The sequence below is a fragment of the Streptomyces sp. NPDC043738 genome, assembly GCF_056436545.1.
This window is the reverse complement of record NZ_JBWKCJ010000030.1, coordinates 26755-69028: the sequence shown is the minus strand read 5'-3', so window position 1 is coordinate 69028 and position 42274 is coordinate 26755. Positions and strand designations below refer to the sequence as shown.

At 72.4% G+C, this 42274-nt stretch carries 36 protein-coding genes and 1 riboswitch; of the genes, 24 read left to right on the top strand and 12 right to left on the bottom strand.

The annotated features are described in order from the left end of the window. Positions 1-408 precede the first annotated feature (408 nt). The 3 genes from AC0680_RS30750 to thiO all read right to left on the bottom strand — a co-directional run bounded on the left by AC0680_RS30750 (position 409) and on the right by thiO (position 2711). Positions 409-1149: a thiazole synthase gene (locus AC0680_RS30750; RefSeq protein WP_478635277.1), complete on the bottom strand. Its 741-nt coding sequence runs from the start codon at positions 1147-1149 to the stop codon at positions 409-411. A 111-nt stretch (positions 1150-1260) separates the two neighbouring features. Further along, complete coding sequence (gene thiS / locus AC0680_RS30745; protein ID WP_384440763.1) at positions 1261-1476, bottom strand: sulfur carrier protein ThiS; 216 nt, start codon at positions 1474-1476, stop codon at positions 1261-1263. Continuing rightward, complete coding sequence (gene thiO / locus AC0680_RS30740) at positions 1473-2711, bottom strand: glycine oxidase ThiO (RefSeq protein ID WP_478635191.1); 1239 nt, start codon at positions 2709-2711, stop codon at positions 1473-1475. The genes thiS and thiO overlap by 4 nt, the downstream gene beginning before the upstream one ends. Further along, positions 2709-2821: riboswitch (TPP riboswitch) on the bottom strand. It overlaps the preceding gene by 3 nt. Before the next feature lie 224 nt (positions 2822-3045). Between thiO and AC0680_RS30735 the strand changes: the two genes are divergently transcribed. From AC0680_RS30735 to AC0680_RS30715, 5 genes are all read left to right on the top strand, one after another. After that, positions 3046-4287, top strand: a complete 1242-nt coding sequence (locus AC0680_RS30735; RefSeq protein WP_478635190.1) for an NAD(P)/FAD-dependent oxidoreductase — start codon at positions 3046-3048, stop codon at positions 4285-4287. A gap of 187 nt (positions 4288-4474) precedes the next feature. Further along, on the top strand, positions 4475-4840 hold the full coding sequence (locus AC0680_RS30730) for an Rv2175c family DNA-binding protein (RefSeq protein WP_384440771.1): 366 nt from the start codon (positions 4475-4477) through the stop codon (positions 4838-4840). Positions 4841-4949: 109 nt separating this feature from the next. Further along, entirely contained in the window at positions 4950-5597 is a 648-nt protein-coding gene (gene thiE / locus AC0680_RS30725) for a thiamine phosphate synthase (protein ID WP_384490759.1), read from the top strand. A 209-nt stretch (positions 5598-5806) separates the two neighbouring features. After that, positions 5807-6724: a methylenetetrahydrofolate reductase [NAD(P)H] gene (gene metF, locus AC0680_RS30720; protein WP_384440777.1), complete on the top strand. Its 918-nt coding sequence runs from the start codon at positions 5807-5809 to the stop codon at positions 6722-6724. A gap of 36 nt (positions 6725-6760) precedes the next feature. After that, the gene (locus AC0680_RS30715; protein ID WP_478635184.1) at positions 6761-7927 is read left to right on the top strand and encodes a hypothetical protein; all 1167 of its coding nucleotides are present in this window, start codon (positions 6761-6763) and stop codon (positions 7925-7927) included. Between the two features lie 116 nt (positions 7928-8043). Here the strand turns inward: AC0680_RS30715 and AC0680_RS30710 are convergent, their stop codons facing one another. The 5 genes from AC0680_RS30710 to AC0680_RS30690 form a co-directional block, all read right to left on the bottom strand. After that, positions 8044-9561: a phytoene desaturase family protein gene (locus AC0680_RS30710; RefSeq protein ID WP_478635182.1), complete on the bottom strand. Its 1518-nt coding sequence runs from the start codon at positions 9559-9561 to the stop codon at positions 8044-8046. Positions 9562-9639: 78 nt separating this feature from the next. Further along, complete coding sequence (locus AC0680_RS30705) at positions 9640-10260, bottom strand: DUF4126 domain-containing protein (protein ID WP_478635180.1); 621 nt, start codon at positions 10258-10260, stop codon at positions 9640-9642. Between the two features lie 418 nt (positions 10261-10678). Then, the gene (locus AC0680_RS30700) at positions 10679-11293 is read right to left on the bottom strand and encodes a TetR/AcrR family transcriptional regulator (protein ID WP_384490767.1); all 615 of its coding nucleotides are present in this window, start codon (positions 11291-11293) and stop codon (positions 10679-10681) included. A 35-nt stretch (positions 11294-11328) separates the two neighbouring features. Further along, the gene (locus AC0680_RS30695; protein ID WP_478635176.1) at positions 11329-13536 is read right to left on the bottom strand and encodes a YhgE/Pip family protein; all 2208 of its coding nucleotides are present in this window, start codon (positions 13534-13536) and stop codon (positions 11329-11331) included. Next, positions 13508-14476, bottom strand: coding sequence for an ATP-binding cassette domain-containing protein (locus tag AC0680_RS30690; protein ID WP_478635173.1), 969 nt, complete (start codon positions 14474-14476; stop codon positions 13508-13510). Before AC0680_RS30690 ends, AC0680_RS30695 begins: the two co-directional genes overlap by 29 nt. Before the next feature lie 473 nt (positions 14477-14949). Here AC0680_RS30690 and AC0680_RS30685 point away from each other — a divergent pair, with 473 nt between their 5' ends. From AC0680_RS30685 to AC0680_RS30675, 3 genes are all read left to right on the top strand, one after another. Beyond that, positions 14950-15435, top strand: coding sequence for an SAV_6107 family HEPN domain-containing protein (locus AC0680_RS30685; RefSeq protein ID WP_478635171.1), 486 nt, complete (start codon positions 14950-14952; stop codon positions 15433-15435). A 666-nt stretch (positions 15436-16101) separates the two neighbouring features. Beyond that, a complete protein-coding gene (locus tag AC0680_RS30680; RefSeq protein ID WP_478635169.1) occupies positions 16102-16857 on the top strand; it encodes a methyltransferase in 756 nt (251 codons plus the stop codon). A gap of 259 nt (positions 16858-17116) precedes the next feature. After that, positions 17117-17530: a DUF3040 domain-containing protein gene (locus tag AC0680_RS30675; RefSeq protein WP_468981797.1), complete on the top strand. Its 414-nt coding sequence runs from the start codon at positions 17117-17119 to the stop codon at positions 17528-17530. A gap of 277 nt (positions 17531-17807) precedes the next feature. On the opposite strand, the gene AC0680_RS30670 is transcribed toward AC0680_RS30675, so the two are convergent. From AC0680_RS30670 to AC0680_RS30655, 4 genes are all read right to left on the bottom strand, one after another. Then, positions 17808-20249: a transglutaminase TgpA family protein gene (locus AC0680_RS30670; protein ID WP_478635165.1), complete on the bottom strand. Its 2442-nt coding sequence runs from the start codon at positions 20247-20249 to the stop codon at positions 17808-17810. A 70-nt stretch (positions 20250-20319) separates the two neighbouring features. Continuing rightward, entirely contained in the window at positions 20320-21717 is a 1398-nt protein-coding gene (locus AC0680_RS30665) for a DUF58 domain-containing protein (RefSeq protein ID WP_478635162.1), read from the bottom strand. After that, positions 21717-22772: an AAA family ATPase gene (locus AC0680_RS30660; RefSeq protein WP_478635159.1), complete on the bottom strand. Its 1056-nt coding sequence runs from the start codon at positions 22770-22772 to the stop codon at positions 21717-21719. The genes AC0680_RS30665 and AC0680_RS30660 overlap by 1 nt, the downstream gene beginning before the upstream one ends. Positions 22773-23005: 233 nt before the next feature. Next, positions 23006-23563, bottom strand: a complete 558-nt coding sequence (locus AC0680_RS30655) for a beta-class carbonic anhydrase (RefSeq protein ID WP_468981786.1) — start codon at positions 23561-23563, stop codon at positions 23006-23008. 424 nt (positions 23564-23987) lie between these two features. Between AC0680_RS30655 and rsmH the strand changes: the two genes are divergently transcribed. From rsmH to AC0680_RS30575, 16 genes are all read left to right on the top strand, one after another. After that, positions 23988-24956 (top strand): 16S rRNA (cytosine(1402)-N(4))-methyltransferase RsmH, encoded by a 969-nt coding sequence (rsmH, locus tag AC0680_RS30650; RefSeq protein ID WP_478635156.1) that lies wholly within the window; start codon positions 23988-23990, stop codon positions 24954-24956. Beyond that, positions 24953-25678: a cell division protein FtsL gene (gene ftsL, locus AC0680_RS30645; RefSeq protein WP_478635154.1), complete on the top strand. Its 726-nt coding sequence runs from the start codon at positions 24953-24955 to the stop codon at positions 25676-25678. Before rsmH ends, ftsL begins: the two co-directional genes overlap by 4 nt. 7 nt (positions 25679-25685) lie before the next feature. Further along, positions 25686-27710: a peptidoglycan D,D-transpeptidase FtsI family protein gene (locus AC0680_RS30640; protein WP_478635152.1), complete on the top strand. Its 2025-nt coding sequence runs from the start codon at positions 25686-25688 to the stop codon at positions 27708-27710. Positions 27711-27728: 18 nt separating this feature from the next. Then, positions 27729-29489, top strand: coding sequence for a UDP-N-acetylmuramoyl-L-alanyl-D-glutamate--2,6-diaminopimelate ligase (locus tag AC0680_RS30635; protein WP_478635149.1), 1761 nt, complete (start codon positions 27729-27731; stop codon positions 29487-29489). Between the two features lie 62 nt (positions 29490-29551). Then, the gene (locus tag AC0680_RS30630; protein WP_478635147.1) at positions 29552-31024 is read left to right on the top strand and encodes a UDP-N-acetylmuramoyl-tripeptide--D-alanyl-D-alanine ligase; all 1473 of its coding nucleotides are present in this window, start codon (positions 29552-29554) and stop codon (positions 31022-31024) included. A gap of 5 nt (positions 31025-31029) precedes the next feature. Next, positions 31030-32094 (top strand): phospho-N-acetylmuramoyl-pentapeptide-transferase, encoded by a 1065-nt coding sequence (mraY, locus tag AC0680_RS30625; RefSeq protein ID WP_384440864.1) that lies wholly within the window; start codon positions 31030-31032, stop codon positions 32092-32094. Beyond that, a complete protein-coding gene (gene murD, locus AC0680_RS30620; RefSeq protein ID WP_478635144.1) occupies positions 32091-33545 on the top strand; it encodes a UDP-N-acetylmuramoyl-L-alanine--D-glutamate ligase in 1455 nt (484 codons plus the stop codon). The genes mraY and murD overlap by 4 nt, the downstream gene beginning before the upstream one ends. A 58-nt stretch (positions 33546-33603) precedes the next feature. Then, positions 33604-34941: a putative lipid II flippase FtsW gene (gene ftsW, locus AC0680_RS30615; protein ID WP_478635141.1), complete on the top strand. Its 1338-nt coding sequence runs from the start codon at positions 33604-33606 to the stop codon at positions 34939-34941. Between the two features lie 6 nt (positions 34942-34947). After that, on the top strand, positions 34948-36039 hold the full coding sequence (gene murG / locus AC0680_RS30610) for an undecaprenyldiphospho-muramoylpentapeptide beta-N-acetylglucosaminyltransferase (protein WP_384440840.1): 1092 nt from the start codon (positions 34948-34950) through the stop codon (positions 36037-36039). A gap of 22 nt (positions 36040-36061) precedes the next feature. Further along, complete coding sequence (locus AC0680_RS30605; RefSeq protein WP_478635139.1) at positions 36062-36877, top strand: cell division protein FtsQ/DivIB; 816 nt, start codon at positions 36062-36064, stop codon at positions 36875-36877. A 283-nt stretch (positions 36878-37160) separates the two neighbouring features. Beyond that, positions 37161-38393 carry a cell division protein FtsZ gene (ftsZ, locus tag AC0680_RS30600; protein ID WP_478635136.1) on the top strand — a complete coding sequence of 411 codons (1233 nt, stop codon included), beginning with the start codon at positions 37161-37163 and terminating at the stop codon, positions 38391-38393. A 14-nt stretch (positions 38394-38407) separates the two neighbouring features. Then, entirely contained in the window at positions 38408-39172 is a 765-nt protein-coding gene (gene pgeF, locus AC0680_RS30595; protein ID WP_478635134.1) for a peptidoglycan editing factor PgeF, read from the top strand. After that, the gene (locus AC0680_RS30590; protein WP_478635131.1) at positions 39169-39891 is read left to right on the top strand and encodes a YggS family pyridoxal phosphate-dependent enzyme; all 723 of its coding nucleotides are present in this window, start codon (positions 39169-39171) and stop codon (positions 39889-39891) included. Before pgeF ends, AC0680_RS30590 begins: the two co-directional genes overlap by 4 nt. A gap of 123 nt (positions 39892-40014) precedes the next feature. After that, positions 40015-40635: a cell division protein SepF gene (locus AC0680_RS30585; RefSeq protein WP_478635129.1), complete on the top strand. Its 621-nt coding sequence runs from the start codon at positions 40015-40017 to the stop codon at positions 40633-40635. Between the two features lie 70 nt (positions 40636-40705). Continuing rightward, a complete protein-coding gene (locus tag AC0680_RS30580) occupies positions 40706-40999 on the top strand; it encodes a YggT family protein (protein ID WP_030415214.1) in 294 nt (97 codons plus the stop codon). Between the two features lie 49 nt (positions 41000-41048). Further along, on the top strand, positions 41049-42167 hold the full coding sequence (locus AC0680_RS30575) for a DivIVA domain-containing protein (RefSeq protein WP_478635125.1): 1119 nt from the start codon (positions 41049-41051) through the stop codon (positions 42165-42167). Positions 42168-42274 lie beyond the last annotated feature (107 nt).

Sequence of the window (42274 nt, the reverse complement as noted above, 5' to 3'; positions counted from 1 at the left end):
GGTTTGTGGGGGCCGGGGGATGGCTGGGGGGGCGGGGTCCCCGGCCCCCCCCCCCCCCCCCCCCCACCCCCCCCCCCCTCCGGCCCGTCACCTCCCGTTGTGGGTGGGAGAAGACCGTGGGGATGTACGTCAGCCCTCGTGTGCAGGTAGTCGAGTGAGGGGGCCAGCCCCCACCGGCCCGTCTTCCCACCCACCCACGGGAGGGGACAGACCGTAGGACGGAGTCCGTAGGGCTGTCACCGCACCCGAAAACACCACGCCCGCCGCAGGCGAAGCGGCGGGACGGCACCAGGGGGCCGCACCCGAAAACACCACGCCCGCCGCAGGCGAAACGGCGAACAACACGCACGGCGGGACAGCCGACAACGTGGGAAGCCAGCCAAGCGCAGCGGACAGGTAGCGGAGGGGCTAAAAGGCCGGCCTCTCCGGATCCAGTTCCGCCACGCCCCCCGTAGGGGAGGACGCCAGTGCGAAGTGCCGGCGCGGTATCCGGCCCGCCCTATAGGCCAGCCGGCCCGAGGCCACCGCGTGGCGCATCGCCTCGGCCATCAGCTCCGGTTCCTGGGCGCGGGTCACCGCGGAGGCCAGCATCACCGCAGCGCAGCCCAGCTCCATGGCGAGGGCGGCGTCCGAGGCGGTGCCCGCGCCGGCGTCCAGGATCACCGGGACGCCGGCCCGTTCGGTGATCAGCTGGAAGTTGTGCGGGTTGCGGATGCCCAGACCGGAGCCGATCGGCGAGCCCAGCGGCATGATCGCGGCGCAGCCCACGTCCTCCAGTTTGCGGGCCAGCACCGGATCGTCGTTCGTATAGGGCAGCACGGTGAAACCGTCGTCCACCAGGGTCTCGGCGGCGTCCAGCAGCTCGATCGGATCGGGCAGCAGGGTGCGCTCGTCGGCGACGACCTCCAGCTTGACCCAGTCGGTGCCGAGCGCCTCCCGGGCGAGCCGGGCGGTGAGCACCGCCTCGCCCGCGGTGAAGCAGCCCGCCGTATTGGGCAGCACCTGGATCTCGTGCCGTTCCAGTACGGACAGCACCGAGCCCTGCACGGTCGGGTCCAGCCGCCGCATGGCGACCGTCGTCAGCTCCGTTCCGGAGGCGAGCAGCGCGCGCTCCAGGACGTCGAGGCTGGGCACCCCGCCGGTCCCCATGATCAGACGGGACCCGAAGGTGGTGCCGGCGATGGTGAGGGGGTCGGGGCCGGCGGCGGACGGGGCGGGGGCCGCCCCTCGGGACACTGCGGTATCGGTCATGTCTGCGGATCAGCCTCCCTGGACCGCGGTGAGCACCTCGACGCGGTCGCCTTCGGCGAGCGGGGTGGTGGGCCACTGGGTGCGCGGCACCACGACTTCGTTGAGTGCCGCGGCCACCCCGGTGGGCGCCGCGGACAGGGTCGCGACGAGCCGGTCGAGGGTGAGCCCGCCGGGGATCTCGCGGGCCTCGCCGTTGACCGACACGGACACGCTGGCGCTGCTCATACGGGCTGGTCCTCCAGGAAGCGGGCGCGCGCGGGCCCCGCGGCGGCGGTGAGGGTCCCGCCACGGGAGAAGCGTGCGGGGGTGAAGGGAAGGGCCTCGTCGGGGAGGTTCCCGGTGGCCAGCACCTCGGCCATCACGTCACCGGTGACCGGCGTCAGCAGGACCCCGTTGCGGAAGTGGCCGGTGGCCAGGTGGAGGCCGGGCAGCGCGGTCGGCCCGAGGAGCGGCGCGTTGTCGGGGGAGGTGGGGCGCAGCCCGGCGCTGGTCTCCACCAGCGGCAGCTCGGTGATGCCGGGGACCAGCTCGTGGGCGTCCCGCAGCAGCTCGTAGACCCCGCCCGCGGTGACGGTGGTGTCCCAGCCCAGCTCCTCCATGGTGGCGCCGACGACCAGCTCGCCGTTCTCCCGCGGCACCAGGTAGAGGGGGTTGCCGCGGACGACGGCCCGTACGGTGCGCGACAGGAAGGCCGGGGACCCGGCGGGCACGTCCGGCAGCCGCAGCCGCAGCACCTGCCCCTTGACCGGCCGGACCGGCGGCAGCACCTCGTCGGGGATCCCGGTCAGACGACCGATGTGGCTGCCCGCCGCGAGCACGGTCTGACCGGCCGACAGCCGTGTGCCGTCGGCGAGTTCGGCGCCCGAGGCGCGACCGCCGTCGAAGGTCAGCCGCTCGACCCGGCTCCGGTGCAGGACCACCCCCGCCCGTTCGCAGGCCACCAGCAGGGCGCTCGCCAGCCGCCGCGGATCGACCTGGTGGTCGCCGTCGACCCGCAGGCCGCCGCGTACGCCGGGGGCCAGCATCGGCTCCAGGCGGCGGCACTCGCGGCCCGTGAGCCACTGCGAGTCCAGGCCCGAGCGGATCTGCAGGGCGTGCAGTTCACGCAGGTGGGCGCGGTCGTCGGCGTCCAGCGCGACGGCCAGGGTGCCGCACCGCCGGTAGCCGATCGACGTCCCGGCCGCCTCCTCCAGCTCCTCGGTGAACCGCGGGTAGCGCCGCGCCGAGTCGAGATTGAGGGCCAGCAGGGTCTGCTCGCCGTAGTGGAGCTCGGTGACCGCGGCCAGCATTCCGGCCGCGACGTGGGCCGCGCCGCCACCGGGCGCCGGGTCGGCCACCGTGACGGTCAGCCCGCGGCCGGCCGCCCGCCAGGCGGTGACCAGGCCGATGATGCCGCCCCCGATGACGAGCACATCAGGGTGCCCGGTGACTGGTTTCGATGGTGTGGCAGATGGATGCATGGGCGTCCAGCCCCTCCCTTCGCCGGCATGACCCGGATCAGGTTCGTACGGTCGGAGGCCGGCCAGCCTCCCTCTCAGCCCGGTGCGTCCGGGCTCCCGCGAGTGCGTGTAGCCGTCACCCTAATACGGGGCGCGAGTCCGGGTAAGGGAACGGTCGGTGTACGCGGGGGCCGCGGCCGTCGGGGGCGCGGCACCGGCGGCGCGTGCGTGGGCGTGCCGTCCCCGGAGCCCGCGGGGCGGGGCGCGGCCCCCTTGGGCGCGGTCATGACGCTGTGTCAGAGATCTCGTCGCGCGGTGCTGCGGGCGGCGTCGCACACCGTCCTAGAGTGATCGGGTGAGCGAGCAGAGCACATCCTCCCAGTCTCCCGGCCACCCGCCGCGCGTCGTGATCGTCGGCGCCGGAATCGCGGGCGTGCAGACCGCGGTCGCCCTGCGCGAACAGGGGTGGCGCGGCGCGATCACGCTGCTCGGCGACGAGCCCCACCAGCCCTACGACCGCCCCCCGCTGTCCAAGGCGGTGCTGCTGGGCAAGGCGGACGGCTCCGCCTTCGACGTGGACTTCGCCGCGCTCGACATCGAGCTCCACCTCGACCGCCGGGTCACCGCCCTGGTGCCGGACGCCCACCGGGTCGAGACGGTCCGGGGCCCGGTCGCCTACGACTACGCGGTGATCGCGACCGGTGCCGACCCGATCACGCTGCCCGGCAGCGAGGGCCTGCCCGGCGTCCACCTGCTGCGCACCCTCGACGACGCCGAGCGGCTGCGCCCGGTGCTCGCCGCCCAGCACGAGATCGTGGTCGTCGGGGCGGGCTGGATCGGCGCCGAGTTCGCCACCGCGGCGCGCGAGGCGGGCTGCGCGGTCACCGTCGTCGAGGCCGCCGACCGCCCGCTGGCCGGTGCGCTGCCCGCCGAGGTCGCCGCCCATATGGCCGGCTGGTACGCGGACGCCGGCGCCGAGCTGCGTACCGGCGTCCGGGTCGCGGCCGTCACCGCCGGCATGGTCACCCTCGAGGACGGCGCCACGCTGCCCGCCGACGCCGTGGTCGTCGGGATCGGTGCCCGGCCCGCCACCGCCTGGCTGGCCGGCTCCGGCGTCGAGGTGTCCTCCGAGGACGGCTCCGTGCTCGCCGACGACCGGCTGCGCACCTCCGTGCCCGATGTGTACGCGGTCGGCGACTGCGCCTCCTTCCCGTCGGCCCGTTACGGCAGCCGTCTGCTGATCCACCACTGGGACAACGCCCTCCAGGGCCCCCGTACGGTCGCCGAGAACATCGCCCGCGGGGAGGCGGAGGGGATGGTCTACGACCCCGTCCCGTACTTCTGGTCCGAGCAGTTCGGCCGGTTCGTGCAGTACGCGGGCCATCACGGCGACGCCGACGAACTGGTCTGGCGCGGTGACCCGGCCCAGGCCGCCTGGTCGGTGATCTGGCTGCGGGGCGGACGGCTCGTCGCGTTGCTGGCAGTGGGACGGCCGAGGGACCTCGCCCAGGGGCGCAAGCTCATCGAGCGGGGCGTCAGCCTCGACCGGGACCGGGCCGCGAACGCCGCCGTGCCGCTGAAGGCCGCGGCGCAGTAGGGCGTAGCGCGTAGCCGGGTTCCGGTCCGCCGGACGGGTGCGGCGGGCGCGGAGCGCGCCGAGGGGCCCGCCGGCAGGTGTGCCGACGGCCGTGTCGACAGGCGTGTCGTCACCCTCCGGTGTGCCGGTGGCCCCTGATGGCGATGCCCGGCTACCGACTGTCAGTGCGAGGTGGCAGGCTTGTCCTGTGACCGAGATTGACGCAAACATCGATGGACTCGTCCCCGCCTGGCTCACCCTCCCCGACATCGCCGAAAAGCTCGGCGTCGAGGTGACCCGTGTCCGGCAGCTGGTCAAGGAGGGCCAGCTGATCGCGGTGCGCCGCGGCGAGAACAGGGTGCTGCAGGTACCCGCCGATTTCATCAAGGACGACAAGGTGGTCAAGGGCCTCGTCGGCACGCTCACGCTCCTCAAGGACGACGGCTTCACCGACGAGGAGATGCTGGAGTGGCTGTTCACCGCGGATGAGACCCTCCCCGGAACCCCGGCGCAGGCGCTGCGCGAGAATCGCGGCACGGAGGTGAAGCGCCGGGCCCAGGCGCTCGCCGTCTGACGCGCCCGGCGCTCGTCAGCAACCGCACCAGCATCCGTAACCACATCTAAGGGGTGTACGGGCCGGAGGGTCCGGCCCGTACACCCCCGACCTGGGGGGAAGCCGCCCGATGACCACCGCACGACAGGCCCTGTCCGACGCCCGGCTCTACCTCTGCACGGACGCCCGCAGGGCCCAGGGCGACCTTCCCCGGTTCCTGGACGCGGTGCTCGCCTCCGGCGTCGACATCGTCCAGCTGCGCGACAAGGGCATGGAGGCCGGCGAGGAGCTCCGCCACCTGGAGGTCTTCGCGGACGCCTGCCGCCGGCACGGAAAACTGCTCGCGGTCAACGACCGCGCGGACGTCGCCCATGCGATCGGCAGCGATGTGCTGCACCTCGGGCAGGGCGATCTGCCGGTCCCGGCCGCCCGCGCCGTCCTCGGCGCGGACGTCCTCATAGGTCGCTCCACCCACGCCGAGGCCGAGGTGGACGCCGCGATCGCCGAGCCCGGGGTGGACTACTTCTGCACGGGCCCGTGCTGGCCCACGCCCACGAAGCCGGGCCGCCACGCCCCCGGCCTCGACCTGGTCCGCTACACCGCGGCGCGCGCTCCGCAGCGCCCCTGGTTCGCGATCGGCGGGATCGACGCCGGCAATCTGGACGAGGTGCTCCGGGCGGGCGCCCGCCGGGTCGTGGTGGTCCGCGCCATCACGGAGGCCGACGATCCGGGCGCGGCGGCCGCAGCGCTGGCCAAGCGTGTCCGCGGCTGGGACTAGGGCCTGTCCGACGGGTCGTGGCCGGTCGTGGCCGGGCCTGGGGGACCCCCCCGCTCGTGCTCCGGAGAGCCGGGGCACGGGGGCGACGGGGGCGTGAATCGGACGTCCAGGAGGCCGGAAAATGTCCAATCAGTGGACACGAAGCCGACCAACCAGGCAAAACGTCGATGACGGTTGGTGTGTGCCCGGCCCGTGGTTAACCTGCCGGTATGGCCCTAGGTACAGCTTCCACCAGGACTGATCGCGCACGCACCGTGCGCGAACTGCTGGCTTCCGGCAAGCAGTCATACTCGTTCGAGTTCGCCGCCCCGAAGACCGAGAAGGGTGAGCGGACCCTGTGGAACGCCATTCGTCGGATCGAGGCCGTCGCCCCGACGTTCGTCTCGGTGACATACGGCGCCGGCGGCACCTCCCGTGACGGAACGGTGCGCGCCACCGAGCGCATCGCCACCGACACCACCCTCACCCCGGTCGCCCATCTGACCGCGGTCAACCACTCGACGGCGGACCTCCGCAACATCATCGGCCAGTACGCCGACGCCGGGATCCGCAATATGCTCGCGCTGCGCGGCGACCCGCCCGGCGACCCGATGGGGGAGTGGGTCAGGCACCCCGACGGCCTCGCCTACGCCGCCGACCTGGTCCGGCTGATCAAGGAGTCCGGCGACTTCTGCGTCGGCGTCGCCGCCTTCCCCGAGATGCACCCGCGCTCGACGGACTGGGACACCGACGTCGCCCACTTCGTCGACAAGTGCCGGGCCGGCGCGGACTTCGCCATCACCCAGATGTTCTTCTACCCCGAGGACTACCTCCGGCTGCGGGACCGGGTTGCCGCGGCGGGTTGCTCGACGCCCATCATTCCGGAGATCATGCCGGTCACGAACGTCCGCCAGATCGAGCGGTTCGCCCAGCTCAGCAATGCCGCGTTCCCGCCCGAGCTGGCCGAGCGCATCCTCGCCGTCAAGGACGACCCGGCGGCGGTACGCTCCATCGGGATCGAGTACGCGACGGATCTGTGTGCGCGCTTGATGGCCGAGGGCGTTCCCGGGTTGCACTTCATTACCCTGAACCACTCCACGGCGACCCTGGAAATCTACGAGAATCTGGGGCTGCACCAGCAGTCCTGATCACGGTGGCCGGCGAACGGCGGAAGTAGGGCGTATATGGGCTGGACGGTCCTCTATATCGCGTTCGGCCTGGTCGCCCTGTGGCTGCTGGGTGAGGTACTGCTCCAGTACAAGGCCCGGCTGCGCTGGCGGCTGCTCGCCTTCACCGGCTTCCTCGGTGTGGTCGTCGGCGTCATCATCCCCTCGGTGATCGTGATCGGGGTGGGCCTGGCCGCGTTCGCCGTCGGCCAGGTCAATGTGACGCTCTCCTTCAAGCGAGGCTTCACCACCGGCTGGGCGCTGGGCGGCAAGCCCGGCGCCAGCCGCCGCCGACGGGGCCGTGCGGCGGGCGCGCCCGCCGCCGAACCGACCCTGCAGGTCTCCGACTTGGAGGCGGCGGAGCCCACCGACGGCCCCGGCCGGGGCGTCGACGGGGGCCCGGACACCTTCGAGAGCACCGGCGGCTTCCAGAGCACGGGCGGCTTCCAGAGCCAGGACACCTACGCCGGACAGGGCTCGTACGACTACCAGGCCGACGGCTACCCGGCCGACGGCGGCTACCGCGGCCAGGACCCGTACCAGGACCCGCAGGACCAGAGCGTCTTCGCCACCCAGGCCTTCCCCGCGCCGTCCTACGACGGCCCGTCCTACGGCGCCCAGCAGTACGACGGACAGGACGACTACGCGCGGGCCGACGCCGCCACCGTCTACGCCCCGCAGCCGATGCCCGACGAGACCGGCCAGTACGGCATCTACAGCCCTGACGCCCGCACCCCGCAGCCCGGCTACGGCGGCTACGACGCCTACGGCACCGGCACCGGCACCGGCACCGGCGCCGACAGCGGGAGCAGCGACGGCAACGGCTATGCGTACGGCGGCGGTTACGGCCAGACCGCGGCCGGCCAGGACGCCTACGCCGACCCCTACGCGGCCTACGGAGACGGCGCCGGCCAGGGCCAGGCGCCCTACTCCGACCCCTACACCGGCGCCCAGCAGTACTCCGGCACCTACGACCCCTACGAGCAGCAGGACCCGTACGCCCAGCCGTCCTACGGCGCGCAGCAGTACGACGGGCAGGGCGGGCAGTCCGGCCAGGGCTACGGCGGGACACCGCCCGGCGGGGTCTGGGTCCCGCAGCAGCGCGACGGCGAACTCCCGCCCGAGCAGCCGCCCTACCCGCCGTACCAGCAGCAGGGGTACGACGGGCAGCCCTACCGCTACTGATCCGCACGGGCCGCAGGGGAGCGCGGCGACGGCTTCCTGCCGGCCACGGCCCGCCGTCGGGCCCGCACCCGGCCGCCGTCAGGCCCGCACCGCTCGCCCCGGCGCCGTCACCACGCTCAGGTGGAGCCGTGCCAGTCGTCGCCGTTCACGATCAGGCCCGCGACCAGCGCGCCGGACATCCCGGAGTGCGCCAGCCCGCCGCCCGGGTGCGACCAGCCACCGACCGCGTAGAGCCCCGGTATCCGGGTGCGGTTGCCGGGCCGCAGAAAGCGCCCGTCCCTGCCGGCCAGCGCCGGGCCCGGTACCAGCGCGTCCTCCGCCGGCGGCAGCACCTCGCGCCACAGCACCCGCTCCCGCAGCCCCGGCACCGCCGCCCCGGCGACCTCCGCCAGCCGGTCCGCGGCCGCCTCGGCGGCCGCCCCCTCCAGCCGGCCGTCCGGGCCGGGCGGGGCGACGGTCGCGGTGAGGGTCACGGCCTCATGGCCGTCGTCGGGCCGGGTGGCGGCATCGTCCGGGCGCAGCACGGTCACCGTCGGCCGCGCGCAGGGCGGCCGCGGACCGTCGCCGTCGCCGAACACACCCGCCAGCTCCGCCGCACGGTCCGCGGCATGCACCACGGTCCGATGGACGGCACCCGCCTCGCGCGCTCCGCGCAGCGCCAGACAGACCGTGAGCCGGCCCGTCGCGTGATCACCGGGCCCGGCCGGCGGCCGTACGTCGTCCGGGCCGTACGGCTCGCGCCCGTCGAGGAGCGCCGGCAGCCGGGCCGGATCGATACCGGCGACCACGAACTCGGCCGGTGCGGTCTGCCCGTCGGCCAGCTCGACACCCGTCGCCCTGCCGTCCTTCTCGACGATCCGGGTCACCTCCGCGCCGAAGGCGAACTCCACCTTGCGCGCCAGGCAGCGCTCGTACAGCGCGTCGGCAAGCGCCCGCATGCCGCCGCGCGCGTACCAACTCCCGAAGGTCTGCTCCATGTACGGCAGCACGGCCGCGCTCGCCGGGGCGCTGCGCGGGTCGAAACCGTACGCCAGCGCATGGCTCTCCAGCAGCGCGATCAGCCGGGGGTCGGCCAGCTCACGGCGGGCGACCTCGGCGAGCGTGGCGGTCGTGGGGCCCTTGCCGCGCCCGAACAGCCCGCGCCTGCGCACCGCCGGATACGGATCGCGCCCCAGCACCCGCCACTCCTGCCACAGCGGCTCCTCCAGGAGCGGCCGCCGGGTGGCGTCCCAGGCCTCGCGGGCGCGGCCCACCAGCGCGCTCCAGCGCTCACCGGCGCCCGCGCCCAGCGCCTCGTCCAGGGCCGCCAGGACGCCGGCCCGCGAGGCGTTGGGCAGCGACACGGCCGTGCCGTCGGCGAAGACATGGCGGCTCGCGGGGTCGACCTGGGAGAGCTCGACGCAGCTCTCCAGCGGCTCACGGCCGGTCTTGAGGAACAGGTCGCGGTAGACGGCCGGCAGATGCAGCAGGCCCGGCCCCGTGTCGAAGGAGAAGCCGTCCCGCTCCAGCCGCCGTACCGCGCCGCCGTGCGTCGCGCCGCGCTCGAACACCGCCACCTGGTGGCCCGCGACGGCCAGCCGGGCGGCGGCTGCCATCGCGCCCATCCCGGCGCCGATCACCGCAATCCGTGCCATGCCTGCGACTTTATCCGGCGCCACCGACAACGCCCGCGCCGCCGGTGCCCCAGAAGGCCCGCACGGGGCGGGCCGCGCTCAGCCCGCCGGCGGCACCGCCTGGCCCGCCGCGGCCAGCCGCTTCTCCTCGCGCCGCGCCCGCCGGCGCCGCAGGAACCGGCGGATCCGCGACCAGAGCAGGACCACCAGCGCGATGCCCGCCGCCAGCAGCACCGCCGCGATGACCGCCGCGGCCACCGGATGGAAGACCGCGAACGCGATGAGGCCGGCGACGCCGAGATCCTCCAGCAGGCTCAGCACGATGTTGCTGGCCGGCTCCGGCGAGGTGTTGACCGCGATCCGCGCGCCCGCCTTGACCAGATGGCTCAGCAGCGCCGTGGTGCCGCCCACCGCACCCGCCGCCAGCTCGGGCAGCGAACCGTCGTGGCCGGCCAGCAGGGCCGCCACCACGCCACCGGAGATCGGCCGGATCACCGTGTGCACGGCGTCCCATACCGAGTCCACGTACGGGACCTTGTCGGCGACGGCCTCGCACACGAAGAGCACCCCGGCCACGATCAGCACATCGGGGCGCTGCAGCGCCGCGGGCACCTCATCGGTGACGCCGGCCGTGCCGAGCAGGCCGAAGAGCAGGACGACGGCGTAGGCGTTGATCCCGCTCGCCCAGCCACTGGTGAAAACCAAGGGAAGTACGGACACGCCGCAGATCGTAGGCCCCCACTGGGGGCCGGTGCTCAGCTTTGAGTATCCGTACTCAGACGCCCAGATGAGTAGGTACGCGGATGGGCCGGAACCCGCCAAGACGGAAGAGTATGCGCCACGGAAGGGAAGCGGCGCCGCACCGCCGACACGGGGCGGCGGAGCGGCGCGGCTCCCGGACGTGACGGGGGGACACGGGGGAAGTACGGGGGGCACGGGGGCTCCACGGGGGAGCACGGGGGAAGCGCTGTCCTGGTCGGATCGGCGGGGGAACGATTCGTGCCAGGGCAACGCACTCTTTCGTGCGGGCCCACGGGGGAGAAAGGGTGCGCGCCGTTCCTGACCACGACGGCGCGCACTTCTCTCCCGGCGCCCAGGAGATCGCCGACCGCCCAGGGGCACGGCCTGCCTCCGCCCGCTACGAGGGAGGGCCGCTGACCCGCCCCTGGAGCAGCCGCGACAGCGCGGCGTGCACCTCGTCGATCGACCGGTCCGGCTGGTAGGACTGCCAGTCCAGGGCGGCCACCAGCACCATCCCGAACAGCGCCGAGGCCGTCAGCGGGATGTCGATCTCCTCGCTCAGCTCCTCGTTGGCCACCGCCTCCCGCAGCACGTCCTCCACCACCGTGATGGCCCGCTCGCGCACCACCATCAGCGTCGACTGCCAGGCCCGGTTGGTGCGCCACAGCTCGGCGACGTAGAGCTGGGTGAGCGCCGGGTAGCGGGAGATGAAGTCCAGCCCGGCCCGGATCATCGCGTCCAGCGCGTCGATCCGGGTGCCGCCCCGGTCCGCCACCTCCTCGGCGGCCGCCTGCAGGGAGGTCGCCAGCAGCTCGATGCCGTGCCGCAGCAGCTCCTCGAAGAGAACGTTCTTGCTCGCGAAGTTGTAGTAGACGGTGCCCTTCGCGACGCCCGCCCGCTCGGCGATCTCGTCCACCGTGGTGGAGGAGAAGCCCTGTTCGGCGATGAGCGTGACCGCGGCCTCGAAGAGTTTGCGCCGAGTGGCGTCGCGGCGTGTAGTGGAGCTGTCCATGGAGGCGATTGTGCCGTTCCCCATCGGGTGCGTGCTCACAGGCTCAGCTCCGGATGCAGGTCCTTCATCCGCACCACCTGGCGGCCGCGCGCCGTCAGGGACGTCAGCACCAGTGCCCCGGCGGTGAACGCCAGCAGCACCGCACTGCCCTGCCATACGGGCGCGAGATCACCGCCCGTGATCAGCCGGCGCAGCCCCTCCACGATGTAACTCATCGGCAGATACGGGTGGATGGCGCCGAAGAAGCCGGGGCTGGTCTGCACCGGGTAGGTACCGCCCGCCGAGGTCAGCTGGAGCATCAGCAGCGCCAGCACCAGGATCCGGCCGGCCGGCCCGAACTGCGCGTTGAGCCACTGCACGATCGCCGAGAAACAGGCCGTGACCAGCACCAGGAAGCCGATCGTGCCGCCCGCCCGGGCCATCTCCAGGCCCAGCGCGAAGTGCAGTACGGACATCAGGGCCGCGGTCTGCAGCACCCCCACGCCGACCACCGGCAGCCAGCCGGAGACCGCCACCCGCCAGGAGGACGCGCCCATCGCCAGTGCCCGCCGGTTGAGCGGCTGGATCAGCATGTACGCCACCATGGCGCCCACCCACAGCGACAGCGGGATGAAGTACGGGGCGAACCCGGTGCCGTAGTTCGGCGCCTTGTGGGCGGAGTCCGAGGCGAGCTGCACCGGGTCGGACATGACCAGGGTGCGTGCGTCGCGGTCCTTCTTGCCGTAGTCGGGGATCTGCTTCACTCCGTCGTGCAGCCCGCCGGCCAGCTTCCGCGAGCCGTCGGAGAGCTTGAACAGCCCGCCGTCCAGGGTGTGCGCGCCGCTCTTCAGCCTGCCCACGCCCGCGTCCAGGTCGCCCATACCGGAGGCGGCCCGACCCGTGCCGTCGTGCAGTTGGTGGGCCCCGTCGTCGAGCTTGCCCGCACCGGCGGCCAGTTGGGCGTTCCCGGCGGCCAGTCGGTGGGCGCCCGTGGCCACCTTGTGCGCGCCGTCGTTGAGGTCGTTGATCTTCTTGACCGCGGCGTCCATGTCGGCGCCGAGCGTCGGTCCGTGCTTCGCCAACTCGCTCGCCAGGTCGTGCAGGGCGGCCAGGTCCCGGTCCAGCCGGTCCAGGTTCTTCTGGTCGTGCACGTACCCGCTGATCTCCTCGGCCTTGTCCGCCGCGGCGGCCGCGTCGTCCCTGAGCTGCTTCAGCTCGTCGCAGGAGGTCTCCAGGGTGATGCCGCTCTCACAGCGCGAGTGGTAGTACCTCGCCAGGTGGTCGGAGATCCCCCGGGAGAGCTTCGCCCCTGTGGAGGCCGCCGCCGGGAGCGCGCCCAGGTGGTCGCGGACCGCCTGCGAACCGTCCGCGACGAGCTGCGCCACCTCGCCGATCTCCTTGCCGTGCGCCCGGACGAAGGGCCCCACCTTGCGGTCGATGCGGTTGACGGTGTCGGCCAGCTGCTGGGTGCCGTCGGCCACCTGCCGGGAGCCGTCGGCCAGTTGGCGCGACCCGTCGGCCGCCGTACCGGCTCCCCGCGCCAGGTCGGAGCTGCCCTGGGAGAGCCGCCCGGCGCCCGCGTCGAGGTCGCCCAGACCGGTGACGAGTCGTCCGCTGCCGTTCTTCGCGGTGCCCAGCCCGTCGGCCAGTTTGCCCGCGCCGTCCTTCGCCTGCCCGATGCCGTCCCGGAGGCGGCCGGCGCCGTCCGCGGCCTCCTGGGTCTTGTCGTGCAGGGTCGAGAACGAGACGAAGATCTTGTCGAAGAAGGTGCGGGACGCCTTCTTCGAGGCCGCCGCACGCACCTCGGAGAACACCGTCCGGGAGATCTGCCCGACGATGTAGTTGTTCGCGTCGTTCGTCCGCACCCTGAGGGCGCCGGTCTCCGGGTGGTCACCGGAACTGGAGGCGATCCGCCGGCTGAAGTCCTCCGGGATCGACAGCGACAGGTAGTACGTACCGTCCTCGACGCCCCTGGCGGCCTCCTCGGCGTCCACCGGGCGCCAGTCGAAGGTGTGGCTGTCGGCCAGCCCGTCGACGATGCCGTCGCCCGCCGAGATCCGTTTCCCGCCGACGTCCGCGCCCTTGTCCGCGTTGACCAGCGCGACCGGTATCTTGTCCAGCCGCCCGTACGGGTCCCAGAAGGACCACAGGTACAGCGCGCCGTACAGCAGCGGCAGTAGCAGGAGCGCCGCCAGCGCGGCGCGCGGCAGCTTCCCCCTCCCGAACCGCTTCAGCTCAAGCGCGGCCAGCTTCGGCGAGCGCATCGGCCGCCCCCTCCTCGTCGTCCTGCTCGTCCTGTGCGGGGCTCTCGTCGTGCCCGTTCCGCGCGGGATGCTCGTCGTGCCCGTTCTGCGCGGGGTGCTCGTCGTGCTCTCCCCGCGGGGAGTGCTCGTCGCGCTTGTCCTGCTTGTCCTGGCTATCCTGCGAGGCTTGCTGGTCGTGCTTGCCCTGTGCGGGCTGTTCGCGCTGGCCGCCCTCAGGGGTGGCCTGCTCCGGGCGGCCGCCCGTACCCACCAGCACCACACCCTCGCCGCCCTCGGGGGGCTCGCTGCACACCGCGAGCACCGTCGTCCCGGCCGCCGCCAGATCGCGCAGCATCGTCCAGGCCGCCGCACGCTCCTCGTCGGACAGCTTCAGATCGGTGTCGTCGACGGCGAGCAGCCGCGGGCCGCCGATCAGCGCCAGCGCCACGGACAGCCGCAGTGCCTCCAGCCGCTCCAGGTCGCGCACGGAGGTACGGATTCCCTTGGGCAGCGTCTCCAGATCGAGGCCGGCCGCCTTGAGCGCACCGTCCACCAGCGCGCGGGCCTCGGCCCTGCGCTCCCGTCGGGGCCGCAGCAGCGCACGCAGCGAACCGCCGAACCTGCCCTGCAACAGGGCGCGTTCGCGCAGATGCTCGCCTACAGTGAGAGAGGGATCAAGCTCGGCGACGCCCGGCACATGGGCGAGCGCGGACACGGACCGGACCGCGGCCATCTTCTTCGGCAACGGCAACCCGCCGACCTCGGCGGTGCCCGCGGCCGGCTTCATCCGCCCGGTGAGCGCGAGCAGCAGACACGTACGGCCCGAGCCCGAAGGGCCCTGCACGGCGATCAGCGAGCCGGGCCCGGCGGTGATGTCGATGTCCCTGAACGCCCAACCGCGGGGGCCCTCGACCCCGAATCCCGCGGCCGTGACCGCCGCCCCGTGCGGGGTGCTGTCCACGATCCCTCCCTTGAACTGACCAGTCAGTTCAAATCACTATGGGCATTCCACCCCCCGTTCCGCAAGGGGGTGTTGGCAATCCGCCGGGATCGCACCCGGATTCCACCCGGATTCGATCCGAATTCCACCCGGATTCGACCGGGATGCGTCGACGTGCCCGGAACGGCCTTTCGTGGCGAGGCGGACGGGGAGGCCGGTCGGGCTTCGGCCGGGAGTCGTGCCGCGGCTCGGGCGCAGTTTGGCCGGGACTCGGGTCGGGGCTCCGATCGGGATTCCGGGCGGGACTTCGAGCGGGACTTCGAGCGGGACTTTGGGCGGGACTTCGGTGGGAGTGTGCGCCCCGGGCGAAAACCTTCCCGTTTCCAACGAAAGAGCAGGTCAGGGGCGATTGTCAGTGGTGTACCTCACGATGGGGTCATACGGTCCGAATCAGCATTCGGTCCCAACCGGCATGCGACGACAGGAGGTTCGTCATGGCAGCTCGTCCCAACGGGGGCAGCTCCGCTGCGTACGGTCCCCCGAGCGATGTCCACCCCGTCCTGCGGCGGGCCACCGCACCACCCGCCGCCCTCGACCTGCTCGCCCAGGCCCAGCACGGCCTCGACGAAGCCCAGACCCTGGAAACCCCCAACGAGCGGTTCGCCACGGCCCATCTGGCCGCGCTGCGCACCGCGGCCGCGGTCCTCGCCGTCCGCGGCCGTCCGGAGACCACGGTTCGGCGTAGGCAGCGTATCCGCAGCGCCTGGGAGGTCCTGCCCGAGGTCGCCCCCGAACTCGCGGAGTGGAGTGCTCTGTTCGCCGCCGGAGCCGCCCGCCGGGCCAAGGCCGAGGCCGGCATAGCCGGTGCGGCCAGCCGCCGCGATGCCGACGATCTCCTGCGCGATGCCGCGATGTTCCTGCGCCTGGTGGAGCGCATGCTGCTCCTCCAGCCGTCCCTGCCGCCCCAGCGGGCGGGGTAAGGGGAGGGGAAGAGAGGTAGGGAGAGCCGGACCGGGGCCGAGATCTCCGGGAGAGGCGGGGAGGGGTGGGGCGGGGGAGGGGCCCGGGGGGGGAGGGGGAGGGAGGGGGAGAGGGAGAGTGGGCCGCCATCCTGCCCCACCCTCTGCCTGCGGCCTTTTGCCGCCTTTTGCGGCCCTCTTCGGCCCCCGCGGCTCCCTTCGGCCCCCGCGGCTCTCTTCGGCCCGCACGGCCCTTTTCGGCCCGCGCGGCTCTCTCGGGTCGGCCTCCTGCGGCTTCCCCGGACCCAGGCGTCACCCATGGGACGCCTGGGTTCCAGCCCTCCGCCCCAGCCCTCCTCCGCCCCCAGCCTTCCGCCCCAGCGACCACCCGCCCCCCCCGTGCGTTGGCGCCCCGTGGCGGCGCCGACCACCCGCCTGCGTTGGCACCCCGTGACGGGGCCGACCGCCCCCCACGCGACGGCGCCCCGTGACGGCGCCCCACCATGCGGCGCCGCCCGCGATCCCTCCGTGCGACCACCCCTGCGTGACCGCTCCATCAGCGATCACGCCCCGCATAACGATCACGCCTCGCGCAATCCGTTCGGCTCCGCAATCGGCGGATGGCGTGGGACGGAATAGGGTGGTGGACGCCTAGATGTTCATGCCCCCGCCGAGGAGCCACCCGCCGTGTCTGACCCGCTGCGCCCGCGCGCATCCCTTCGTACCGCCGTGGTCTGGGACGTCCTCAAGGACGCCCTGGAGCGCCGGGTCAAGGCAACCGGGCGCGACGCCCTGGACGTCCTCGACACCGGCGGCGGCTCCGGCAACTTCGCCGTGCCGGTCGCCCGCCTCGGCCACCGCGTCACCGTCGTCGACCCCAGCCCCAACGCCCTCTTCGCCCTGGAGCGCCGCGCCGCGGAGGCGGGCGTGGCGGACCGGGTACGTGCCGTACAGGGCGACGCCCACGGCCTGTTCGACGTCGTCGAGCGCGGCGGCTACGACGCCGTGCTCTGCCACGGCGTGCTGGAGTACGTCGACGACCCGGCGGAGGGCATCCGCAACGTCGTCGACGCGCTGCGCCCGGCCGGCACTCTCAGCCTGCTCGCGGCCGGCCTGGGCGGCGCCGTCCTCGCCCGCGCCCTCGCCGGCCACTTCACCGAAGCCCACCAGGCCCTCACGGACCCCGCCGGCCGCTGGGGCGAGGGCGACCCGATGCCCCGCCGGTTCACTGCCGACCAGCTCACCGAACTGATCGCCGCCACGGGCCTGGAGGTCGGCGCGGTGCACGGCGTGCGGGTCTTCGCCGACCTGGTCCCCGGGGTGCTGGTCGACACCGAGCCGGGCGCCATGGACGCGTTGCTGAAGCTGGAGGCGGCCGCCGCCGAGCAGCCCGCGTTCCACTCCGTGGCCACGCAGCTGCACGTCCTCGCGGAGCGCGACTGACCCGCACGGTACGGCCGGCTACCGCGTGCAGTCGGCCACAGGCCACCCGATCAGCCCCTTCGCCCCGTATGATCGGGGTACGACGTTCCGGCATGACGGACAGGCGGGTGGGGAATGCAGGCAGCATCACCACCGGCCGCTGCGGCGGCCCGGACAGTGAATTGGCGTCGAGGGGCGGGTTTCACGGGGGCGAATCCCTGCCTATCCTGAAAGGGTCGCACCCCGGTCGCCCCCCGCGACCGACGAGTAGGAGGACTCCGTGCCGCTCTCGGAGCACGAGCAGCGCATGCTCGAGCAAATGGAGCGAGCGCTGTACGCCGAAGATCCCAAGTTCGCGACAGCGCTTGAGGGAAGCGGGCTGCGTACGTACACCCGGCGACGGGTCTACCAAGCGGTCGCGGGCTTCCTGGTGGGTATCGCCCTGCTCATGGCCGGCATGGTCGCGCAGCAGATCTGGATCAGCGTGGTGGGCTTCCTCGTCATGCTCGGCTGTGCGGTGCTGGCGGTCACCGGATGGCGCAAGGCTCCCAAGCCCGGTGAGCAGCAGGCCGGTGCGGGTGCCGGAGGTGGCGCGGGTGCAGCGGCACGCCGTCAGACCAGGCAGCGGCGCTCGATGATGAACCGCATCGAGGACCGCTGGCAGCGGCGCCGGGACGAGCAGCAGGGTCACTGACGCCTGACGTCCCGAGTCCGGCAGCCCAACCGGCCTGGATCTCGCCCTTTTCGTAGTGCTGTTTTTCTTTGTAGTGCTGTGGTTCTTCAGTTCTTCCTGATGCTGTGGCCGCCCGGCGGGACCGGGCGGCCACAGCGCTTTTCGTGCCGCTCACGCCGTCTGAACTCGGCCTCGTCTGTCTGAGCGCACCCTTCTGATCACGCTCATTGCTCCTGTCTGATCACTGCTACTGCTACTGCTACTGCTACTGCTACTGCTACTGCTCACTGCTCCTGCGTCATGCCCGCCGCCGGCGTCCCGGCCGTAGGGCGGCCAGCGCACGCCGCGCCGAGGTGACCGGGCGGCTGGTGCGGCATCGGAGCGTCAGGGACGCCCAGCGGGCGGCGCAGGCCCACCGGAGGCGGGCCGCGGAGCGCGGGGCGAGCCGGGCGCGCAGCCGTATGCCACGTGTCGCGCCGGTCTGCAACCCGGCCCGCACCTGCTGTACGTCCGGGGCGAGGCCGGATGCCGGCTGGGGCCGCGGGGCGTACAGGACCTGCTCGACGGCGGCCGCGACGCGATGCGCGGCCGCGGCAGGCTCCGGTTGCAGTTCCCCGACGCGAATGATCCGCGCGGCCGCCTTGCGCGGCGTCAGCGACTCGTCCGGCAGGATGCCGAAGTCCCAGGCGGTGTCGAGCAGCTCCTGCCAGGCGGCGAGAACGCCCGCCGTACCGTCCCGGCCCGGGGCGCCGCCCGACAGCCGCCCGGAGCGGATCCGCAGCCGCCACAGCAGCGGGATCACGGGCAGCACCAGGACGAGCAGCGCGGCCAGCGCGATGCCGGCCACCGCCCAGGGGGAGGGGCCGCCGTCGGACGGACGGGCGCCGGACTCCGCGGGCAGTGCCGTGCATCCCGAGCCCGCACCGGACGGCTGCTCGCCGGGGCCGCACGAGGGCTCCGCCGACGGGGTGTCGGGAGAGGCCTCGGGCCGGGAGGGCGCGGGCGCCGGGGCGCCGGGGTCGGCCGTGTCCGAGGTGTCGGGGTAGGCGTAGTCCGGGATGGTGCCCCGGCTCGGGGTCGGCTCGAAGCGGGTCCAGCCGATGCCCTGGAAGTACAGCTCGGGCCAGGCGTGCGCGTCCTTGAGGCTGACCGATGTCGTGCCGTCGGGCTGTTTGGTGCCCGGGGTGAATCCGACCGCGACCCGGGAGGGGATGCCCAGCGTGCGGGCCATCGCCGCCATCGAGAACGAGAAGTGGACGCAGAAGCCTTCCTTGTCCCGCAGGAAGCGCGCTATGGCCTGGGAGCCGCTGCCGGCGCGGACGTCGGTGTTGTAGCTGAACCCGCCGTAGAGCGCGAACCAGTCCTGGAGCTTGACGGCCCTGGCGTACGCGGTCGGTGCGCCCTTGGTGACCTGACGGGCGGTGGTCCGTACGACCTCGGGGAGGGAGCCCGGGACCTTGGTGTACTCGCGCAGCAGGTCCGCGGGCGGCGCCGGGGCGCCGGCCAGCTGACGGGACGTGGGCCGCACCTGAAGGCTCTCGACCTGGTACTGCAGGCCGCGGGTGTTCTGTCCGCGGTCGCCGACGAGCGTGCGGCCCTGGGGTTCGTAGCGCCAGCGGCCGGAGATGTCCACCTTGGAGGCGGGGAAGGGGAGCGGCAGCCAGTTCTGGGCGTACCACTGCGCGGTGGAGATGGAGGTGTTGATCCGGTTCAGGTCGACCGCGGGGCTGAGGCCGGTTGGTTGCGGTAGCCGCTCGGGGACGTCGGTGACCGTCCGCTCCGACGGCTTCCAGGTCGTGCCGTCGAACTGGTCGAGGGCGACGATCCGCAGATACAGATCGCGGGTGTCGGCCGCGGTGGTGCGGTAGTTGAGGACCTCCTTGTCCTCGGGTTGGTTGAGGCTGTCCTGCAGCGACACCAGCGGGTTCACCGCGGAGATCGTGCCGCCACCGCCGCCGGGGCCGGCGCCGCTGCCGGTGCGGCCGAGCAGCCCGCCGCCGAGGGAGGGCAGCGCGGCGGGCACCACCAGCGCGATGCCCAGTACCAGGGCCCCGATCCGGTGGCCCGTACGGACCGGGGCCAGCGCGGCTTGGCCCACCCCCGCGGCGAGGCCCCGGCCGCCGGGCCGGTCCGCTCCGGCAGCCGGGCCGCCGAACACCCGGCCCCACTGGGAGAGCCGGTCGCGGCCCTCGGCCAGCAGGAGCAGCAGATAGCCGGCCGCCGCGAGCAGGAACCACAGCCAGCCCGCGCCCCCCTGGGTCAGCCCGGCCGCTACCGAGTACAGCGCGAGCAGCGGCAGCCCGGCGGGCGCGGCGCTGCGGTAGGTGACCGCCAGCGCGTCGACGATCAGGCCGATCACCAGGACACCGGCGATCAGCAGCAGCCGGATGCCGGGGGTGACGGGGGCGGGGATGGCGTACCGGCCGACGTCCTGGACGCCGTTGCGCAGCAGCCGGCCGAACTCCGTGAGGGCGTCCGGGCCCGGCAGCAGTCCGAGGATCGCCTCGCTCGGGGCGAAGAGGAAGGTCAGCAGCAGGACGGCCACCAGGGCCTGGACGCCGATGGTCAGCGGTCTGGCGAGGGGGACCCGGCGGGCCGCCGCCCCCGTGCCCGTCATGAACGCCAGCAGCAACGCCGCCTGGAACATCCAGCCGACCGGTTCGACCAGCGGCAGCAGCGCGCAGGCGGCACACAGGGTGGCCACCGCCGCGGTCAGCGCCAGCCGCGCCCGGCCGCTCATGCCCGTCCCCCGCATCGTCCGGGGCGGCATCCGTATGCCCCGCGGTCGTGCGCCAACGCCCAGCTCCCCCTCATGTCCGTCCCCCCGCCACCGTCGCCGAGCCGTGGCCCGTCTCTCCGACCACGTCAGCCGCCCGTTCGGACAGCGTCCCCGCACGGTCCGCCGCCGCCCGCCACAGGTCGGGGAGGGAGTCGCCGGGCGTCACCGGCAGCGCCGTCCAGCCCGCTTGCCGCAGCAGCCGCAGCCGCTCGGCCATCGGGACCTGGCCGGTGGAGAACCTGATGCCGCCGGGGCCCCGGGCCCAGGCGTCACCGTCCAGGACGAAGGCGATCGCGGCGCCGCTGCGCCGGCGCATCTGCCCGGCGACCGCGGCCTGTTCGTCGTCCAGATCGCCGAAGAAGGCGACCAGCAGCCCTTCGCTGCCGCCGCGCAGCACGTCGTACGCCGCCGAGATCCCCTCCTGCTCGGAGTGCTCCACGACGGCGAGGGAGTCCAGCAGCAGGCCCGCGGCATCGGCGGACGCCGTGCCGCCCGCGAAGCCGCCGTGGCCGTCGGGGCCGGGCACGGACATGCCGGTGTCCGTCAGCAGCCGGACCGAGAAGCCGCGCTCCAGCAGATGCACCGCGGTCGACGCGGCCGCCGTCACCGCCCACTCGAAGGCCGAGTCGGGGCCGCCTCCAGGATGGGCGAGCTCGCGGGTGTCGAGCAGGACCGTGCAGCGCGCCTTCTGCGGCTGCTCCTCCCGGCGCACCATCAGCTCGCCGCGGCGCGCCGTGGACCGCCAGTGGATCCGGCGCCGGTCGTCGCCGTGCCGATAGTCGCGCGGAATGATGTCGTCGTCGCCGGCCAGTGCCAGCGAGCGCTGCAGTCCCTCGCCGTACCCGGCCGTCTCGCCGGCCAGCCGGACCGCGGGCAGCGGCTCGGTCCGGGGGACCACCGTCAGTGTGTCGCAGGCGCTGAAGGAGCGGGTCAGCTCGCACATGCCGAACGGGTCGGACAGGCGCAGCTGCAGCGGTCCCAGGGGATAGCGGCCGCGCAGGTCGGAGCGGACGCGGTAGGAGACCTCGCGGCGGCCGCCGGCCTCGACGCGGTCCAGGATGAAGCGCGGCCGGGGGCCGAGGACGTAGGGCACCCGGTCCTGGAGCATCAGTACGCCCGTGGGCAGCCGGGAGATGTTCTCCATCCGCAGCCGGACCCGGGATTCGGAGGCCGCGGGCACTCGGGCGGGGGAGAGCGTACGGCTGCCGGCGACGCGGTAGCGGGTGCGGTGCAGCACCAGGACGCAGACCAGTGGCAGGGCCGCGAGCAGCAGCCCGACGCGCAGCAGATCCGCCTGCCCCAGGAGGTAGGAGCACACCGCGGCGGCCACCCCGGCGGCCAGGAACGACCTGCCCCGTGTCGTCAGCCCCCCGAGGGCCGCCCGCAGCCCGCCCCGCTCGGGCGTCCCCTCGATCCCCCCCTCGGCCATCACAACCCCCGTACGCCGGGCGGCTGCCGGCCGTGGCTCCGCCACGGCTGCGCGGAGGGGTCGGGGACCGGGACGCGCTGCAGGATCTCCAGGACGAGCTGTTCGGCCGAGCGGCGGTTCAACTGGGCCTGGGCGGTGGGCAGCAGACGGTGGGCGAGCACCGGCACCGCCAGGGACTGCACATCGTCCGGCAGGGCGTAGTCCCGCCCCAGGAGCGCGGCGGAGGCCTTGGCGGCGCGCAGCAGATGCAGCGTGGCCCGGGGCGAGGCGCCGAGCCGGAGCTCGGGGTGGCTGCGGGTGGCCACCACCAGGTCCACGGCGTATCGGCGGACCGTCTCGGCGACATGGACCTCGCGCACCGTGTCGATCAGCTTCAGGATCTCGTGGGCGTGCGCCACCGGCTGGAGGTCGTCGAGCGGGGAGGCGCCGCCGTGCACGTCGAGCATCCGCAGCTCGGCCGACGGGCTGGGATAGCCGATCGACACCCGCGCCATGAAGCGGTCCCGCTGTGCCTCGGGGAGCGGGTAGGTGCCTTCCATCTCCACCGGGTTCTGGGTGGCGACGACCATGAAGGGGCTGGGCAGTTCGTAGGTCTGCCCGTCCATCGTGACCTGGCGCTCCTCCATGGACTCCAGCAGCGCGGACTGCGTCTTGGGAGAGGCGCGGTTGATCTCGTCGCCGATGACGATCTGGGAGAAGATCGCGCCGGGCTTGAACTCGAAGTCGCGGTGCTGCTGGTCGAAGATGCTGACGCCGGTGATGTCGGAGGGCAGCAGGTCGGGCGTGAACTGGATGCGCCGCACCGAGCAGTCGATGGAGCGGGCCAGGGCCTTGGCGAGCATGGTCTTGCCGACGCCGGGAACGTCCTCGATCAGCAGATGGCCCTCGGCGAGGAGCACGGTCAGTGCGAGCCGTACGACCTCCGGCTTGCCTTCGATGACGCTCTCCACCGACCGGTGAACGCGCTCCGCGGTGGCGGTCAGATCTCCCCCGGCGCTCGGCTTCCCCCGCACGGGCGGACCCTCAAGGCTCGCTCGTTCGTCATACGTCGTCACTCGGCCCTCCTCGGCCCTGTACCGCGGGCCGACGCCCCCTCTGCGGACCCGGCCCCTCCCCGAACACGCGCGTCCCGCCCGGCCACCGCCGGCGCGACGTCACCTACGCATTCTTGCTGCCCGCGCGGCTCCGCGTCATGGCCTGTGGATAACTCACCACGCGATATCGGTACCTTCCCGGCGAACCGGTCCTTCCGGCTCGATCCGCGGGTCCGCCGGGAAGGTCGCGCAGGTCAGGCGCGCGGCTCGATCTCCCGCAGCAGACCCGTTGTCACGTCGAACACAAAGCCGCGGACGTCGTCGGTGTGCGGCAGGAAGGGGGAGGTGCGCACCCGCTCCATGGACTGCCGGACGTCTTCGTCGAGGTCCTTGAACGCCTCGACGGCCCAGGTGGGGCGCTGTCCGACCTCGTCCGCCAGTTCGTGGCGGAAGTCCTCGGTCAGGCTGAGCAGACCGCAGCCGGTGTGGTGGATGAGGACGACGGAGCGGGTGCCGAGGGCCCGCTGGCTGATCGTCAGGGAGCGGATGATGTCGTCGGTCACCACACCGCCCGCGTTGCGGATGGTGTGGCAGTCGCCGAGTTCGAGGCCGAGGGCGGCGTGCAGGTCGAGACGGGCGTCCATGCAGGCCACCACGGCGACCTTGAGGACCGGACGGGCGTCCATTCCGGGGTCGGTGAAGGCGGCGGCATAGCGCTGGTTGGCCTCGACGAGACGGTCGGTGACCGTGCCACCGCTACGGGCGGTGTCGTCGGCGGACTGGGGCAGCGGCTTCGACGCAGGTATGGGCATGGACTCACGGTAATGGCCACAGGCCGTTCCGGCTGTATGAGAGGCCGGGCATAGGGGGCAACGTCACTCCTTGTGAGGTAATGCACAGGCCCGCCCGCACGCCCGCCATCCGGGTGAGAAGCCGTCGCGAGGCCCGCGGAAAGCCGTCGCGGGACGCGCGGAACCGGTTGATTGACCGGGACAGCCGGTGGACTAAAGTGGCGCGAAGTGGGAGGCGTGACGCTCTCCTTGGATACCGAATTCCTCGCGTGCGCGAATCGTACGTACGGCTCGGCCTCCTCCCGCTCCTATGGTCTTCCGACGTCACTTCCCCGTCGCCGGAGGGCCACTTCCCCTTCAGAGCGGGCGGGGACCAAGCGGTACGTGCGGCCTCCCCCAGCCAGCGGCCGGGGGACCCACCTGCCGCCCGGCCATCGGAAGGCGCATGAGCAGCAATACTCGCCACGTACCCGTCATGCTCCAGCGTTGCCTGGACATGCTCGCCCCCGCGCTCGCCGAGCCCGGTGCGGTCGTCGTCGACTGCACGCTCGGTCTCGGAGGGCACAGCGAGGCACTGCTCACCGCCTTCCCGGCGGCCCGCCTCATCGCCCTCGACCGCGACCCGGCCGCCCTGAAGCTCGCCGGGGAGCGGCTGGCCCCCTACGGCGAGCGCGCCACCCTGGTGCACGCCGTCTACGACGAGCTCCCCGAGGTCCTCGACCGGCTCGGCATCCCGCGCGTCCAGGGCGTGCTGTTCGACCTCGGCGTCTCCTCCATGCAGCTCGACGAGGCCGACCGCGGCTTCGCGTACGCGCAGGACGCCCCGCTGGACATGCGGATGGACCAGACGACCGGCATCAGCGCCGCCGAGGTCCTCAACACCTACGCCCCCGGTGAGCTGGTGCGGATCCTGCGCTCCTACGGAGAGGAGAAGCAGGCCAAGCGGATCGTCGCGGCCGTCGTGCGCGAGCGCGAGAAGGAGCCGTTCACCAACAGCGCGCGGCTGGTCGAGCTGATCCGCGACGCGCTGCCGCAGGCCGCCAAGCGCACCGGCGGCAACCCCGCCAAGCGCACGTTCCAGGCGCTGCGCATCGAGGTCAACGGGGAGCTGGCGAGCGTGGAGCGGGCCATCCCGGCCGCGGTGAAGGCGCTCGCGGTCGGCGGCCGGATCGCCGTCCTGTCGTACCAGTCGCTGGAGGACCGGCTGGTCAAGCAGGTCTTCGCGGCCGGTGCGAGCAGCACCGCGCCGCCCGGGCTGCCGGTCGTCCCCGAGCGCTACCAGCCCCGCCTGAAGCTGCTGACCCGCGGCGCCGAGCTCCCCACGGAGGAGGAGATCGCCGAGAACCGCCGCGCCGCCCCCGCCCGGCTGCGCGGCGCGGAGCGGATCCGCGAGAACGTCGAGGACACCGCGTGAGAGGCCAGGGGCGGCCGCGGAGACAGAAACGGCTCTCCGCGCTGTTCCCCTCCTCCGCCGCCCCGCGCGGCACCGCGGCACGCACGCCCTTCGTGCTCCTGATCGTCGTCCTGCTCGGCTCCGGACTGATCACGCTGCTGCTGCTCAACTCCGCGCTCAACCAAGGGTCGTTCGAGCTCGACAAGCTGGAGCGCGAGACCGGCGAGCTGACCGACGAGCAGCAGGCGCTGCAGCAGGAGGTGGACGCCTCCTCCGCCCCGGACGCGCTGGAGCGCCGGGCCCGAGAACTGGGGATGGTGCCCGGGGGCTCCCCGGTGTTCCTGCTCCCGGACGGCAGGGTGCTCGGCAGCCCGCACCCGGCCACGTCCCAGGGGGCGCCGCTGAGCAGCTCCGCCAAGCCCTCGGCGGCCGCGCTTTTGAGGGCGGCCGCACTGAACGCCCCGTCCACCTCGTCCGCCCCCTCCGCCCCTGCGGCGCCGCCCGTCGCGGCGCCCTCGGTCCGGCCGCCGGTCCCGGTCGGCTCCGTCACGCTGGCCCCGGAGAGCACCCCGCCGCCGGCGGGCGCCCACGGCACCCCGGCCTCCGCCGCATCCCCGGCCCCCGAGGCCGCCCCCGCATCCCCGGCCTCCGCCACCCCGCGCGTCCCGTTCGGCATCGGCGCCCCCACCGCCCCCGTATGGGGGTCGGTGCCCGCCCCCTCCCCGACGACCTCCGGCAGGTGAACGCGGCATGACCGAGCCCAGGGAACCCCGCCGGGTACCGCGCCCGGCCCAGCGCGGCGGTCAGGCCGGGAACCGCGCCGGGCGCCCACCCGCCGCCGGGCGCCCGCGGCCCAAGCCCGGCGCGCCCCGGCGGGGCACCCCCAGGGCCGGCGCCGGTCGCCCCGCCCCCCGGCCGGCGCGTCCCCGCTCCGGGCCGCCGCCGCTGCGTCTGGCCAGCCCGCGCCCCCGGCTGCGGCTGGTCGCCCTCGGACTGACGCTGATCATGCTGGTCTTCGTCGTACGGCTCTTCCAGGTGCAGGCCGTGGACGCCGGGGCGTACGCCGCCAAGGCCAACGAGAACCGCTATGTGCCGGTCAAGCTGGCCGCCGAGCGCGGGGCGATCACCGACCGCAACGGCGTGAACCTGGCCACCACCGTGGACGCGTACGACATCACCGCCGACCCGAGCCTGCTGGCGTCCGACAAGACCAAGATCGACGACGCCCCCCGGCGGGCTGCCGCGCTGCTGGCACCGCTCCTGGGTGAGGACGAGGCCACCCTCACCCGCAAGCTCGACCAGCCCAAGGTCCGCTACGTCCTGCTCGCCCGGCAGCGGACCCCGCAGGTCTGGAAGCGGATCAAGGACCTCCGCAAGGACCTCGACGCCAAGGCGGCCGCCGCCCCCAAGCGCGCGCCCCGTCCCAACGTGCTCGTCGGGATCTTCGCCGACAAGCACTCCAAGCGCCTCTACCCCAACAAGGACCTCGCCTCCGGCGTCCTCGGCTTCGTCAACAGCGCGGGCAAGGGCGGCGGCGGCCTGGAGGCGCGCCTGGACCAGCAGCTGGCGGGCAAGGACGGCAAGTTCGTCTACGCGCAGTCCGGCGGCCGCCGGGTGCCCACCGCCGACACCCACGAGATCCCCGCCGTCCCGGGTACCGACGTCGAGCTGACCCTGGACCGCGACATCCAGTGGGCGGCCCAGAAGGCCATCGCCAAGCAGGTCGCCAAGTCGGGGGCCGACCGCGGCTACGTCGTCGTCCAGGACACCCGCACCGGCGAGATCCTGGCGCTGGCCAACTCCCCCGCGTTCGACCCCAACGACATCTCCCGGGCCGACCCGGAGGCGCTGGGCAACGCCGCGCTCTCCGACGCGTTCGAACCGGGGTCCACCAGCAAGCTGATGTCGATGGCCGCCGTACTGGAGGAGGGCGTCGCCACCCCCTCCACCCGGGTCACCGTGCCCAACCGGCTGCACCGCGGCGACCGCCTCTTCGCCGACGACGTCGACCACAAGACCTGGCACCTGACGCTCAACGGCGTGCTCGCCAAGTCCAGCAACATCGGCACGATCCTGGCGACCGGCCAGCTCGGCAGGAACCAGCCCGAGGCCAACCGGGTCCTCTACTCCTACCTGCGCAAATTCGGCATCGGCAAGCCGACCGGACTGGGCTTCCCCGGGGAGACCGCCGGCATCCTGGCCAAACCGCAGGACTGGAACACCTCCCAGCAGTACACGATCCCCTTCGGCCAGGGACTGTCGCTCAACGCCCTGCAGGCCGCATCCGTCTACTCCACGATCGCCAACGGCGGCGAGCGCATCGCCCCCACACTGGTCCGCGGCAGCACCGGACCCGACGGCCACTACGTCCGGGCACCCAAACCCGCCAAGAACCGCGTGGTCAGCAAGGAGACGGCGCGCACGCTGGCCACCATGCTGGAGTCGGTGGTGGACGACGAGGAAGGCACCGGCTCGAAGGCGAAGATCGACGGCTACCGGGTCGGCGGCAAGACCGGCACGTCCAACCGGGTGGACCCCAAGACGGGCCGGTACCACGGCTACACCGCCTCCTTCGCCGGCTTCGCGCCGGCCGACAAGCCCCGGATCACGGTCTACTGCGCCGTGCAGAACCCCACCAAAGGCAGCTATTTCGGCGGCCAGGTCTGTGGTCCGATCTACCAGCAGGTCATGGCGTTCGCGCTGAAAACCCTCCAGGTCCCGCCGACCGGCGCCAAGCCCCCGCGGCTCCCGGTCACCTTCACGCCAGGCCAATGAAATCGAGGCAATTCCGCCGTGACGACCATCACCCCCGCCGGGTCCCCCGAGCCCCGAAGCCGCACCTCCACACAACCCTCACTTCGCCCCGGGCACGATCGGCCCGGTACGCTCACCGCCGTGTCACACGCTGATCAGTCCCCGAAAGCCCCGCACGCCGAGAAGGGCGGCCCCGGCACGTACCCGGGAGCGCCGCGCCCTGAACAGGTCCGCCCCACCCCCCTGGCGGACCTCGCCGAGCAGCTGGGCACCCCGATCTCCGCCGCGGGCCACGCCGGTGCCGACGCCGCGCAGTCCGTCGCCGTCACCGGGATCACCCATGACTCCCGGGCGGTCCGCCCCGGCGACGTCTACGCCGCGCTGCCCGGCGCCCGGCTGCACGGTGCCGACTTCGTCGCCCAGGCCGCCGACCTCGGAGCCGCGGCGATCCTGACCGACCCGACGGGCGCCGAACGCGCCGCCGCGACCGGCCTGCCGGTCCTGGTCGTCGACAACCCGCGCGCACGGATGGGCGCCCTGGCCGTCTCGATCTACGGCGCGCCGGGCGAGGACCTGCTCCAGATCGGCATCACCGGCACCTCCGGCAAGACCACCACCGCCTACCTCATCGAGGGCGGCCTGCGGGCCGCGGCCGCCAAGCGCCCCGACGGGGGCCTGACCGGCCTGATCGGCACGGTGGAGACCCGTATCGGCGACGAGCGCATCAAGTCCGAGCGCACCACGCCCGAGGCCACCGACCTCCAGGCGCTGTTCGCGGTCATGCGCGAGCGCGGCGTCCGCGCCCTGGCCATGGAGGTCTCCAGCCACGCGCTGGTCCTGGGGCGGGTCGACGGCTGCGTCTTCGACGTCGCGATCTTCAACAACCTCAGCCCGGAGCACATGGAGTTCCACTCCGGCATGGAGGACTACTTCCAGGCCAAGGCCCAGCTGTTCACCAAGGCCCGCAGCCGCGCCGGGGTCGTGAACCTCGACGACGAGTACGGCCGGCGGCTGGCCGAGGGCGAGTCCGAGGTCCCGGTCACCACCTTCTCCGCCGAGGGGCACCCGGACGCGGACTGGCGGGCCTCCGACGTCGAGGTCGGCGCGCTCGGCTCGACCTTCACGGTGCACGGCCCCGACGGGCGGACCGTGCGTGCCGCGTCCCCGATCGCCGGCCCGTTCAACGTCGCCAACGCGCTCGCCGCGATCGTCTCGCTGGTCGTCGCCGGCATCGACGCGCAGACCGCGGCCGACGGCGTCGCGGCGGTGCCCGGCGTCCCCGGCCGCCTGGAGCGCGTCGACGCCGGCCAGCCGTACCTGGCGGTGGTCGACTACGCGCACAAGACCGATGCCGTCGAATCGGTCCTGCGCGCGCTGCGCAAGGTCACCGACGGCAAGCTGCACGCCGTGCTCGGCTGCGGCGGCGACCGCGACCCGCACAAGCGCGCCCCCATGGGCGCCGCGGTGGCCCGCCTCGCCGACACGGCCATCCTGACCTCCGACAACCCCCGCAACGAGGACCCGCTCGCGATCCTCGCCACCATGCTCGCGGGCGCCGCCGAGGTGCCGGTCCACGAACGCGGCACGGTGCTGGTCGAGGAAGAGCGGGCCGCCGCCATCGCCGCCGCCGTCGCCCGCGCCGAGCCCGGCGACACCGTGATCGTCGCGGGCAAGGGCCATGAGCAGGGCCAGGACATCGCCGGAGTGGTCCGCTCCTTCGACGACCGTCAGGTGCTGCGCGAGGCCATCGAGGCAGCACTGAAGTCGCAGCAGTCACCGCAGCCGAACCACCGGGGATGACACACCGCCATGCGCGCACAACCCTTCCGCCGTCACCGCCCGCCCCGCACCGGGGGTGACCTGTGATCTCCTTGTCGCTCGCCGAGATCGCGAGCATCGTCGGCGGGCAGCAGCACGACATACCGGACCCCGGCCTCCAGGTCACCGGGCCCGTCGTCACCGACTCCCGCGCGGTACGCCCCGGCGGTCTGTTCGTGGCCTTCGCCGGGGAGCGCGTCGACGGCCATGACTTCGCGCAGGGCGCCGTCGAGGCGGGCGCGGTGGCCGTCCTGGCCGCCCGCCCCGTAGGCGTCCCCGCGATCGTCGTCGACGACGTGGTCGCCGCGCTCGGCGCGCTCGCCCGTGCCGTCGTCGACCGGCTGGGCACCACCGTCATCGGCCTGACCGGCTCGGCCGGCAAGACCAGCACCAAGGACCTGATCGCCCAGTTGCTGCAGCGGCACGGCCCGACGGTCTGGCCCGAGGGCAACCTCAACAACGAGATCGGGCTGCCGCTGACCGCGCTGCGCGCCGATGACGCCACCCGGCACCTCGTCCTGGAGATGGGCGCCCGCGGCGTCGGCCACATCCGCTACCTCGCCGAGCTGACCCCGCCGAGGATCGGTGTGGTGCTCAACGTCGGCAGCGCGCACATCGGAGAGTTCGGCGGCCGCGAGAAGATCGCCGAGGCGAAGGGCGAACTCGTCGAGGCGCTGCCGGCGGCCGGTGAAGGGACCGAAGGGCCGCAGGCGGGCGGGATCGCGGTGCTCAACGCCGACGATCCCTACGTCCGCGCCATGGCCGCGCGTACGAAGGCCCGTACGGTCCTGTTCGGTGAGTCCGAGGACGCTGCCGTACGTGCCGAGAATGTCCGGCTCACGGAGCTCGGACAGCCCGCCTTCACGCTTCACACACCCTCCGGGTGCAGTGATGTGACCATGCGGCTGTACGGTGAGCACCACGTGTCGAACGCGCTCGCCGCGGCCGCCGTCGCCCATGAGTTGGGCATGCCCGTAGACGAGATCGCCACCGCGCTCTCCGAAGCCGGCACGCTCTCCCGCTGGCGTATGGAGGTCACCGAGCGCGCGGACGGCGTGACGGTCGTCAACGACGCCTACAACGCGAACCCGGAGTCCATGCGAGCGGCGCTGCGAGCGCTGGTCGCGATGGGCGCAGCCGCCAAGGCGAAGGGCGGTCGTACGTGGGCGGTGCTCGGTGAGATGGCCGAGCTCGGTGAGGAGTCACTCGCCGAACACGACGCGGTCGGGCGGCTGGTCGTCCGGCTCAACGTCAGCAAGCTCGTGGCAGTCGGCGGCAGGGAAGCGGCCTGGCTCGACATGGGCGCCAAGAACGAGGGTTCGTGGGGTGAGGAGTCGGTGCACGTGTCCGACGCGCGGGCGGCGGTCGACCTGTTGCGCAGCGAGCTGCGGCCGGGAGACGTCGTGCTGGTGAAGGCGTCCAGGTCGGTGGGGCTGGAGCGGGTCGCCGCAGCTTTGCTGGACGACCAGGGCATGGTGGGCGCCGCGGGCGCTGAGGGTGGAGCCGCGACCCGATGAACTCGATGAAGCAGATCCTCTTCTCCGGAATGATCGGGCTCTTCCTGACCCTGATCGGCACCCCGCTGCTGATCAAGCTGCTGGCGAAGAAGGGGTACGGGCAGTTCATCCGCGATGACGGCCCCCGCACCCACGGCAGCAAGAAGGGCACGCCCACCATGGGCGGTATCTCCTTCATCCTGGCGACGATCATCGCCTACGCCCTGACGAAGGTGATCACCTCCAGCGATCCGACCTTCTCGGGCGTGCTGGTGCTGTTCCTCTTCGCGGGCATGGGCCTGGTCGGCTTCCTGGACGACTACATCAAGATCGTCAAGCAGCGTTCGCTGGGCCTGCGGGCCAAGGCGAAGATGGCCGGCCAGCTGATCGTCGGTATCGCCTTCGCGGTGCTCTCCCTGCAGTTCGCCGACATGCGCGGGCAGACTCCGGCCTCCGACCGGCTGTCCTTCACCCAGGACTTCGGCTGGCAGATCGGCCCGGTGATCTTCGTGATCTGGGCGCTGTTCATGATCCTGGCGATGTCCAACGGCGTGAACCTCACCGACGGCCTCGACGGCCTGGCCACCGGCGCCTCGGTGATGGTCTTCGGCGCGTACACCTTCATCGGCATCTGGCAGCACCAGGAGTCCTGCGCCAACCAGATCACCGCCGGACCGGGCTGCTACGAGGTGCGTGACCCCCTCGACCTCGCGGTCGTCGCGTCCGCGCTGATGGGCGCCTGCTTCGGCTTCCTGTGGTGGAACACCTCACCCGCCAAGATCTTCATGGGCGACACCGGCTCGCTGGCCCTGGGCGGCGCGCTGGCCGGCCTGGCGATCTGCTCCCGCACGGAGCTGCTGCTCGCCCTCCTCGGCGGTCTCTTCGTCCTGATCACGATGTCCGTGGTCATCCAGGTCGGCTCCTTCAAGCTGACCGGCAAGCGGGTCTTCCGGATGGCGCCACTACAGCACCACTTCGAACTCAAGGGGTGGTCGGAAGTCCTTGTGGTGGTCCGGTTCTGGATCATCCAGGGCATGTGCGTCATCGTGGGACTCGGCATCTTCTACGGCGGCTGGCAGGCGGCGAAGTGACCACGCACGGCCCGACCGACGCCCCCGCGGGGTTCTCCGGTCTGCACATCACCGTCGCCGGCCTGGGCGTGAGCGGCGTTCCCGCCGCCCGCGCGCTGGCCGGCCTCGGCGCCCGTGTCACCGTCGTCAACAGCAGCGACGGCGACCGCGAGCGCGCGCAGGCCGCCGAACTGGAGGAGCTGGGGGTCACCGTCCGCCTCGGCGACGGCGACACCCTCCCCGAGGGCACGGAACTGATCGTCACCACCCCGGGCTGGAAGCCGACCAGCCCGCTCTTCCTCGCGGCCGAGAAGGCCGGCATCGAGGTGTGGGGTGATGTCGAGCTCGCCTGGCGGCTGCGCGGCCCGGACGCCGCCCCGTGGCTGGCCGTCACCGGCACCAACGGCAAGACCACCACCGTCCAGATGCTGGCCTCGATCCTGGAGGCGGCCGGTCTGCGGACCGCCGCCGTCGGCAACATCGGGGTCCCGCTCGTCGACGTGGTGCTCGGCGAGGGGAAGCGGGAGGACACGTCGTACGACGTGCTCGCGGTCGAGCTCTCCAGCTACCAGCTGCACTGGGCCCCCTCGGTGCGGGCGCACTCGGCGGTGGTCCTCAACCTCGCCCCCGACCATCTGGACTGGCACGGCTCCATGGAGGCCTACGCCGCCGACAAGGGCCGGATCTACGAGGGCAACACCGTCGCCTGCGTCTACAACGTCGCCGACCCGGCGACCGAGGACCTGGTCCGGGCGGCCGACGTCGAGGAGGGCTGCCGCGCGATCGGCTTCACCCTCGGCACCCCCGGCCCCTCCCAACTCGGTGTCGTCGAGGGCATCCTCGTCGACCGCGCCTTCGTCGAGAACCGGCACAAGCAGGCCCAGGAGCTCGCCGAGGTCGCCGACGTCCGGCCCGCGGCGCCCCACAACATCGCCAACGCCCTCGCCGCGGCCGCGCTGGCCAGGGCCTTCGGCGTCGCCCCCGCCGCCGTACGCGACGGGCTGCGCGCCTTTCACCCGGACGCGCACCGCATCGAGCACATCGCGGACATCGACGGCGTCGCCTACATCGACGACTCCAAGGCCACCAACACCCACGCCGCCGAGGCGTCGTTGGCGGCGTACGAGCACATCGTGTGGATCGCCGGCGGGCTCGCCAAGGGCGCGACCTTCGACGAGCTGGTCCTGAAGTCCGCGGCCCGGCTGCGCGGGGTGGTGCTGATCGGCGCCGATCGGGCGCTGATTCGCGAAGCCCTGGCGCGACACGCCCCCGATGTCCCGGTGGTCGACCTCGACCGGACCGACACTGGGGCGATGCCTCAGGCGGTCCGGGAAGCGACCCGTCTGGCCGCGCCCGGCGACACCGTCCTGCTGGCTCCGGCCTGTGCCTCGATGGACATGTTCGTCAACTACAACAAGCGGGGCGAGGCCTTCGCCGAAGCGGTCCGCGAGCTGACCGCGGGGGACCGGTAGACCCTTTCTCCCCGCTGCCGCCGGACCGGCGGCGAGCGCACCCGTGGAGGGGACGAGGATGACGGCCCGATCGGCGAAGGCGGCGGCGCGCCGGCCCCGCCGGACCACGCCGGTGCGCCCGCCGCGGGGCGGCCGTCCGCCGGGCGGCCCGCGGGGGCTCCACGCCCGGCTGAGACGGGCCTGGGACCGTCCGCTGACCGCGTACTACCTCATCCTCGGCGGCAGTCTGCTGATCACCGTCCTGGGGCTGGTGATGGTCTACTCGGCGTCCCAGATCAAGGCGCTGCAGTCCGGCCTGGCCCCGACGTTCTTCTTCCGCAAACAGCTGCTCGCGGCCGTCCTCGGCAGCGGGCTGCTGGTGCTCGCCGCCCGGCTCCCGGTACGGGTGCACCGCATGCTGGCCTATCCGCTGCTCGCCGGCTCGGTGTTCCTGATGTGCCTGGTGCAGATTCCGGACATAGGGGTCGCGGTCAACGGCAATCAGAACTGGATCAGCCTCGGCGGACCTTTCCAGATGCAACCGAGCGAGTTCGGCAAGCTCGCGCTGGTCCTGTGGGGCGCCGACCTGCTCGCCCGCAAACAGGACCGCAGGCTGCTGACGCAGTGGAAGCACCTGCTGGTGCCGCTGATCCCGGTGACCTTCCTGGTGCTCGGGCTGATCATGCTCGGCGGCGACATGGGCACCGCGATCATTCTCACGGCGATCCTCTTCGGGCTGCTGTGGCTGGCCGGGGCGCCGACCCGGCTGTTCGTGGGGGTGCTGGGCGCCGCCTCGGTGATCGGCGCGCTGCTGATCATGACGAGCGCCAACCGGATGTCCCGGCTGGCCTGCATCGGAGCGACCGATCCGGGGCCCGGTGATCAGTGCTGGCAGGCCGTGCACGGGATCTACGCCCTCGCATCCGGCGGATTCTTCGGTTCCGGGCTCGGCGCGAGTATGGAAAAATGGGGTGAACTCCCTGAACCGCACACCGACTTCATCTTCGCCATCACCGGGGAGGAACTGGGTCTGGCGGGGACGCTGTCGGTGCTCGCCCTCTTCGCGGCTCTAGGCTATGCGGGTATCCGCGTGGCCGGACGCACGGAGGACCCCTTCGTACGGTACGCCGCGGGAGGCGTGACCACCTGGATCACGGCCCAGGCCGTGATCAACGTCGGTGCGGTGCTCGGCCTGCTGCCGATCGCCGGTGTCCCGCTCCCGCTGTTCTCCTACGGAGGCTCCGCCCTGCTGCCCACGATGTTCGCCATCGGGCTGCTGATCGCCTTCGCGCGTGACGAGCCCGCTGCACGGGCGGCGCTGGCCATGCGGCAGCCGGTCTTCGGCAGGAGACCGGCTGGGGTGAGATGGAAGACGATGAGACGGCGCGTCAAGAAGCGGCCGTCCGGAGAGCGGTGAATTTCGGTGCATGTCGTACTCGCCGGTGGGGGGACCGCCGGCCACATCGAGCCCGCGCTCGCCCTCGCGGACGCACTGCGGAGGCAGGACCCCACCGTGGGGATCACGGCACTCGGCACGGAGAAGGGGCTGGAGACCCGGCTCGTCCCGGAGCGCGGCTATGAGCTGGGCCTCATCCCGGCCGTACCGCTGCCGCGCAAGCCCACCCCTGAGCTGATCACCGTCCCCGGGCGGCTGCGCGGCACGATCAAGGCCGCCGAGCAGATCCTGGAGCGCACGAAGGCGGACTGCGTGGTCGGCTTCGGCGGCTACGTGGCGCTGCCCGGCTATCTGGCCGCCAAGCGGCTCGGTGTGCCGATCATCGTCCACGAGGCCAACGCCCGCCCCGGCCTGGCCAACAAGATCGGCTCGCGGTACGCCAAGTTCGTCGCGGTCAGCACCCCGGACAGCAAGCTGCGCGGTGCCCGCTATGTCGGCATTCCGCTCCGCCGCACCATCGCCACCCTGGACCGCGCCGCGGTCCGCCCCGAGGCGCGGGCCGCCTTCGGCCTCGACCCCAACCTGCCGACGCTCCTGGTGTCCGGCGGATCCCAGGGCGCCCGCCGGCTGAACGAGGTCATCCAGGCCACCGTCCCGGCCCTGCAGCGCGCCGGCATCCAGGTCCTGCACGCGGTCGGCCCGAAGAACGAATTGCCGCATGTGGACAACATGCCCGGGATGCCCCCCTATGTCCCGGTACCGTACGTGGACCGGATGGATCTCGCGTACGCCGCGGCCGACATGATGCTCTGCCGCGCGGGCGCGATGACCGTCGCCGAGTTGTCCGCCGTCGGGCTCCCGGCCGCGTTCGTCCCGCTGCCCATCGGCAACGGCGAGCAGCGGCTCAACGCCCAGCCGCTGGTCAACGCCGGCGGGGGCCTGCTGGTCGACGACGCCCAGCTGACCCCGGACTGGGTGCAAAGCAGCGTGCTCCCGGTTCTGGCCGATCCGCACCGGCTGTACGAGATGTCCCGCGCGGCCTCCGAGTTCGGCCGCCGGGACGCCGACGAGCTGCTGGTCGGCATGGTCTACGAGGCGATCGCGCAGCACAACAAGTAGTGCACTAGGGAAGGCAGGGAGCGTGGCCGGACCGACAACCGCCCGGCGCGGCGAGAAGAAGTCACCGTCCGGCCCGCCCTCCGCCCCGGAGGCGCACGGACGCAGATTCCGTTGGGTGCGCGTCCCGTTTCGCGCGCCGGGCCGCCGCGGTCTGATCATCATCACGGTTCTCGCGGTGCTGCTCGGCACGTTTGGCGTCTGGGCGCTCTACGCCTCGAACTGGCTGCGGGTGGAGCGCGTGCGGGCCGCCGGCACCGCGGTCCTGACCCCGCGTGAGGTCGTCGCCGCGGCCCGCACTCCGATGAACACACCGCTGATTTCGGTGGATACGGACGCAATCGCCCGCCGGCTGCGCGCGCGGCTGCCGCGCATCAAGACGGTTGACGTCGAACGGTCCTGGCCGCACACGATCGGTCTGAAGGTGACGGAAAGGACGCCGGAACTACTGATGCCGACGGGCGGAAAGTTTGCTGAAGTGGACGCCGAGGGCGTCCGGTTCGCCACCGTCGGCGCCGCCCCCAAGGGTGTTCCGCTTCTGGAAATGGCCGCTTCCGACTCCCCGAGTCTGCGCCAGTTCGGAATCGACCGGTTGCGGCGTGCCGCGGTCGAGGTCGCTCAGGATCTGCCCCCGGCCGTACGCAAGAACCTCCGCAAGGTTCGCGTACGGTCCTATGACGCCATCACCCTCCACCTTTCCGGTGACCGCACGGTCGCCTGGGGCAGCCGCGAACAGGGCGCCGAAAAGGCGAAGGTGCTGACCGCGCTGCTGAAAGCGGCACGTGACGCGCGCCACTTCGACGTCTCGGTTCCCAGCGCCCCTGCGGTATCGGGGAGTTGACGTACTCAGCCGCAGGCCAGCACCCTGGATGGCTACGACTATGGGTGATCACATAGGGTGAAAAGAAAAACGGGAGGTTCGGCGTGTTCGTTGAACGGGCGCGCCTTGTCGACTTAGTGTCTCGTTCCAAAGGGACTATGGAACCAAGGAACACAGGCACAGGTAACCCTAAACTTCAACGTTAGGGTTCGGGTCGGCGATACGAACCGCCCCAATCGGCATCAGTCGGCGTCCACACGCACGTGCGGCGACGACACGTAACTCGAGGCGAGAGGCCTTCGACGTGGCAGCACCGCAGAACTACCTCGCAGTCATCAAGGTCGTCGGCATCGGCGGCGGTGGCGTGAACGCCATCAACCGGATGATCGAGGTCGGGCTCAAGGGCGTCGAGTTCATCGCGATCAACACCGATGCGCAGGCGCTGCTGATGAGCGACGCCGACGTCAAGCTCGACGTCGGCCGCGAAATGACCCGCGGCCTCGGCGCCGGCGCCAACCCGGATGTGGGGCGCAAGGCGGCCGAGGACCACCGCGAGGAGATCGAGGAGGTCCTCAAGGGGGCCGACATGGTCTTCGTGACCGCGGGTGAGGGTGGTGGCACCGGCACCGGCGGCGCACCCGTCGTCGCCAACATCGCGCGCTCGCTGGGCGCCCTGACGATCGGTGTGGTCACCCGGCCGTTCACCTTCGAGGGCCGCCGTCGCGCCAACCAGGCCGAGGACGGCATCGCCCAGCTGCGCGAAGAGGTCGACACCCTCATCGTGATTCCCAATGACCGACTGCTGTCCATCTCGGACCGCCAGGTGAGCGTGCTCGACGCGTTCAAGTCCGCGGACCAGGTGCTGCTGTCGGGTGTCCAGGGCATCACCGACCTGATCACCACCCCGGGTCTGATCAACCTCGACTTCGCGGACGTCAAGTCCGTGATGTCGGAGGCCGGCTCGGCCCTCATGGGCATCGGCTCGGCGCGCGGCGACGACCGCGCGGTGGCCGCCGCGGAGATGGCGATCTCCTCGCCGCTCCTGGAGGCCTCCATCGACGGCGCCCGCGGGGTGCTGCTGTCCATCTCCGGCGGCTCCGACCTCGGTCTCTTCGAGATCAACGAGGCCGCGCAGCTGGTCAGCGAGGCGGCGCACCCGGAAGCCAACATCATCTTCGGTGCGGTCATCGACGACGCGCTGGGCGACGAGGTCCGGGTGACGGTCATCGCCGCGGGCTTCGACGGCGGTCAGCCGCCGGCCCGCCGCGATGCGCAGGCCGCCGTGTCGTCCCCGAAGCGTGAGGAGCCGGCTCCGGCCCCGAGCCGTCCGGCCGCCCCGCCGGAGCCGCGTACGCCGTCGTCCTTCGGTGGCCTGGGCTCGGTGCCGGTGCGGGATGAGGAGCCGGCGCCCGCCGAGTCCTCCTCCTCGCTGGGCGAGGTCGCCTCGCCGTCGGCGGCCGGCCCGCAGGTTCCCCCGGCCCGTCCGTCGTACTCGGACTCGGCCGAGGAACTGGACGTTCCCGACTTTCTGAAGTGACGTAAAGCACCGAAGTGATAGGGCAACAGCACCACGAGAGCGGCGCGCACTTCGCCTTCACCGACAGGTGGGGCGGGGTGAGCGCCGCTCCGTATGAGCAGCTCAACCTGGGCGGCGCGGTCGGCGACGACCCGCAGGCCGTCCACGCCAACCGTGCGCTCGTGGCACGGGAACTCGGCCTCGACCCGGCCGCGGTGGTCTGGATGAACCAGGTCCACGGCCGGGACGTCGCCGTCGTCGACGGGCCGTGGCGCGACGCCGATGTCCCGTGTGTGGACGCGGTGGTCACCACCCGCCGGGGTCTCGCGCTCGCCGTCCTGACCGCCGACTGCACCCCGGTGCTGCTGGCCGACCCGGTCGCCGGGATCGCGGGGGCCGCGCACGCCGGCCGGCCCGGCCTGGTGGCCGGGGTGGTCCCGGCGGTCGTCGGGGCGATGGTGGAACTGGGCGCGGCGCCGGAGCGGATCCTCGCCCGCACCGGACCCGCGATCTGCGGGCGGTGCTACGAGGTGCCCGCGGCGATGCGCTCCGAGGTCGCGGCGGTGGTGCCCCAGGCGCATGCGACGACCAGTTGGGGCACGCCCGCGGTGGATGTCACCGCGGGAGTGCGGGCCCAACTCGCCGCGGCGGGCGTGGCGGTGCGTGAGGATTCCCACATCTGCACGCGGGAGTCCGCGGACTACTTCTCTTATCGGCGCGACCGTACGACCGGGCGGCTCGCGAGCTATGTGTGGCTGGGGGAGCTCCCTGGCCGGGGGCCGGGGGAGGCCGAGCTGTGACGGACGACCGCAGGACGCAACTGGCCGACAACCTGGCCCGGGTGGAAAATCGTATCTCCGCCGCCTGTGCCAAGGCCGGGCGGCCGCGCGACGAGGTGACCCTGATCGTGGTCACCAAGACCTACCCCGCGAGCGACGTCCGGCTGCTCGCGGAGCTGGGGGTGCGCCAGGTCGCGGAGAACCGCGATCAGGAGGCCGCGGGCAAAGCCGCCGAATGCAGTGATTTGCCCCTTACTTGGCACTTCGTGGGACAGCTGCAGACCAACAAGGTGCGGTCTGTGGCCGGTTATGCCGGGATTGTTCAGTCGGTCGACCGGGCACGACTGGTCACCGCGCTCTCCAAGGAAGCGGTCCGTGCCGAGCGCGAGCTGGGGTGCCTCGTCCAGGTGGCACTTGACGCGGAGTCGGGGGAGCGGGGCACCCGCGGCGGCGTGGCGCCGGACGGCGTGGCGGCGCTCGCGGAGGCGATCGCCGGGGCCCAAGGGCTGCGGCTGGACGGTGTGATGACCGTCGCGCCGCTGGCCGGGCCCTATGCCGGGCGGCAACTCGCCGCATTCGAACGGCTCATGGAAATCTCAACCGACCTGCGCGCCACCCATCCTGCTGCCAACATGGTGTCAGCAGGCATGAGCGCGGACCTCGAGGACGCCGTGGCGGCCGGAGCGACACATGTGCGCGTCGGCACTGCGGTACTCGGAGTCCGACCACGGCTCGGGTAACGTCGCCAAGCAAGTCGGACCACAGCACAAAATATGGTCATTCCCGCAGAAAGCGGGAGGCCCGCGTGGATCCAAGGCACCCGGTGACGGAGCCGATCCACCACAGAGCGGAGGACGCAGAGAATGGCCGGCGCGATGCGCAAGATGGCGGTCTACCTCGGCCTCGTGGAGGACGATGGGTACGACGGCCGGGGGTTCGACCCCGACGACGAGTTCGAGCCCGAGCTTGACCCGGAGCCTGATCGGGGGCGGCGTCAACAGCACCAAGTGCAGTCCGAAACGCGGCCGGAACGGGACGAACCCGTCCGTGCCGTGACGCCTCCGGCGCAACGCGAACCTACCCCGCTCGCCGCGGAAAGCGGACGACCCGCGCGAATCGCACCCGTGGCATCCATCACACCCGACCGCCCGAATCTGGAGAAGAACGCACCGGTGATCATGCCCAAGGTTGTGTCCGAGCGGGAGCCGTACCGCATCACCACACTCCACCCCCGGACCTACAACGAAGCCCGTACCATCGGGGAACACTTCCGCGAGGGCACTCCGGTGATCATGAATCTCACGGAGATGGACGATACTGATGCGAAGCGACTTGTCGACTTTGCGGCAGGTTTGGTGTTTGGTCTTCACGGGAGCATCGAGCGGGTGACGCAGAAGGTGTTCCTGTTGTCGCCTGCTAACGTCGATGTCACGGCGGAGGACAAGGCCCGTATCGCAGAGGGCGGGTTCTTCAACCAGAGCTGAGACGCAACACCGGGCACACCAGGGCCGTAAGGTCAACACAGAGGCAAGCAAGGGGAGAGGGACGCGCGAGATGAGTGTCGCTGGTCAGGTGATCTATATCGCGCTGTACTGCTTCCTGATCGTGTTGATCTTCCGGCTGGTGATGGACTATGTCTTCCAGTTCGCCCGTTCATGGCAACCGGGCAAGGCGATGGTGGTCATTCTTGAGGCCGCCTACACTGTCACTGATCCGCCACTCAAGCTTCTGCGGCGGGTAATTCCGCCGCTGCGTCTCGGGGGCGTGGCGCTCGACCTGTCCTTCTTCGTATTGATGATCATCGTGTACATCCTGATCACCGTCGTGAGGTCGGTGTTGTTGGTGTGAACGATACGGTCTTGCCGATTGCCGACGACTACGTTGAGGTGAAGTAGAGATGCCGTTGACCCCCGAGGACGTGCGGAACAAGCAGTTCACGACCGTCCGCCTCCGAGAAGGCTATGACGAGGACGAGGTCGATGCCTTCCTCGACGAGGTTGAAGCAGAACTGACCAGGCTGCTCCGGGAGAACGAGGACCTGCGCGCCAAGCTGGCCGCGGCCACCCGCGCCGCGGCGCAGAATCAGCAGCAGGGGCTGCGCAAGGGACCGGACCAGCAGCAGGAGCAGCAGCAGCGTCCCGGGGCTCCCGTGCCCGCCGCCATATCCGGTCCGCAGCCGGTCCCGCCGCAGCAGCAGGGGATGGGTGGCCCGCCCCAACTGCCCGGTGGTGCACCTCAGCTGCCGCCCGGTCCCGGTGGCCACGGCCCGCAGGGTCCGCACGGACCCGGCCCGATGGGCCCCGGCGGTCCCATGGGTGGCCCGATGGGCGGCCCCGGTGGACCGCAGCAGCTGCCGCAGGCCCAGCAGGGTGGCCCCGGCGGTGACAGTGCCGCACGGGTGCTGTCGCTGGCGCAGCAGACCGCCGACCAGGCGATCGCGGAGGCCCGTTCCGAGGCCAACAAGATCGTCGGCGAGGCGCGCAGCCGCGCCGAGGGCCTGGAGCGGGACGCCCGCGCCAAGGCCGACGCGCTGGAGCGGGACGCGCAGGAGAAGCACCGCGTGGCGATGGGTTCGCTGGAGTCGGCCCGCGCGACGCTGGAGCGCAAGGTCGAGGACCTGCGCGGCTTCGAGCGCGAGTACCGCACGCGGCTGAAGTCCTACCTGGAGAGCCAGCTGCGTCAGCTGGAGAACCAGGCGGACGACTCGCTGGCTCCGCCGCGGACCCCGGCGGCCGCCTCGCTGCCGCCGTCGCCCTCGATGGCGTCGGCCGGTGCGGGCACCATGGGCGGCAACCACACCATGGGTGGCGGCCAGTCGATGGGTGGCGGCCAGTCGATGGGCGGCAACCACTCCATGGCCGGGCAGTCCAGCGGCGGTCCGTCCTACGGCGGTCAGCAGCAGATGTCGCCGGCGATGACCCAGCCGATGGCTCCGGTGCGGCCGCAGAGCCCGCAGCCGATGCAGCAGACGCCGTCGCCGATGCGGGGCTTCCTCATCGACGAGGACGACAACTGACGCCCGCCTAGCGCGTAGCGTCGGCAATCAGGGCCGGGGGGCGCGGGGGGGCCTCGCCGGCCGGTGCCCCTCTTTTTCCCCTTTGCCGGAGGGGGGTGGTCGTTTTT

Coding starts and splice junctions, on each gene's coding strand:
- AC0680_RS30695 (WP_478635176.1), bottom strand. CDS start 13,536: ATGCGCTCGCCGAAGCTGGCCGCGCTTGAGCTGAAGCGGTTCGGGAGG.
- metF (WP_384440777.1), top strand. CDS start 5,807: ATGGCCCTAGGTACAGCTTCCACCAGGACTGATCGCGCACGCACCGTG.
- AC0680_RS30585 (WP_478635129.1), top strand. CDS start 40,015: ATGGCCGGCGCGATGCGCAAGATGGCGGTCTACCTCGGCCTCGTGGAG.
- AC0680_RS30575 (WP_478635125.1), top strand. CDS start 41,049: ATGCCGTTGACCCCCGAGGACGTGCGGAACAAGCAGTTCACGACCGTC.
- AC0680_RS30580 (WP_030415214.1), top strand. CDS start 40,706: ATGAGTGTCGCTGGTCAGGTGATCTATATCGCGCTGTACTGCTTCCTG.
- AC0680_RS30640 (WP_478635152.1), top strand. CDS start 25,686: ATGACCGAGCCCAGGGAACCCCGCCGGGTACCGCGCCCGGCCCAGCGC.
- thiE (WP_384490759.1), top strand. CDS start 4,950: ATGACCACCGCACGACAGGCCCTGTCCGACGCCCGGCTCTACCTCTGC.
- thiS (WP_384440763.1), bottom strand. CDS start 1,476: ATGAGCAGCGCCAGCGTGTCCGTGTCGGTCAACGGCGAGGCCCGCGAG.
- AC0680_RS30750 (WP_478635277.1), bottom strand. CDS start 1,149: ATGGGGACCGGCGGGGTGCCCAGCCTCGACGTCCTGGAGCGCGCGCTG.
- AC0680_RS30670 (WP_478635165.1), bottom strand. CDS start 20,249: ATGAGCGGCCGGGCGCGGCTGGCGCTGACCGCGGCGGTGGCCACCCTG.
- AC0680_RS30700 (WP_384490767.1), bottom strand. CDS start 11,293: ATGGACAGCTCCACTACACGCCGCGACGCCACTCGGCGCAAACTCTTC.
- thiO (WP_478635191.1), bottom strand. CDS start 2,711: ATGCATCCATCTGCCACACCATCGAAACCAGTCACCGGGCACCCTGAT.
- AC0680_RS30655 (WP_468981786.1), bottom strand. CDS start 23,563: ATGCCCATACCTGCGTCGAAGCCGCTGCCCCAGTCCGCCGACGACACC.
- rsmH (WP_478635156.1), top strand. CDS start 23,988: ATGAGCAGCAATACTCGCCACGTACCCGTCATGCTCCAGCGTTGCCTG.
- AC0680_RS30665 (WP_478635162.1), bottom strand. CDS start 21,717: ATGGCCGAGGGGGGGATCGAGGGGACGCCCGAGCGGGGCGGGCTGCGG.
- mraY (WP_384440864.1), top strand. CDS start 31,030: ATGAAGCAGATCCTCTTCTCCGGAATGATCGGGCTCTTCCTGACCCTG.
- AC0680_RS30685 (WP_478635171.1), top strand. CDS start 14,950: ATGGCAGCTCGTCCCAACGGGGGCAGCTCCGCTGCGTACGGTCCCCCG.
- AC0680_RS30710 (WP_478635182.1), bottom strand. CDS start 9,561: ATGGCACGGATTGCGGTGATCGGCGCCGGGATGGGCGCGATGGCAGCC.
- AC0680_RS30715 (WP_478635184.1), top strand. CDS start 6,761: ATGGGCTGGACGGTCCTCTATATCGCGTTCGGCCTGGTCGCCCTGTGG.
- ftsW (WP_478635141.1), top strand. CDS start 33,604: ATGACGGCCCGATCGGCGAAGGCGGCGGCGCGCCGGCCCCGCCGGACC.